Genomic DNA, 57,671 nt, shown 5'->3' on the forward strand with positions numbered 1-57,671 from the left:
CCCGGCCGGGGGGGGGGACGGGCGGCCCCCCCCCCCTCGACGCGAGCGGGCCCCCCACCCCAGCGGCGGTGGCGGGCCCTCTCGCGTCGGAGGAGGTCTCTTCCGGCGTGCACTCGGCCCCGCCGCAGGGGCCCGCCGCGAGCTCGCGAGTGGCGGGGGCGGCGGGGTCCTTCGCCTACAGCGGGATGTTGCCGTGCGCGCCGCGGCCGGCCGGGGCGGCGGCCAGCGCCTCCACGAGCCGGCGGCGGGTGCGCGAGGGCTCCACGACCTCGTCGACGACGCCGATCTGCAGCGCCCGGTTCACCCCGCCGGCGATCCGCTCGTGCTCCTCGGCCAGCTGGGCGTGCAGCGCCTCGCGCTCGGCCGGGGGCACGGCGGCCAGCTTCTTGCGGTGCAGGATGCCGACGGCGGCCTTGGCGCCCATGACCGCCACCTCGGCACCGGGCCAGGCGAACACCGACGTCGCGCCGAGCGAGCGGGCGTTCATGGCGATGTAGGCGCCGCCGTAGGACTTGCGGGTCACCAGCGTCACCCGGGGCACCACCGCCTCGGCGAAGGCGTGCAGCAGCTTCGCGCCGCGGCGCACGACGCCGTCCCACTCCTGGCCGACGCCGGGCAGGTAGCCGGGCACGTCGACGAGCACGACGAGCGGCACGCCGAACGCGTCGCACATCCGCACGAACCGGGCCGCCTTCTCCGCCGATGCGGAGTCCAGGCACCCGCCCAGGCGCAGCGGGTTGTTGGCGATGACGCCGACCGTCCGCCCGGCCAGCCGGCCCAGCGTGGTGACCACGTTGGGCGCCCACCGCGGGTGCAGCTCCAGGCCCGGGCCGTCGAGCACCGCGGCCACCACCGGCTTGACGTCGTAGGCGCGGTTGGTCTGCTCGGGCAGCAGCGCGCGCAGGTCGACGTCCGGCTCGTCGGCGGCGGGGGCGAACGACCCCTGCGCGGCGAGCAGGTCCACGGCCTGGCGGGCCGTCTCCAGGGCGGCGGCCTCGGAGTCGGTGACCACGTGCACGACACCGCTGCGCCGGCCGTGGGTGTCGGGCCCGCCGAGGCTCTCCATGTCGACGTCCTCGCCGGTCACCGACCGGACGACGTCGGGACCGGTGACGAACACCCGCCCGGCCGGGCCCATGATCACCAGGTCGGTGAGCGCGGGGCCGTAGGCGGCGCCGCCGGCGGCGGGGCCGAGCACGACCGAGATCTGCGGGATCCGCCCCGAGGAGCGGACCATCGCGGCGAACACCTCGCCGACGGCGTGCAGCGCGGTGACGCCCTCGGCGAGCCGGGCGCCGCCGGAGTGCCAGATGCCCACGACGGGCACCCGCTCGCGCAGCGCGGTGTCGATGGCGTCGACGATGTGCCGGCAGCCGTCGACGCCCATCGCCCCGCCCATGACCGTGGCGTCGGTGCAGAAGGCGACCACCCGCGACCCGGCGACGGTGCCGCGGGCGGCCATGACGCCGGAGGTGTCGCGGGGGACGAGCAGGCTCATCGACCCGGCGTCGAGGAACCGCAGCAGGCGGTCCTCGGGGTCGCGCGGGTCGGGACTGGGCAGGGTGGGGACGGCGTGGGCGGTGGTGGTCACCGGGCCTCCAGGGACTCCCGGCCCGGGGGCCGGGCGGGACGGTGGGCTATGCGGTCGTGAAGACCAGCGCGAGGTTGTGCCCGCCGAAGCCGAAGGAGTCGTTGACCGCGGCGCTGAGGGTCGCCTTCCGCGGCTCGTGGCGGACGATGTCGAGGGCCTGGACCGCGGCGTCGTCGTCGGGGTCGTCGAGGTTCGCCGTCGCCGGCACCACCTGCTCGCGCAGGGCGAGCACGGTGAACACCGCCTCCAGCGCGCCGGCGGCACCGAGCAGGTGGCCGGTCTGGCTCTTGGTGGCCGCCACCAGCGTGTGCTCGCCGACGGCGCTGCGGATGGCCGCGGCCTCCGCGGTGTCGCCGACCGGCGTGGAGGTGGCGTGCGCGTTGACGTGGCCGATGTCGGCGGGGGACAGGCCGGCGTCGCGCAGCGCGGCGGTGATGGCGCGCGCGGCGCCCTCGCCCTCCGGGTGCGGCGCGACGAGGTCGTAGCCGTCGGCGGTGGCGCCGGCGCCGGCGAGCCGGGCGTGCACCCGGGCGCCGCGGGCCTGCGCGGAGGAGGCGCGCTCGAGCACGAGGGCGGCGGCGCCCTCGCCCAGCACGAAGCCGTCGCGGCCCTTGTCGAACGGGCGGGAAGCGCGGCCGGGCTCGTCGTTGCGGGTGCTCATCGCCCGCATTGCGGCGAAGCCGGCCATCGGCAGCGGGTGCACGACGGCCTCGGCGCCGCCGACCAGGACGACGTCGGCGCGGTCGAAGCGCAGCAGGTCCAGGCCCCAGCGGATGGCCTCGGCGCCGGAGGCGCAGGCGCTGACCGGGGCGTGCACGCCGCCGCGGGCGCCGATCGCGAGGCCCACGGCCGCGGCCGGGCCGTTGGGCATGAGCATCGGGATGGTGAACGGCGAGACCCGCTTGGGGCCCTTGGCCTCCAGCACGTCGTCCTGGCCGAGCAGGGTCATCGCCCCGCCGATGCCGGTGCCGAACACGACGGCGATCCGCTCGGGCGCGACGCCGGCGTCGGCGGCGCCGGACTCGGCCCACGCCTGCTCGGCGGCGACGACCGCCACCTGCTGGCTGCGGTCGAGCCGGCGGGCGCGGACCCGGTCGATCTGCTCGGTCGGCTCCACCGCGAGGGTGGCGGCGAGCTGGGCCGGCATCTCCTGGACCCAGTCGTCGGTCAGGCGGCGGACCCCCGACCGTCCGGCCAGCAGCGCGTCCCAGGTGCTGGCGACGTCGCCACCCAGCGGCGTGGTGGCTCCGAGGCCGGTGACGACGACGTCGTCGTTCGAGCTCATGACGGTCCTTCCCTGGGGACGTGCGGGCGCGGGCGGTCGGGGGACCGGCTCAGCCCTTGTTCTTCTGGATGAAGCTGATGGCGTCGCCGACGGTCTTGATGTTGCCGAGCTCGTCGTCGGGGATGGCCACGCCGAACTTGTCCTCGACGGCGGTGGCGATCTCGACCATCGACAGCGAGTCGACGTCGAGGTCCTCGGTGAACGACTTCTCCGGGGTGGCGTCGGCGGGGGCGACCCCGGCGACCTCCTCCAGGATCTCGGCCAGACCTGCCTGGATGTCCTCGCTCACGCGGGGTCCTCTCTCTCGGTGGAGGCGGGCGGTGCCCGCCGTCGGGTCCCGGTGGTCCGGGGGTCTGTGGGGCCGGTCAGGGCAGGACGAGCACCTGGCCGGCGAAGGTGAGCCCGGCGCCGTAGCCGAGGACGAGCGCGAGGTCGCCGCTCTTGGCCTCGCCGGACTCCAGCAGCGCGGTGAGCGCCAGCGGGATGGAGGCGGCCGACGTGTTGCCGGCCTGCACGATGTCGCGGGCGACGACGACGTCCTCGCCGAAGCCGAGCCGCTTGGTCATCTGCTCGACGATCCGCAGGTTCGCCTGGTGCGGGGCGAACACGTCGACGTCCTTGGCCTCGACGCCGGCGGCCTCCATGGCCTGCACGAGCGTGTCGGTGAGCCGGGTGGTGGCCCAGCGGTAGACGGCCTGACCGGCCATGGTCATCGTGCCGGTGCCCGCGGCGATCTCGATCGCCGAGTACTGGTCGCCGTCGCTGCCCCACGCGACCGGCCCGATGCCGGGCTCGTCGCTGGCCCCGACCACGGCCGCGCCGGCGCCGTCGGCGAAGATCACCGCGGTCGAGCGGTCGGACTTGTCGACGACGTCGGTGAGCCGCTCGACGCCGACGACGAGCGCGTTGCGCGCCGAGCCGGCGCGGATGGCCGCGGAGGCCACCTCGAGCGCGTAGCAGAAGCCGGCGCACCCGGCGTTGAGGTCGAAGGCGCCCGGGCGGGGGATGCCCAGGCGGTGGGCCACCTGCGGGCCGATGCCGGGGATGGGCTCCTTGAGGCTGGCGCTGGCCAGGATCACCAGGTCGACCTCGTCGGGGGCCAGGCCGCTCGCGGCCAGCGCCTTGCCGCCGGCGGCGACGGCCATCTCCACCAGGGTCTCGTCGTCGGAGGCCCAGCGGCGCTCGGCGATGCCGACCCGGGTGCGGATCCACTCGTCGTTGGTGTCCATGACCGAGGCGAGCTCGTCGTTGGTCACCCGGCGGCGCGGGCGGTAGCCGCCCAGGCCGAGGATGCGCGCGCCGGGCGCGCCGGCGGGCAGTCGGATGCTCACGCGGGGACCTCCGGGTAGAGACGGGCGAGGGGGTCGCCGGCGTCGACCAGGTCGCCCTCGTGCACCAGCCACTCGGCGAGCACGCCGTCGTAGCCGGCCGAGACCTTGACCTCCTCGCGGCGGCTGCGCACGCAGCCGAGCGGGGTGCCGGCGGGCAGGTGGGTGCCCTCGGGGACGTCGGCGGGGCTGACCGTGCCGCGGGCGGGGGAGACGACGACCCGCCAGTCGGGCTGGTGCTCGGCCTCGGGGCGGCCGCGGGCGGCGTCGATGAGGGCGCGGGCGCGGTCGAGGTCGTCGGGGCCGGCCAGCGCCAGCACCTCGACGTCGGACCCCTTCCACTCCCGCTTGGCGAGACCCGCCAGCGCGCCGGCCGGCGGCAGCTCGATCGCCGCGGTCACGCCGAGCTCGCGCAGGGTGGTGAGGCACGCGTCGAAGCGCACCGGGCTGGTCACCTGGCTGACCAGGCGGGACAGCGCCTCGGCGCCGGAGCCGACGGCCGCGCCGTCGGCGTTGGACAGCAGCAGGCGGCTGGGGTCGGCCGGGCGCAGGCCACCGACGAGGCCCTCGAGCTCCTCGCGGGCGGGGGCCATGTAGGCGGTGTGGAAGGCGCCTGCCACCGACAGCGGCAGCACCCGCGCCTTGGCCGGCGGCTCGGCCCTGAGCGCGGCGAGCCCGTCGACCGGGCCGGCGACGACGGTCTGCCCGCCGCCGTTGAGGTTGGCCGCCACCAGGCCGTGCCGCTGCAGCGCCGCCTCGAGCTCGTCGGGGTCGCCGCCGAGGACGGCCGACATGCCGGTGGGGGTGAGTGCGCAGGCGCGGGCCATGGCCCGGCCGCGGACGGCGGTGAGCGCGATCGCGGCCTCGACCGACAGCACGCCGGCCAGCGCGGCCGCGGTCAGCTCGCCGACGCTGTGGCCGGTGATGACGACGTCGCGGCCGGTGTGCGGCGAGTGCGCCACCGGGCCGGGCAGGCCGCCGAGCTCGCGGGCCACGAACAGGCTCATCGCCACGACCAGCGGCTGGGTCACCGCGGTGTCGCGGATGGCCTCGGCGTCGCCGGTGGTACCCATCGTCAGCAGGTCGGCGTCGGCGATCGCGCCGGCCCAGCGGAAGAAGGACTCGGCTCCGGGGAGATCCAGCCAGGGGGTGAGCATCCCGGGCTTCTGGGCACCCTGTCCGGGGGCGAGGACGGCCAGCACCTCCTCACCGTGTCAGAGGAGCGGGCCTCCCGCGCGGGTGGCCGCGACGAAAGCAGACCACCGCTCTTTGGAGGATCCCCACAAGTGCCGGGCCTCGCCGGGCCGTCGCGGAGCCGTTCCGTGGTGGGGACCACACTGCGGTCGCGCGGTCAGTGCCAGAGCGAGCGGCCGCCGTCGAGGTCGGCGAGGACGAGCGCGACGTGCAGCGTCCAGGCCCCGCGCGGGTCGGTGGCCACCTGCCCGGTGAGTTCGGCGGCCCGCTTGAGCCGGTAGCGGACGGTGTTCGGGTGCACGAACAGCGTGCGGGCGCTGGCCTCCAGGTTGCCGCCGCCCGCGAGCACCGCGCGCACGGTCTCGAGCACCTCGCCGCCGGCCCCGCGCAGCGGCAGGACCACCCGTTCGGTGAGCGCCGCGCGGGCCAGCGGGTCGCCGTCGAGGGCGCGCTCGGGCAGCAGCGCGTCGGCGGCCACCGGGCGCGGGGCGCCGGGCCAGGCGCGAGCCGCGCGGAGCCCGGCGAGGGCCGCCGCGGCCGAGCCGCCCGCGGCGCTGAGCCGGTCGACCACCGGCCCGAACACGACGGGACCCGGGCCGAACTCCTCGGCCACCCGGGCGGCGGCGGCCGCCACGTCGTCGGCGCCGCCGAGCACCACCACCAGCTGCTCGGCGTGCACGCCCACGAGCACCTCCCCGCCGCTGGAGCGGGCGGCGCGGCGGACCGCGGCGTGCGCGTCGCCGTCGGGGGGTGCTGCGCCGACGAGCACGGTGACGGGCTCGGTGCCGGCCCAGCCGAGGGCGGCCGCGCGGCCGGGCAGCTCCTCGGTGCGCTCGCCGCGCACCAGCGCGTCGACCACGAGCGCCTCGAGCCGGGCGTCCCAGGCGCCGCGGTTCTCCGCGAAGCTGGCGTAGACGTGCGCGGTGGCGAAGGCGACCTCTCGGCTGAACTGCAGCACCGCCATCCGCAGCGGCACCGCGTCGCCGGGCTCGGCCACCGACTCGACGTGGTCGTCCATCACCTCGACGGTGAGCTTGACCAGGTCGACGGTCTGCTTGAGCGGCACCGCGCGCACCAGGTCGCGGGGCGCCGCGCCGAACACCTCGCCGGTGAGCCGGGGCGGGCGGCCGGGGTTGCGGCACCACTCGACCAGCGAGGCGATGCCCGCCTGCGCGACGAGCATGACCCAGGAGCGCTGGTCGGCCGGCATGGCGCGGAACCACGGCAGGTCCTCGTCCATGCGGGCCACGGCCCGGGTGGCGATGGCCCCGGACGCGCGCTCGAGCCGCCGCAGCGTCCCGGCGGACGGCGGCGGGGAGGTCCCGCGGGCTGGCACGGCGGCCAGCGTGTCACGCGTGCGGGCGTCGGGGAGAGTGGGGGAGTGGTCCCCGCCCCGCCGCTCTCGCGTCCCGCCCGCGCCCGCCGCCGGGTGCTGACCGCGATCGGGGGCGGCCTCGCGGTGCTCGGCGTGCTCGGCGCCGGGGTGGTCACCGGGTTCACCCCGCAGGTCCGCCTCGACGACGCGCTCAGCCGGGCCCTCTACGCCGGCGACGACCGCTCGCCGTTCGTCGGCGGCCTGCTCGAGGTGCTCACCACCCCCGGCGTCACCTGGTTCCGCGTGCTGGTGTTCCTCCCGGTGCTGGCCTGGCTCGCCACCCGCCGCGCCTGGCGCACGCTGCTGTGGGTGGTCGTGGCGACCACCGCGATCGGCCCGGTCACCACCGGGCTCAAGGAGCTGGCCGGCCGCGCGCGCCCGGCCTTCGAGCACGGCGGCCTCGACTACCCGGGGCTGAGCTACCCCAGCGGGCACTCCTCCGGCATCGCCACGCTGGTCACGGTCGCGCTGGTGCTGGCCTGGCCGCGGCTGACCGCCCGGGGCCGGCGCGCCGCCGTCGCCGCCGGGGTCGCGCTGGCGCTGCTCGTCGGGCTGACCCGCACGTGGCTCGGCGTGCACTTCGTCTCCGACGTCGTCGGCGGGCTCTCCTTGGGCCTGGCCTGGTCGCTCGCGGTGGCGCTCGTCCTCGGCGGGCTGCCCGGCGGCCCGGCCGCGCTGCCGCCGCGGGAGGCCGAGGGGGAGGCCGTGCGGTGACCGCCGTCGAGGGGGCCACGCTGCTCGAGCCGGGCGACGGGTCGCTCGGACCGCTGCTGCGCGTCACCGACGACCGGCTGGCGCCCGGCGCCGGCTACGGCGTGCACGCACACCGCGCCGTCGACGTCGTCGCCGTCGTCCTGGAGGGGTCGCTCACCCACCGCTGGGCCGGGGACGCCCCGCTCGCGGCCGGCGACGTCGGGGTGCTGCGCGCCGGGGCCGGTCTCGACCACGACGAGGTCGCCGGGCCGGCCGGCGCCCGGGTGCTCCAGTGCTACCTGCGGGCCGCCGACCCGGGTGCCGCGCCGGTGCACGAGGTCGTGCGCGCCCCCGCCGGGTGGGTCGACCTCGGCCGGCCCGACGCCCGGCTGTGGCTCGGCGGGGACGGGCCCGGCGTGCCCGACGGCGTCGTGTTGCGGCCCCGCGGCGGCCGCGTCGTCGTCTGGCGGGTCGACGCCGCCCGTCCCGACTGGGCGGGGTGACCGGGGGCCCTCCGGCGGAGGGCCCCCGGCCGCGCCTCAGGGGGCGCAGAGCTCCGCGGGGACGCTGGACCCGCAGACGTTGTCCTCGAACTCGACCGCACCGACGTCCCGCAGGAACGGGCTCACCTGCGGCGAGCTGAGCAGGACGTCGACCGGGGCGTTGCCGGTCAGGTCGTTGTCCGTGACGACGACGCCGTCCACCGGGCCGGGGTCGACGCCGCCGGCGTTGTTGAACGGCGGCAGCGTCACCAGGGTCAGGCCGCCGGCCGGGAACTGCAGCGAGGCCGGGTCGACGGCGGGCACGTTGTCGTGCACGTCGTTGTGCCGGATGGACACGGTGTCGGCGTTGACCACCGAGATCCCGGTGCCCGAGACGCGCAACGACGCCTGGGCCTCACCGACGCCGGCGAGGCAGAAGCGGTCGTTGCCCGTCACCTCGTTCCACTTCAGCTGCCAGTCGCCGCCCTCGACGCGGCCGCTGAAGTCGGGGATCTCGGTGGCCGCGTCGTCGAAGACGAGGATGCCGACGCAGTTGCCCGCCACGTAGTTGTTGCGGACGACGCCGACGCGCGACTCGCGGGCGAACACGCCGAGGTTGTAGCCGCGGACGTCGTTGGCGACGACGTCGGCGTAGGCCTCGTGCGAGTCGGTGATCCCGATGCCCGCCGTGCCGCTGTTCGGCGCCTCGGCGGTGCCCCGGTCCAGGCCCTCGAGCACGTTGCGCGAGATCCGGGTGTGCGTGGAGTCCGCGGCGAGGATGCCGTAGCGCTCGTGCGCGTGCGCCCCGGTCTTGTGCACCCGGAACCCGTCGGCGCCCCACGCGGCGATCCCGTTGGCCGGGTGGTTCCAGGTGGACAGGTGGCTCACCCGCACCGGCCCGTCCGGCTCGAGGAAGAACAGCCCGGAGACGTCGTCGCGCAGCGTGCCCGGATCGGTCTCCGGGTCCCCGCCGTTCTGCGCCTCCCAGCACGCGTTCGGCGCCACCTCGGGCAGCTGGTCGGGGGTGGTCCACTCGGGCCACACGATCCGCGTGCCGTCCTCCCCGCGGCCCTCGCCGACGATGGTCAGGCCCTTCCCGTCGACGCAGACCGCCTCCTCGTAGGTGCCCGCCTCGATGCGGATCGTGTCGCCGGAGGCCGCCGCGTCGACCGCGGCCTGGATCGACTCGCCGGGGGAGACCACCCAGGTGGTGCCCCCGCCGGCCGCCGCGACGCCGGCCGGCAGCGCGGCGAGCGCCAGGGCGGCGGAGGCGGTGACGGTCAGCCCGCGGGCGGCCGCCGACGGGCGGGGACGTCTGGCCGTGCCGGAGTGCTGCATGTGTCCTCCATCGTGTGCCGGGCGCGCCGGGGGTCCGGCGCGTGCGGCCACGATGGGGACGGTGTGACGGACGGGTCCGGAGACACGACGGGGACGCGTGGGACCTCATCCCCGGGTCGTGCACCCGGCTCCGACCCGGGGCGCGGGTGCGGTTCCGCCCCTAGGCGCTTGCGCGCCGGACCAGGCGGGTGGGGCACACCCGCGCCCGCACCCCCTCCTGACCCTCGACCTGCGACAACAGCAGTTCCTTCATCAGCCGGGTCATGTCCTCCAGCGGCTGGGCCACCGTGGTGAGCGGCGGGTCGCTCGTGGCCGCCACGACGGCGTCGTCGAACCCGACCACCGCGACGTCGCCGGGCACCGTGCGCCCGGCCTCGCGCAGCGCCCGCAGCGCGCCGAGCGCCATCGGGTCGGAGGCCACGAAGACGGCGTCGAGGTCGGGGGCGCGCTCCAGCAGCCGCGCCATGGCACGGGCGCCGCCGGCCTCGGTGAAGTCGCCCTCGGCCACCAGCCGGTCGTCCACCGGCAGCCCGGCGGCCTCCAGCGCCTCGCGGTACCCGGCGTGGCGGTCGAGGCCGGCGATCATGTCCTGCGGGCCGGTCACCGTGGCCACCCGCCGCCGGCCCGAGCCGAGCAGGTGCTCGGTGGCCGTGCGCGCCCCGCCGGTGTTGTCGGCGTCGACGTAGCAGAGGTCGCGGCCGTCGGGCGGCCGCCCCGACAGCACCAGCGGCACGCCCGCCTCGTCGAGCATGCGGGGCAGCGTGTCGTCGCGGTGCGGGGAGACCAGGACGACGCCGTCGACGTGGCCCTGCCGCACGAAGCGGCCGACCTTCTCCTGCTCGCGCTCGCCCCGCGCGGCGAGCAGCACCAGGTTCATCTCGGTGTCGGCGAGCGACTCGGACAGCTCGCGGAAGACCCGGGCGAAGAACGGGTCGGAGAACACCTGCGCGTTGGACTCCGACAGCACCAGCGCGATGGTGTCGGTGCGCCGGGTGACCAGGCTCCGGGCCATCGGGTTGGGCACGTAGTGCAGCTGCGCGACCGCCGCCTCGACGGCGCGACGGGCCTCCGGGCGGACCTTCGGCGAGCCGTTGACCACCCGCGACACGGTCGCCCGGGAGACCCCGGCGAGCTCGGCCACCTCGTCGAGCGTGGGCGAGGAGCCGCGTCCGGCCAGTGTCGTCACGGGTCCTCCTGGGGTCGCGGTCGGGCTCCATGGTGCACGCCCGGACCCGCTCCGCGAATCCGGGGAAGTCGTACTTGACAGGCGCCTGTGGTCCCCATCACTCTCCTCCCAGCCGGTCGTGAGAGCGCTTTCACGCCGGACACAGTAGCCCGGACGAGGTCGTTCGGGAACCGATCAGGAGGACCGATGACCGTTCCCCCGAGACGCAGGGCCGCACTGGGCGCCGCCCTCGTCGCCTCGCTCCTGGCCGCCGGCTGCGGGGGCTCCAGCTCCGCCGACGACGGCACCATCACGCTCGACCTGGGCCTGTTCGGGACCTTCGGGTTCGAGCAGGCCGGGCTGTACGACGAGTACATGCGGCTCAACCCCGACATCCGCATCGAGGAGACCTCCGTCGAGCGGTCGGCCGACTACTACCGGGCCCTGCAGACCCGGCTGGCGGCGGGCTCCGGCCTCGCCGACATCCAGGGCATCGAGATCGGCTTCGTCGCCGACGTCGTCGAGAACCACGCCGACGCGTTCGTCGACTTCGCGGCCGAGGGCAACGCCGACGAGCTGCTGGGCCACTACTACGACTGGAAGGTCGAGCCGGCCACCACCGAGGACGGCCGGGTGATCGGCCTGGGCACCGACGCCGGTCCCGAGGCCATGTGCTTCCGCCGCGACCTGTTCGAGCAGGCCGGCCTGCCCACCGACCGCGCGGAGCTCGCCTCCCGCTGGTCGACCTGGGAGGGCTACCTCGAGCTCGGCCGCGAGTACGACGCCTCGCCGACCAAGCCGGAGGGCACCTCGTTCGTCGACAGCCCGGCGAGCATCTTCTCCGCCGCGGTGTACCAGGGCGAGACCGCCTACAACGACGAGAGCGGCAACCCCATCCCCGAGACCAGCCCCGGCGTCACCGCCGCCTGGGAGGACGCCGCGGTGGCGGCCGCCGAGGGGATGACCGCCAACCTCATCCAGTTCGGCGACGAGTGGAACTCCGCCTTCGCCAACGGCGCCTTCGCCACCATCTCCTGCCCGGCCTGGATGCTCGGCTACATCAGCGAGCAGGCCGGCGAGGAGGCCGCGGGCGCCTGGGACGTCGCGCCGCTGCCCGGCGGTGCCGGCAACTGGGGCGGCTCCTGGCTCGGCGTGACGGAGAGCAGCGAGCACCGCGAGGAGGCCATCGCCCTCGTCGAGTGGCTGACCGCCCCCGAGCAGCAGATCAAGATGTTCACCGAGGAGGCCCACTTCCCCTCCAGCCAGGAGGCGGCGGAGGACCCGCAGGTGTCGAGCGCGACCAACGAGTACTTCAGCGGCGCGCCGGTCGGGCAGATCTTCGCGGACTCGGCGGCGGCGCTGCAGTTCACGCCGATCGGCCCCTACGACACCCAGATCCAGGAGGCGTTCACCAACGCCCTGAGCACGGTCGCCGAGGGGACGTCCCCCGACGACGCCTTCCAGGCGGCACTCGCTGAGATCGAGCAGGTCACCGGAGGCTGACAGACCCCGGCCGGTGCCCGCGCGCGTCCACCCGCCCGGGCACCGGCCGGCACCACGTCGGCGGCTCGCGACAGAGACTCCGGCATCCCCCGCCCGCACACCGCAGTGAGGCACCCCGCATGACCATCGCCAGCGACGACCCCCGGGTCGCGGCGGCCGCCGCACCGCCGCCGTCCGCCCCGCCCGCGTCCGCAACGGCCGCCCGCCGGCGGCGGTCCCGGCTCACCCGCAACCGCTGGGGCTACGCCTACGTCGCCCCGTTCTTCGTCCTCTTCGCCGCCTTCAGCCTCTACCCGTTCCTCTACACCGCCTACATCTCCCTGCACGACGTGCGGCTCTCCGACCTCGACGGCGCGGTGTTCGTCGGGTTCGGCAACTACACCGAGCTGCTGCAGGACGAGTTCTTCTGGAACGCCGCGAGGAACACCCTCACCATCGGCATCCTCTCCACGGTGCCCCAGCTGGCCATCGCCCTGGGACTGGCGCACCTGCTGAACTACCGGCTCCGCGGCCGCACCTTCTTCCGGGTCGCGATGCTCATGCCCTACGCCACCAGCATCGCCGCCGCCACGCTGGTCTTCGCGCAGCTGTTCGGCCACGACTACGGCCTGATCAACACGCTGCTGGAGGCCGTCGGCTTCGACCGCGTCGACTGGGAGAGCGGCACCTGGACCAGCCAGATCGCCATCTCCGTGATCGTCACCTGGCGCTGGACCGGCTACAACGCGCTCATCTACCTGGCCGCCATGCAGGCCATCCCGAACGACCTCTACGAGGCCGCCACCCTCGACGGCGCGAGCCGCTGGAAGCAGTTCGTGCACGTCACGATCCCGGCCCTGCGCCCGACGATCCTGTTCACCGTCGTCGTGTCGACCATCGGCGCGGTACAGCTGTTCGGCGAGCCGCTGCTGTTCAGCGGCAACGGCATGACCAACGGCGGCGTCTCGAACCAGTACCAGACGCTCGGCCTGCTCATGTACGACCAGGGCTGGACGAACTTCCGCCTCGGCCAGGCCGCCGCGACCGCCTGGACCATGTTTCTGATCATCCTCGTCGTCGTCGGCATCTACGGGCTGATCGCCCGCCGGCGCGCCCGGGCCGAGCGGTAGGAGCCCCCATGACCACCCTCGCCTCCGCACCCGAGCACACGGCGCCCGCACCGGCTCCCGCCCCCGCGCGGACCCGCCGCCGCGGCGCCCGCAAGGTCACCTCCGCCGGGCCGCTGACCCACGTGCTGCTCGTGCTCACCGCGTTCCTGTCGGTGTTCCCGCTGTACTGGACGGCGGTCGCGGCCTCGAAGACCAACGCCGAGCTCGCCGGCACCCCGCCGCCGTTCCTCCCCGACGCCGACCTGTTCACCAACATCGGCCGGGCCATGGAGGAGGCCCCGATCGGGCTGGCGATCGTCAACTCGGTCGTCGTCGCCGGCTGCATCACCGTGGGCACCGTCCTGTGCAGCACGCTGGCCGGGTTCGCCTTCGCCAAGCTCCGCTTCCGCGGCAACAAGACGCTGCTCGGGCTGGTGATCGGCACGATGATGGTGCCGACGCAGCTGGCGATCATCCCGCTGTTCATCCTCATCGCCCAGCTGCAGTGGGTCGACCACCTCCAGGCGGTCGTGCTGCCCACGCTGGTCAGCGCGTTCGGCGTCTTCTTCATGCGGCAGTTCCTGTCGCAGGCGCTGCCCGACGAACTGCTCGAGGCCGCCCGCGTCGACGGCGCCTCGACGATGCGGACCTTCTGGTCGGTCGTCGTCCCGGTCGCCCGCCCGGCCATGGCGGTGCTCGCCATGCTCACGTTCCTCACCGCCTGGAACGACTTCTTCTGGCCGATCATCGCGCTGACCACCGAGAACCCGACCGTGCAGGTCGCGCTGGCCGGCCTCGGCGGCGGCTACGTCCCCGACACCGCGGTGATCATGGCCGGCACGCTCGTGGGCACCCTGCCGGTGCTCGTCGTCTTCGTCGTCCTCGGCAAGCAGATCGTCGGCGGCATCATGCAGGGCGCGGTGAAGGGATGAGGCGCCCGTCCACCCCCGTCCCTCCCTCCTCCCGCCCGGAAGGCGCCTGAGCCATGGCCACCGTCACGTTCGACTCCGCGACCCGCATCTACCCCAAGTCCGACCGCCCCGCGGTCGACGGCCTCGACCTGCAGATCGGCGACGGCGAGTTCCTCGTCCTCGTCGGCCCCTCCGGCTGCGGCAAGTCCACCTCGCTGCGCATGCTCGCCGGCCTCGAGGAGATCGACGCCGGCAGCATCCGGATCGGCGACCGCGACGTCACCGACGCGCCGCCCAAGGACCGCGACATCGCGATGGTCTTCCAGAACTACGCGCTCTACCCGCACATGACCGTCGAGCAGAACATGGGCTTCGCGCTCAAGATCGCCGGCGTCCCCAAGGCCGAGATCGCCACCCGGGTGGCCGAGGCGGCGAAGATCCTCGACCTCGAGGACTACCTGGGCCGGCGCCCCAAGGCCCTGTCCGGCGGTCAGCGGCAGCGGGTGGCCATGGGCCGCGCGATCGTCCGCAACCCGCAGGTGTTCCTCATGGACGAGCCGCTGTCCAACCTCGACGCCAAGCTCCGGGTGCAGACCCGCACCCAGATCGCGGCCCTGCAGCGGCGCCTCGGCGTCACCACCGTCTACGTCACCCACGACCAGGTCGAGGCCATGACGATGGGCGACCGGGTGGCCGTGCTCAAGGACGGCGTCCTGCAGCAGTGCGACACCCCCGGCACGCTCTACGACCGGCCGGCCAACACCTTCGTCGCGGGCTTCATCGGCTCGCCGGCGATGAACGTCATCACCGGTCCGGTCGTCGACGGCGGCGTCCGGCTCGCCGGTGCGGTGCTGCCGGTGCCGCGCGAGCGGCTGCAGCGCGCCGCCGGCGACGGCGGCCGGGTGACCGTCGGCTTCCGCCCCGAGGCCGTCGAACTCGCCGCCGACGGCGTGCCGGTGGTGGTGAACGTGGTCGAGCAGCTCGGCTCCGACGCCTTCCTCTACGCCACCCTGGGTGCCTCCGACGACGGCGACGTCCTGCACACTGCCGACCTGGTGGTGCGCACCGAACCGCGCTCCGCCCCCGCGGTGGGGGAGACGGTGCACCTGCGGGTCCGCGAGGGCGGCCTGCACGTGTTCGACCCGGTCTCCCAGCAGCGCGTCGACTAGACGAAGGACCCCGCTGCCCCCCCGTCGCTCGCACGCTCGCGACGGGCCCCTGCAGCGAGGCCGTTCCATCCCCTCACCAGCGGCGGCGCCGCTGCGGCGCCGCCGCGATGCCCCCTGACCACCGCCCGACCCCAGCGTCTGATCACCCCGTTCCGAGGAGAACCCCTGCCGTGACCACCACCGACGCCCGCGAGGACCTGCTCGCGGGCCTGACGTTCCCGCCCGGCTTCGTCTTCGGCGCCGCGACCGCCGCGTACCAGATCGAGGGAGCCGTCACCGAGGACGGGCGGGGCCCCTCGATCTGGGACACCTACAGCCACACCCCGGGCCGCACCTTCGAGGGCCACACCGGCGACGTCGCCGTCGACCACTACCACCGCTACCCCGACGACGTGGCGCTGATGAAGGAGCTCGGGCTGTCGGCCTACCGGTTCTCGGTGGCCTGGCCGCGCGTCCTGCCCGAGGGCGGCGGCCGTGTCGAGCAGCGCGGCCTGGACTTCTACCGGCGGCTGGTCGACGAGCTGCTCGAGGCCGGCGTCGACCCGTGGCTCACGCTGTACCACTGGGACCTGCCCCAGGCGCTGCAGGACCGCGGCGGCTGGGCCGACCGCGACACCGCCGAGCGGTTCGCCGACTACGCCGCCGTCGTCGTCGACGCCCTCGGTGACCGCGTGCGGCACTGGTCGACGCTCAACGAGCCGATGTGCAGCGCGCTGCTCGGCCACATGAGCGGCCTGCACGCCCCCGGCCTGCAGGACCCGGTCGCCGCCTCGGCCGCCACCCACCACCTGCTGCTCGGCCACGGCCTGGCCGCCGGCCGGCTGCGCGCGGCCGGCGTCGGCTCGTTCGGCATCACGCTGAACTTCACCCCGATGCGCCCGGCCTCGGACTCCGCCGCCGACCTCGACGCCGCCCGGCGCCTCGACGGCCAGCAGAACCGGATGTTCCTCGAGCCGGCCGTCAACGGCGAGTACCCGGCTGACGTCGTCGCCGACCTCGAGGCGGCGGGCGCCCCGCTGCCCGTCCGCGACGGCGACCTCGAGGTCATCGCCGCGCCGCTGGACTGGCTCGGCGTCAACTACTACTTCGAGTCCACCGTGCAGGCCGGCCCGCGCCCCGCGGACAAGCCGACGTCGTTCATCGGCGGCGAGGACGTCCTCGAGCTCGACCCGGTCGGCGTCACCACCACGATGGGCTGGGGCATCAGCCCCGACGCGTTCACCGACCTGCTGCTGTGGATCGGCTCGCGCGCCCCGGGCGTGCCGCTGGTCATCACCGAGAACGGGTCGGCGTGGGAGGACGTCGTCGACGCCGAGGGCGCGGTGCACGACCCGCAGCGCGTCGACTTCCTGCTCCGCCACCTCGCCGCGATGACCACCGCGATCGAGAAGGGCGCCGACGTCCGCGGCTACTTCGCCTGGTCGCTGCTGGACAACTTCGAGTGGGCCCGCGGCTACGCCCAGCGCTTCGGCCTGGTGCACGTCGACTACGAGACCCAGCAGCGCACCGTCAAGGACAGCGGCCGGGTCTACGCCGAGGTGCTCCGCCGCCACCGCGAGGCGCAGTGACGGACGCGTCGCCGGCGGCCGGTCGCGACCTGACCGGCCGCCGGGTCCTCGTCACCGGCGCCTCGCGCGGGGTCGGGCGGGCCGTCGTCGGGGCCCTGGTGGCCGCCGGCGCCGACGTCCTCGGCACCGCGCGCGACGCCGGCCGGCTGGACGCCCTCGCCGGCGAGGTGAGCGGTCCCGGCCGGTTCGAGCCGGTCGTCGCCGACCTCACCGACCCGGGCGCCCCGGCGCTGCTGGCCGAGGCGGTCGCCCGGCGCTGGGGCGGCCTCGACGTCCTCTTCAGCAACGCCGGGGTGATGCTCGCCCGCGACGAGCGCTTCGAGGACGAGCCCGCCGGCACCCTGGAGGAGACCCTCGCGGTCAACCTCGTCGCCCCGCACCGGCTGGTGCTCGCGCTGCTCCCGTGCCTGCGGGCCGGGCACGAGCCGCAGGTGGTGCACGTCAGCTCCGGCGCCGGCACCCGCGACGGCACGGGCGAGCCCGGGATCGGCAGCTACCGGGTGAGCAAGTACGCGCTCAACGGGCTCGTGCTCGTGCAGGCCGCGCAGCTGCGCGGGGAGGTGGCGGTCAACGCCCTCGACCCGGGCTGGGTGCGCACCGACCTCGGCGGGCAGTCCGCGCCGGGCACCGTCGAGGAGAGCGCGGCCGGCGCGCTGGCGCTGCTGCGCGAGCCCGCGAGCGTCACCGGGCGGATCTTCAAGGACGGCGAGGAGATCTCGTTCTAGCCGAGCACGTCCGCCGCCGCGTCCTGGGCGCGCTGCTGGTCTGCCAGCGGCACTCCTGGGACCAGGGCCTCACCGCCGCCGTCCTCGACGCCGGCGGTGAGGCCGCGGCGCTGCGCGCGCTCGTCGACGACGCCGTCGCCCGGCAGCTGCCCGACGGCCGGCTGGCCGAGCTCGACCCGGCCTGCAGCGTCAACGGCGGCGTCGTGGGGGAGTACGTGGACCGGGTGGCCCGCCGCGACGGCGACACCGGGCTCGCCGCCGCGGCCGCCCGGCAGCGCGACTGGCTGCTCACCGGGGCGCCCCGCGCCGCCGACGGCACGCTGTTCCACCTGCTCGGCGGCCGCGAGGTCTGGGCCGACACCGTGTTCATGGTGGTGCCGCCGCTGGCCGCGGCCGGGCACGGGGAGGCGGCGCTCGCCCAGCTCGCCGGGCACCGCGCCCGGCTGCGCCGCCCCGACGGGCTGTGGCGCGCGCGGTGGGACGACGCCGCCGGCGCCCCGGCCGAAGGCCGCGCCTGGGGCACCGGCAACGGCTGGGTGGCCGCCGCGCTCGCCCGGACCGTGACCCTGCTGCCGGGGGCGGGGCTCGCCGCGGAGGCCCGCACGCACCTCGACGCCTGCCTGGCCCGCCGCCGCCCGGACGGTTCGTTCGGCGACGTGCTCGACGACGACGCCTCGCCGCCGGACCCCGGGGTGGCCGCGATGCTCGCCTGGGCGGCGCTCACCGGCGCCGGCGAGGGGTGGCTGCCGCGGGGGTACGCCGACGTCGGCCGCTCACTGCTCGCGCACGTCGTCGCGGCCCTCGACGTCCTCGGGCGGGTCACCGGCGCCGCGGCCGCGCCCCGGTTCGACCGCCCCGGGCACTCGCCGGAGGCGCAGGCCTGGCTCCTGCTGGCCGACGCTCAGGCCAGGGCGCTCACCGTGCCGGCCACCTCGGCCGCGCAGCCCCAGGAGAGGGTGACGCCGGCGCCGCCGTGCCCGTAGCAGGCGACGACGGGCCGCCCGCCGACGTCGAGCCGCTCCAGCCGCACGGTCGGCCGGCCCGGCCGCAGCCCCACCGCCCGCGAGAGCACCGGTTGCCCGCGCAGCGCCGGGACCAGCGCGCACGCCCGCTCCAGGATCGCCGCCTCCACCGCCGGGTCGGGCTCGCGGCCGGTGGCGCCCTCGACCGCCGTCCCGCCGACGACGACGTCGCGGCCGCGGGGGACGACGTAGGTCAGCCCGGCCGGGCCGTCCTCGTCGAGCAGCCACTCGCCGATGCCCGGGTCGGCCAGGCGCACCACCTGGCCCTGCACGGGCACGCCGGTGTCGTCGCCGAGCAGCGGCCCGGACGCCAGCCCCGCGGCCACCACGACGGCGTCGCCGGGGACGTCGTCCAGCGCGTCCACCCGGCCGGGCACGGTGGTCACCCCGGCCGCGGCGCACGCGGCGGCCAGCCAGGGCAGGTACTCACCGGTGTCGACCACCGGCAGCGTGCAGCGGGTGCCGGCGGGGACGCCCGGCGGGAGCTCCTCCGGCGTCGCCGGCCGCACGCCCGGGATGCCCGGCGTCCACCACGGGTCGGGGTCGGGAGTGCGGTGCAGGTAGGTGCCCGGGCGCATCCGCACCCCGGTGGCCGGGTCGCCGGCCAGGGCGGTGAGCACCCCGAGCGAGGTGGCGCCCCACCGCAGCACGGCGTCGGCCGGGGCGGCCCGGTAGGGGAACCAGATCGCGGCGGCCACCGCGGAGGTGGTCGCCGCCCACGGGTCGGCGGTGTGCAGCCGGACCCGGTGCCCGGCCCGCGCGAGCTCGAGCGCGCAGGTCAGGCCGACCACCCCGCCGCGAGCTCGCGAGTGGTGGGGGGCACGGGGGTCCTTCGTCAGGTGGCCGGGCTCGGGTCGGTCCGCTCCTCGGCCGGAGCGGCCTGGACGTCGCGGATCCGGTACTTCTCCACGGCCTCGCGGACCGTCGAGCGGTCGACCTGCCCGCGGTCGGCCAGCGCCCCCAGCGTCCGCACCACGATCGACTCGGCGTCGACGTGGAAGTGCCGGCGCAGCGCCGGGCGGGTGTCGGACAGGCCGAACCCGTCGGTGCCGAGCGTCGCCATGCCGCCCGGGACGTACGGGGCGATCAGGTCGGGCACCGCCCGCATCCAGTCCGACACCGCCACGACCGGACCCGCGGCGTCCTGCAGCCGCTGGGTCACGTAGGGCACCTGCGGGTCCTCCTCGGGGTGCAGGAAGTTGTGCTCGCTGACCTCGTCGGCCTGCCGCCGCAGCTCGTTCCAGGACGTCACCGACCACACGTCGGCCGACACGCCCCAGTCCTCGCGCAGCAGCTCCTGCGCCCGCAGCGCCCACGGCACCGCGACGCCCGACGCCAGCACCTGCGCCCGGTGGCCCTCACCGGAGCCGGGGGCGTAGAGGTACATGCCGGCGAGCAGGCCCTGCACGTCCAGGCCCTCGGGCTCCGCCGGCTGCTGGAACGGCTCGTTGTAGACCGTCAGGTAGTACATGACGTCGGGGCTGCGGTGCCCGCCCAGCGGCGCGCCCGGGTCCTCGCCGTACATGCGGGCCAGCGCGTCCTTGACGATGTGGCCGACCTCGTAGGAGAAGGCCGGGTCGTAGGACACGACGGCGGGATTGGTCTGCGCCAGCAGCAGCGAGTGGCCGTCCTCGTGCTGCAGGCCCTCGCCGTTGAGCGTCGTCCGGCCGGCGGTGGCGCCGAGGACGAAGCCGCGGGTCATCTGGTCGGCCGCGGCCCAGAACGAGTCGCCGGTCCGCTGGAACCCGAACATCGAGTAGAAGATGTAGATCGGGATCATCGGCTCGCCGTGCGTGGCGTACGACGTGCCGACCGCGGTGAACGACGCCGTCGAGCCCGCCTCGTTGATGCCCTCGTGCAGGATCACGCCCTGCTCGGACTCCTTGTAGGCGAGCATCAGCTCGCGGTCGACCGAGGTGTAGCGCTGGCCGGCCGGGTTGTAGATCTTCTGCGACGGGAAGAGGCTGTCCATCCCGAAGGTGCGGGCCTCGTCCGGGATGATCGGCACGAAGCGCGGGCCGAGCTCCTTGTCCTTGAGCAGCTCCTTGAGCAGGCGGACGAACGCCATCGTCGTCGCCACCTCCTGCTTGCCGGAACCGCGGCGCAGGACGTCGAGGGCCTTGTCGTCGGGCGCCTTGAGCGTCTTGAACTCCGAGCGCCGCCGCGGCACCGCCCCGCCCAGGGCCCGCCGCCGCTCGAGCATGTACTGCATCTCGTCGGAGTCCGGCGCCGGCTTGTAGTACGGCGGCAGCGTCTTGTCGAGCTGCTCGTCGGGGATGGGCAGGTAGAGCCGGTCGCGGAAGGCGGCGAGGTCCTCGGCGGTCAGCTTCTTCATCTGGTGGGTGGAGTTGCGGCCCTCGAAGTGGCTGCCCAGCGTCCAGCCCTTGATGGTCTTGGCGAGGATGACCGTGGGCTGGCCCTTGTGCTCCACGGCCGCCTTGAACGCCGCGTAGACCTTGCGGTAGTCGTGCCCGCCGCGGGAGAGGTCCCAGACCTCCTTGTCGCTCATGCCCTCGACGAGCTTGCGCGTGCGCGGGTCACGGCCGAAGAAGTGCTCGCGGACAAACGCGCCGTCCTCGGCCTTGTAGGTCTGGTAGTCGCCGTCGGGCGTCTGGTTCATGAGGTTGACCAGGGCGCCGTCGCGGTCGGCGGCCAGCAGCGGGTCCCACTCGCGGCCCCAGATCACCTTGATGACGTTCCAGCCGGCGCCGCGGAAGAACGACTCCAGTTCCTGGATGACCTTGCCGTTGCCGCGCACCGGGCCGTCGAGGCGCTGCAGGTTGCAGTTGACGACGAAGGTGAGGTTGTCGAGCTCCTCGCGGGCGGCCAGGCCGATGAGGCCCAGCGACTCCGGCTCGTCCATCTCGCCGTCGCCGAGGAAGGCCCACACGTGCTGGTCGGAGGTGTCCTTGACACCCCGGGAGTGCAGGTAGCGGTTGAACCGCGCCTGGTAGATCGCGTTCATGGGGCCGAGGCCCATGGAGACGGTGGGGAACTCCCAGAAGTCCGGCATCAGCCGCGGGTGCGGGTAGCTCGACAGCCCGCCGCCCGGGTGGCTGACCTCCTGGCGGAAGCCGTCGAGCTGCTGCTCGGTGAGCCGGCCCTCGAGGTAGGCGCGGGCGTAGATGCCGGGGGAGGCGTGGCCCTGGAACCAGATCTGGTCGCCGCCGCCGGGGTGGTCCTTGCCGCGGAAGAAGTGGTTGAAGCCGACCTCGTAGAGGCTGGCGGAGGAGGCGTAGGAGGAGATGTGGCCGCCGACGCCGATGCCCGGCCGCTGCGCGCGGTGCACCATGATCGCGGCGTTCCACCGGATGTAGGCGCGGATGCGCCGCTCGGTGTCCTCGTCGCCGGGGAAGTAGGGCTCCCGCTCGGGCGGGATGGTGTTGATGTAGTCGGTGCTGCGGAGGGCCGGGACGCCGACCTGCTGCTCACGGCTGCGCTGCAGCATCTTGAGCATGAGGTAGCGGGCGCGCCCGCGGCCTGCGTGCTCGACGACGCTGTCGAGCGACTCCACCCACTCCTGGGTCTCGTCGGGATCGGTGTCGACCAGCTGGCTCGGCAGTCCGTCGGTGATGACCGCGCGGGGCTGGCCGGCGTCGCGGGTGGGGTCCCCACCCTGCTGCGGTGCGCTCATGGCTCCATCGTCTCGCGCCGGGCACCCCGGCGTCACGTACAGGTCCCGAGTCGGCCACGTCGGCGCCGCGGACGGGGTCTCCGCGACGGCTTGCGCCTGACCAGGCATGCCCTACGCTCCTGCCCACGTGCACCGACGCCGTCGGGGACGCGCGTCCGGGTCCGAGAGGGGTGACATGACCAGGCTGCGGGTGGCATCCCCGCCGGTCGTGTCCGCCGTGGGCCTGCACACCCCCCACGCACCCGCGCTGCGGCGTCGCGTGCCCGCCGGTCGGCGACCGGTCACCATCGGACCTTCGGAGGAACAGCAGGGATGAGCGTCGACTCGGGCAGCGCCAGCATGGCGGCCCGGCTGGGCATCAAGCCGGGCATGGTCGTGCAGGAGCTCGGCTGGGACGAGGACGCCGACGACGACCTGCGCGACGCGATCGTCGAGGCCGCCGGCAGCGACATGGTCGACGAGGACACCGACGAGGTCGCCGACGTCGTCCTCCTCTGGTGGCGCGAGGACGACGGCGACCTGTTCGACGCCCTGACCGACGCGCTCACCTCGCTCGCCGACGACGGCGTCGTCTGGCTGCTGGTGCCCAAGTCCGGGCGCCCCGGCCACGTCGAGCCCGGCGACGTCACCGAGGTGGCGCCCACCGCGGGCCTGTCGCAGACCAGCAGCATCTCCGCGGCCAAGGACTGGTCGGGCATCCGGCTGGTCACCCCGAAGGCCGCCCGCTCGCGCCGCTGAGCGCGTGGGGCACGATCGCCGCATGACTCTCTCCGTCGGCGACGTCGCGCCCGAGTTCAGCCTCCCGGACCAGGACCGCCAGGTCGTCTCCCTCGCGGACCTGCGCGGCCGGCCGGTCCTCGTCGTCTTCTACCCGTTCGCCTTCTCCGGCATCTGCACCGGCGAGCTGTGCCAGCTGCGCGACGAGCTGACCACCTACACCGACGCCGGCGTGCAGGTCGTGGCCATCAGCACCGACCCGGTCTTCAGCCTCAAGGCCTTCAAGGCGCAGGAGGGCCTCGAGTTCCCGCTGCTGTCGGACTTCTGGCCGCACGGGGCCACCGCGCAGGCCTACGGCGTGTTCAACGACAAGGCCGGGATGGCGCTGCGCGGCACGTTCCTCGTCGACGCCGAGGGGAAGATCGCCTTCGCCGAGGTCAACCAGCCCGGTGACGCCCGCGAGCAGTCCGGCTGGAAGGACGCCGTCGCGGCGCTGGCCGCCTGAGCGGGATCCCCGCTCAGGGCCTCTACCCTGGGCGGGCGGGGCGCGTAGCTCAGCGGGAGAGCTCTCGCCTTACAAGCGAGCGGTCGCAGGTTCGATCCCTGCCGCGCCCACCCACACCCGCGATCCCGGCGCGCCAGTTCGCGCCCGTCGTCGACCTGCGGTTCTCCCGCGCCCGTCGAGACAGCCGCAGGTCGACAACGGGCGGCGTCGACGTGGCCCCGTGTCGACCTAGGACCCCCGTTGACGGCGTTCCTCGTGCACTGCCGGTCCTGCACAGGCAGCAGTGCACGAGGAACGCCCGCGATGCGGGGGTGTGGCGGCGTCGAGCCCGCGTCAGGCCGCGGCGGCGGCCGCGGAGGAGGGCAGCGGGACGTCGGCGCGCGGGAAGCACGGGCGCAGCGCCAGCGGCGAGCGGAACGGGCGCCAGGTCCCCTCACGCTGGGCCAGCCGGTCGGCCACCGCGTAGATGACCGCCGGGTGGTGCCCCATGCCCAGGTGACTGGCGTACACGGCGACGTTCTCCGCGGTGGGGGAGAGGCGGTCGAGGCACGCCTGCCACGGCACGATGCCGTCGTGGTGCGAGTAGATCGACGTCGAGGGCACCGGCAGCGGCGTCGACTCGGTCTCCAGCGGCAGCGCGCGCCGCTCGACGTGCAGGTGTGAGTACCGCTCGAACACCTTGTGCGCGCGGGTCTGGTCGTCGCGCTGCAGGGCGAACGGGCTGCCCAGGGTGATCACCTGGCGCACCGACTCGGGCGTCTTGCGGGCCAGGTCGCGGGCGAAGATGCCGCCCAGGCTCTGGCCGATGAGGCTGATCGGGCGGCCGTACCGGTCGCTGAGGTCGGAGATCCGCTGCGCCATGCCCTCGACGCACTCGGCGGTCGGGCCGATGTTGCGGCCGAGCCGCCAGCCGTGCACGCGGTACCCGAGGCGGCGCAGCGTGCGGCGCAGGGTCACCGTGGACATGTCGTCGGCCATCAGGCCGGGCAGCACGAGCACGGGGTGCCCGTCGCCCGCGGGGAGCCGGGACAGCAGCGGCCGCGCGGCCAGGTAGAGCCCGTAGTCGCCGCACGCGCGGCCGACCTCGGTGAGGTACAGCGGCAGTGCCGGCTGCTCGTACTGGTGTCCCGACACGTCGTCCTCCTCGCCCGTGGCCGCGGTGCCACGCGTCCGCTCCGGTACCACTCTCGGCAGCCGGTCACACCTGACTGCCCCTCCGGGAGCCGTCACCGTGACCGGAGTGTGTCCTCCGCCACACCCACCACAGGGGTCCCGCTGCGCGCTCCCCCCGGTCGTGCAACCGTCGGGGCGAGCGGGCGCGGACGCGCCACCGAGCAGGGAGGACCGGCACGTGGAGCAGGCACCGGGGACCAGCCGGACGATCGACCTCGGGGGGCCGGTGCACGTCGTCGACCACGGCGGGCTCGACGGCGGCCCCGCCGTCGTCCTGGTGCACGGCCTCGGCGGCTCGCACGGCAACTGGGACCTGCTCGCGCCGCTCCTGACGCCGTCGGCCCGGGTGTGGGCGCTGGACCTGCCCGGCTTCGGCCGCAGCGAGCCCGGCGAGCGGCGGACGACGGTGCAGGCCAACGTCGGCGTGCTGCAGCGCTTCCTGCGCGAGGTGGTGGGGGAGCCGGCGGTGGTGGTCGGCAACTCGATGGGCGGGATGGTCTCGCTGTTCACCGCGGCGGCCTCGCCGGACGCCGTCCGCGCGCTGGTGCTGCTCGACCCCGCGCTGCCCGGCGGCCGCCGCCGGCTGGACCCGCTCGTGGCGGCCACCTTCGCGCTCTACGCCGTCCCCGGGGTGGGGGAGCGGTTCCTGCACCTGAGGCGGGTCCGGTCGACGCCGCTCACCCGGGTGCGCGCGATGCTGCAGCTGGTCGGCGTCGACCCCGACGAGCTGCCCGCGCCGGTGGTCGACCGCGCGGTCACCCTGCTCGAGCAGCGCGAGGACGTCGCCGGGATGGACCGGGCGTTCCTCACCGCGGCGCGCTCGCTGCTGTGGATCCTGCTCGACCCGCGCCGCTACCGGGGCGCGATGGCCCGGGTGACCGCGCCGGTCCTCCTGGTGCACGGCGACCGCGACCGGCTGGTGTCGGTGGAGGCCGCGCGCCAGGCGGCGCGGGACAACCCGGGCTGGCGCTACGAGGAGCTGGCCGGGGTCGGGCACGTGCCGCAGCTGCAGGTGCCCGACCGCCTGGCCGGCCTCGTCCTGTCCTGGCTCGGGGAGGTCGCCGTCAGCGGCTCCGCAGCTCGGTCTTGAGCACCTTCCCGCTCGGGCCCTTGGGCAGCTCGTCGATGACGGTCACCTCGCGCGGGTACTTGTAGGCGGCCAGCCGCTCCTTGCAGAACGCGACGACGTCGGCGGGCTCCGCCGCGGCGCCGGGCCGCAGGCTGACGAAGGCGACGACCTCCTCGCCGAGCCGCTCGTCGGGGCGCCCGATGACGGCGGCCTCGCGGATCGCGGGGTGCTCGTGCAGGACCTCCTCGATCTCGCGCGGGTAGACGTTGAAGCCGCCGCGGATGACCAGGTCCTTCTTGCGGTCGACGATGTAGAAGAAGCCGTCGTCGTCCTGGTAGCCGAGGTCGCCGGTGTGGAACCAGCCGCCCCGCATGGCCTCCGCGGTGGCCTCGGGCCGGCCGAGGTAGCCCTTCATGACGTTGTGGCCGCGCAGCACGATCTCGCCGACGTGCTCCGGCCCCCGCGGCAGCTCGGCGTCCTGGCCGTCGACGACGCGCACCTCGCAGCCCCACAGCCGCTTGCCGATCGACATCACGCGGCGCTCCTCGGCGCTGCGGTTGAAGGTGGCGATCGCGCAGGTCTCCGACAGGCCGTAGCCCTCGAGGATCGTCGCGGGGTAGGCCGCCTCGAACCCCTTGATGACCTCGCCGGGGATGGACGCGCCGCCGGAGACGCAGATGCGCAGCGCGGAGACGTCGCGGCCGGTGAGGTCGGCGTGCACCAGGGCCACGAACATCGTGGGCACGCCGCAGAACACCGTCACCCGGTGCTGCTCCATCGCGTCGAGGACCGCCCCGACGTCGAAGCGCGGCACCAGCACCAGCGTCGCGGCCGAGCGGACGGCGCAGTTCATCACGCTGGACAGGCCGAAGACGTGGAACAGCGGCAGGACGGCCATGCTGACGTCGTCCTCGCGGTAGGCGAAGGTCTCCGCGGCCACCGACGCGGCCATGTAGGCCTGGAAGTGGGTGAGCTCGGCGCCCTTGGGCCGGCCGGTGGTGCCGCTGGTGTAGATGACGACGGCGGTGTCCTCGGGGGACATCTGCTCCACCTCGGCCGGGTCCGCACCCGCGCCGCCGGCCACCAGCGCGTCGAACGGCGTCGTGTCCGGGGGAGCCGCGCCCTGCCCGGCCGACACCACCCACACCGGGACCCCGCCCGCCTCGGCCGCGCCCTTGACCGCCTCGTCGGCGAAGGCGTCGAAGGTGACCAGCGCCTTCGCCCCGCTGTCGGAGAGGTGGTAGGCCACCTCGGGCGCCTTGAGCAGCGGGTTGAGCGGGACGAGGGTCATCCCGGCCTTGAGCGCGCCGAAGTAGGCGAGGACGAACTGCGGCACGTTGGGCAGCTGGAGCGCGACGGAGTCGCCTCGCCGCAGCCCGGCCGCGCGCAGCCCGGCGGCCACCTGACCGGACAGGACGTCGACCTGGCGGTAGGTGAGCGTCGTCGGGCCGATGAGCAGCATCGGTTTGTCCGGCGAAGCGAGGGCCGACTCGCGGAGGATCGTGGCGAGGTTGAAGCTCATGGCCGCTCCTGGGCTGTGACCGGTGACACACCGGTCCAGTACCGCCCCGGCGGCGTCTCACACCTCGCCGACGCGTCCCCGGCGCGGCGTCAGCCCCGGCCCAGCGCCACCACCTCGTCGAGGCCCGCCTGCAGGTCGGCGACCAGCCCCGCCGGGTCGGTCACGGCGGCCGCGTCGAGGTTCATGCCGATGCAGCACTGGGTCTCGTGCGACAGCAGCGTGATCATCGCGGCGCAGCCGGGCAGCGGGCCGAACGGGAACATGCGGGTGATCCGCGACCCGGCGATGTAGACCGGGTGCGCGACGCCGGGGACGTTGGAGATCTGGACGTCGTTGGCGCTGGTCAGCCGCCCCGACACCGCGCCGATCACCGGCGCGGGCAGCCAGCTGAGCGTGGGCGCGAGCAGGTCGTTGAGCACGCCGGAGCCGCTGTCGCCGCGCACGGAGAGGACGAACTCCCGGATCGCCCGGATCCGGGCGGCCGGGTCGGCCTCCTCCAGCGGGGCGGGGAAGCGGGCGCCGGTGAACCGGTTGCCGCCCTCGGGCGCGTCCTGTGAGCGCAGGCTGATCGGGATGCCGACCGTCAGCGTGCCCAGCGGCGCGCCGTGGCGCTGGTGGTAGCGGCGGAACCCGCCGACCATCGCGGCGAGGAAGCCGTCGTTGAGCGAGCCACCGGCCGCCTTCGCGCCGGCCTTGAGGTCGGCCAGCGGCACCTCGAGCACCTCCAGGTGCCAGCCGCCGCCGCGCGGGGCGAGCAGGTCCGACCCGGGTCCCGGCGGCTGCAGCGTGCGCGAGGCCGAGCGCGCCGAGCCCAGCGCGGAGGTCACGACCTCCCACGGCCGGGCGCCGGAGGTCAGGGCCTCGACGCCGCGCCGCAGCACCGCGAGCGGCGCCGAGCGGGCGGTGCCGACCAGCTGCTCGGTGAGCAGGCCGGTGCGGGAGACGTCGTCGCCGGGCAGCGGCACCGGCGGCTCGGGCCGCACCGGGTCGTGCTCGGCGGTACGGCTTTGCAGCTTGCCCATGAGCTGCACGGCGCCGAGGCCGTCGGTGGTGCTGTGGTGGGTCTTGACGACGTAGCCGGCCCGCCCGTCGGCCAGCCCCTCGACGTACAGCACCTGCCACAGCGGGCGGTCGCGGTCCAGCGGCGCGGAGACGAACTCCCCGACGACGTCGAGCAGCTGCCGCATCGAGCCCGGCTCCTCCAGCCGCACCCGGTGCACGTGCGCGTCGAGGTCGAGCTCGTCGACGGTCACCCAGCGCGGCGTGCCGATGCCCAGCGCCGGCTCGACGACGCGCTGGCGCATCCGCGGCACCATCCGCGAGGCCCACTCGTGCGCCGCGCGCAGCCGCTCCCAGTCCGGCGCCGGGTCCAGCAGCTCCAGGAGGGCGACGTTGGCGCGCAGCCGCGGGTCCGCCACCTCCGCGCGCCACATCGCCGTCTCCAACGGGTTCATCTCCGGCGCGCTGCCCCAGTCCAGCGGGGTGGCGGGCACCGCGGCCGGCTGCCCGGCCGTGGGCTCCTCGCTGACCACCGGGCGCTCGGCGCGGCCGCCCCAGTCGGCCAGCGTGCGCACGTAGAGGTCGTGCACCTCGGCCACCCGGTCGCCGATCTCCTCCGCCGTCCAGCCCTCGGTGGGGATGGGCGGCAGCACGCGCACCTGCACGACGCCGGGGGAGACCGTGGTGGCCCCGCGCCACATCAGCTCGCCGGTGTTGCGCAGCACGATCGGCACGATCGGCACGCCGGCCTGCATGGCGACGTGGAACGCGCCTTTCTTGAACGGGCCGAGTGTCGGGGTGACCGACCGGGTGCCCTCGGGGGCGATGACCAGCGAGATGCCGTCGCGCAGCCGCTGCACCGCGGGCTCGAGCGCCTTGCGGGCCTGCCCGGAGTCGGCGCGGTCGACGAACGCGACGTCGGCGAGGCGGAAGGCCAGGCCGAAGCCGGGGGTGTTGGCCAGCTCCTTCTTCGCGACGGCGGTGAAGCCCCCGCGCAGCATCTTGGCGAGCACCAGCACGTCGAGCTGGCTCTGGTGGTTGAACAGGAACACCGCCGGGCGGGTGGCCAGGTGCTCGGCGCCCTGCACGTCGAGCCGGACGCCGGCGATCGCGCTGCCGAGCTCGCCGGCCAGCGTGATGCCGAGGTCGACGGCCTCGCGCCGCGAGCCGCCGAGCGCGCCGACGGCGACGCCGGTGGCGAAGCCGCCGAGCATGCCGCCGATGCCGGCGACGGTGCGGGCGAGGTCGACCGGCGAGGTGCTGCCGCGGCGGCGGAAGCGGGCCACCGGCCACGAGTAGTGCCGCGCGGCGGCGGTGAGCCCGCGGCCGGGGTTGAGCGCGCGGGCCCGCCCGACGGTGCGCAGGAAGGGCACGTCCTCGTCGCCGTTGGAGTAGGCGTAGCTCTGCAGCAGGTCGATGCCGTGCTCCTCGGCGAAGGCGCGCACGGCGGCGGCCTTGCCCTTGCGCCACAGCAGCGGACCGCCGGGCCGGCCGGTGCACACGCCGTCGACGATCTCCACGGGGGAGACGAGCACGTGCTCGACGCCGAGCGCGCGGGCGGCCGGCTCGACCTGGAAGCGGGTGGCCGAGGAGGCCAGGACGACGGTGTGCCCGGCGTTGAGGTGCGCGGTGACCAGGCGCCACGCCTCCGGGTACAGCGACCCGGCGATGCCCTGCACGAACAGCCGCTCGCCGAGCTCGACGAGCTCGTCCTCGCTGCGCCCGGCCCAGGCCCGCATGCCGGCCACGGTGAACCGCTCGAAGTCCTCCTCCGTGGTGACCCCGCGCAGGCCGTTGAGCAGCAGCTCGCCCAGGGAGTTCGGCGTCACCTCCAGCGAGCTCAGGTGGTGGCGGGCGAACGCGGCGAGCGAGTAGCCGTCGATGACGGTGCCGTCGAAGTCGAAGAACGCGCCGACCCGAGGCCCCGGCGGTGCGGCCTCCACGTCCGCGACCAGCTGTTCCTCGGTCCAGACGTTCGTCCGGGCCATGGCCGCGGCCTGCGCGCCCAGCCCGCCGGCCGGCGTCTGCTCGCCGTCCGTCACGGCTCCACCCCCACGTTCTCCCGCCGCGCCGCGGCGTCCAACTCGTCGATCACTCCTACTCGGCTCACGACGTCCCGCACTTGAGCGGCCCACTCCTGGCGGCGGCGGGCCAGCTCCTCCCGGCCGGGGTCGACGAGGTCGAGGTTGGCGGCCAGCTGCAGCGCGCTGGCGAACAGCTCGCGGGAGAGCGACTCCGGCCCGTGCAGCCGGCCCTGCAGCAGCATCTGCTGACCCACGCCGCTGCACTCGGCGAGGAAGTCGGCCTGCACCACGGGCGTGCGCGGGTCGCGGGCGGCCAGCCGCTCGGCGACGACGAGCTGCGCGTCGACGAACGAGCGCAGCACCCGGTGGGCCAGCAGCAGCGGCGCCCGGCAGAGCACCTCGCGCCCGTCGGCGGTCTCCCAGTGCGGGTCGAGCCGCTCGAGCTCGGCGGTCAGCCGCTCCCGGTAGGCCTCGCGCTCGGGGAAGAAGAACTCGAACTCCAGCAGCTTGCGCAGCCGGCCCGCCTCCTCCCAGCGGTCGACCGGGTCGCGGAGCATGACCAGCTCGGCGATCGCCCGGTCGACGACGTGGTGGATGGCGCTGTTGCGGTAGAAGGCCGCGACCAGGTGCTGGCCCCGCTCGATGGCGTAGACCGGCTCCTCGCCGCCCTCGTACACGGTGACGACGCCCTGCTGGGCGAGGGCGCCGAGCACGTGCCGCACGCCGCGCGGGGTGTGCAGCGCGGCGCCGGAGTGCGGCCGGCCGGTCTCGGTGAGGTAGGCCAGCAGCGGCTCGAGCACCCGCTGCACCTGCGCGAGGGTCAGCGCCCGGTCGCGGACGCCGAGCAGCGCCAGGGTCACCAGCGCCGTCGCCGTCGCCGGGGTGACGGAGTTGATGCCGACGGCGACCTGGAAGGCGACCTTCTGCAGGGTGAGCCGGCGGGCGTCGGGGTCGGCCGGGTCGGCGCCGCCGCGCAGCGCCGCGGCCAGCGAGATCGGCTCGGCGAAGCCGACGTGCACCGTGCCCAGCGGGGTGCTCACCTGCTCGCGGATGTAGGAGGCCATCCACGACAGGCCCTCGCCGCGCTTGGCCGCGCCGCCCTGCTCGGCGGCCATGCCGGTGACCTCGCGCAGCTGGTCGTAGGTGATCGAGACGGGGACGACGTAGGCGTCCTCCACCCGGCCGCGCTCGACGGCGTCGGCGACGAAGCGCAGCAGCCCGTGGCGCGGCGGGCGCAGCTTGCCGGTGCGCGACCGGCCGCCCTCCATGTACCACTCGAGGTTGAACCGCTTGGCCAGCAGGAACGCGAAGTACTCCCGGACGGCGAGCTTGTAGACCTGGTCGTCGCCGAAGCTGCGGCGGATGAACACCAGCCCGGCGCGCTTGGCGATCGGGCCGACCGGCCAGAAGCGCAGGTTGTCCCCGCCGAGGACGTGGTTGCGCGGGAAGTCGTGGGCGGCGAGGACGTCAGCGAGCACGAGCGGGTCGACGTAGGAGCGGTGGCTGGGCAGGAACACCAGAGGGTGCCGGCGGTTGAGCTCGCGCAGGTCGTCGAGGCGGGCGGTGTCGGCCTGCACGTCCCACGCGCGGGCGTGCACCGGCCGCAGCAGCCCGGTGAACAGCTCGACGGCGACGGGGTCCATCGCGGCGACCAGCCCGCGCAGGTCCTCGACCGCCTCGGCGAGGACCTCCTCCTCGGGGCGCTCGAGCCGGTCGGCGAGCGCCGCCACCTCGGCCCGGAACTCCGGGCTGTACTGGATGGCCTCGGCCACGTGCCGGGGCACCTTGGCCCGGTCGCCGACCACGAGCCGCTCGGCGCGGTCGAGGGCCAGGGCGGCCTGGTGGGCGACGAACGCGGCGAGGTCGCCGGTGCCGTCCCACCGCTCCCGCAGCTCGGCGACGGTCGCGGGCTCGGCGACGACGACGCGCGCCCGGTCGGGGTCGCGGCGCAGCGCGGCGGCCTGCAGCGCCGTGGGCGGGCGGCGCAGCAGGGAGGGGCGGGCGTCGTGCAGCCGGCTGCGGGCGCTGCGCCGGCGGGAGGCCGCCGAGGGACGCCGGGAGGCCCAGGCGACGCGCACCGCCGTCACCACGGTGTCGGGAGAGGCGTCGGCGAGCGGGCCGGCCAGGGCCTCGCCGCGCAGCGGCAGCACCGTGGCGCGGTCGGGGTCGGCGGGCAGCGCGTCGGCCACCAGCCGGCGCTCCACCTCGCTGCCCGCGTCGGTCAGCACGATCAGCGGGACGTCGGTGTCCAGCGGCGGGGTCATGCGCACCTCTCTCCGGGGATCACCCGGGATCGCTCGTTGCTGCACGCTTCGTGTCGACGGCCGGCGGCAGCTCCGGGGACGCCCGGGGGACGCCGAGCCTGCCGGTCCGGCGCCGCGGGGAGAAGGCCCCTCACCCCGGGCCCGTCACCCGGAACGCAGGGTGGCCCGCAGCGCCTCCAGGCCGGAGTAGTTCGGCCGCCAGCCGAGCTGCTCGCGCGCCTTGGTGGTGTCCATGATCGCCGGGTGGCTCGCCGCCTCCACCCACTCGGCCACCGGCGGCAGGAACGGCAGCCGCGCCACGGCCCGGGCGGCGAGCTGGGCCGGCGCCGCGGGGAGCGGCAGCGGGAGGGCTCCGTACTCCCGGGCGACGTCGGCGGCGGTCAGCACGCCGTCGCCGGCGATGTTGTAGGCCCCGGGCGGGCCGGCGGCGACCACGCACTGCAGCAGCGCGGAGCCGACGTCGTCCTCGTGGATGAACTGCAGCGGCAGCGCGGGCACCGCCACCGGCACCGGGACGGGCAGCCGGCGGGTGGACTGCTCGGCCAGCCGGCGGCCCAGCGGGGCCAGCGGGCCCGGGAGCACGTCCTTGGCGCCGACCGTGTGCGGGCCGAGCACCACCGGCGGGCGCAGCAGGTACAGCCCGACCTCCGGGTGCCTCGCCGACTCCTCCTGGAGCAGGTGCTCGAGCTCGGCCTTCTCCTGGGCGTAGAACAGCCGCGACGCCGGCCGGACGGGCCACTCCTCGGTCATGCCGACCGGGTTGTCGGGGTGGAACCCGTAGGCGGCCACCGATGAGGCGTAGACGAACCGGCGGGCGCCGGCGGCCGCGGCGGCCCGGAAGGCGTTGAGCGTGCCGTCGACGTTGATCGCCCGGGTGGTCTGCCGGGAGGCGTTGCCGGTGATGAGGAACGCCAGGTGGACGACGACGTCGGCGCCGGCGAACGCCTCCCGCAGCGCCTCGGCGTCGCGGACGTCACCCTGCCGGTACTCCATCTTCGTCCAGCCGCGGGCGGCCGGGTCGAAGGGACGGCGGGCGATGCCCACGACCCGGCGCACCCGGTCGTCGGCCTGCAGCAGGGGCACGAGGCCCTCGCCGAAGGTCCCCGTGGGGCCGGTGACGGCGACGGTGAGGTCGTTCTGGGGAGCGGTCACGACGGTTCCGCTACCCGACCCCTCCGGAGGTGAACCGGGTCACCGGCCGGCCGCCGCGGGCTGCGCGGAGGCCAGGCCGACCAGCTCGTCGATGCCCCGGCGGATGCCCTCCGACAGCACGTCGACGTCGGGGAAGGCGTCGAAGTCGGCGTTGATCCCGAAGGTCATCGAGTCCAGGTAGCTGAAGATGCCGATCGAGATCCGGGTGCCGCCGCCGATGGGCACGTAGGGGTGTGCCGACACCATCCGCTTGCCGAGCACGTACAGCGGCACGCGCGGACCGGGGACGTTGGTGGTCACCGCCTGGCACCACAGCTGCCCGGCCTGGGCCGCCGCCCGCACGCCGAGCGCGAGCAGCGTCGGGGCCATGTAGTCGCCCATCGCGATGATCGAGCGGGCGTCGACGGCCTGCATCGTCTTCTTGTACTCGTCCATCTGGCGCCGGATGGCCGCGAGCCGGGCCACCGGGTCGGGCTCGCCCACGGGCAGGTCGACGAAGACCGCCGTCACCTGGTTGTTCAGCGAGCCGCGCTCGTCGGCCCGGCGCACCGAGATCGGCACCATGGTGCGCACGACGGTGTCGCCGCCCAGCGCGCCGCGGCCCTGCAGCAGGTCGCGGAAGCCGCGCGTGATGGCGGTGAGGACGACGTCGTTCACGGTGCCGCCCAGCCCGGCGCGGGCCGCCTTGATCTCCCCGAGCTCCGCGTCCGACCAGGCCCAGCGCCGGTGTGGGCCGATCGGGCCGGTGAGCGTGCGGGCGAGCGGGGTGAGCGCCTGGCGGGCGAGCGTGGGCAGGCTCGCGGCCGCGGCCCGGGCGCTGCCGACGAGGCTCTTCGCGCCGTGCGACACGGCCTCCGGCCCGGGCAGCGAGGTGAGCTGGCGCAGCGGCGCGGTCACCGTCTCGGCCACCGCACCCGCGGCCATGGCCAGGCCCGAGGGGCTGCGCTGCGGCGACCAGTCGCGCGGCGCGGGGTGCTCGGCGTTCGGGTCGAGGTCGAACATCACCTGCATCAGGTCGGTGCCGGCGATGCCGTCGACCATGCAGTGGTGGACCTTGGAGATGATCGCCCACTGGTCGTCCTCCAGGCCCTCGACCAGCCACACCTCCCACAGCGGCTTGGCCAGGTCCAGGCGCTGGCCGAGCACGCGGCCGGCCAGGTTGCGCAGCTGCTCGGGGCCGCCGGGCTTGGGCACCGCGGTGTGCCGCACGTGGTAGAGGATTTGGAAGTGCGGGTCGTCGACCCACAGCGGCCGGCCCAGGTTCAGCGGCACCTCGCGCACCCGCTGCCGGTAGCGGGGCACCTGCGGCATCTTGCTCAGCAGCAGCCGCACCAGGTCGCCGTAGGAGGGCGCCGGGCCCTCGAAGACGGCCACGGACCCCACGTGCAGCGGCGCGTTCTCGGTCTCCGCGTAGTAGAAGCCGGCGTCGGTGGCGCTCAGGCGGTCCACGGTCGCTCCTTCGCTGGTCGGGACGGTTCCGTCCGGTCCTGTGTCCCGGGGCCGGACGGCGTAACCCCCGTGCTGTGGTGGCGGCCACAGTAGGACGGCGCGCGGTCAGCCCGCCCGGCGGGCGTCCCCGGCGGCCACCCGGTCGAGCAGGGCGACCAGCGCCTCGTCGACCACGGACGTGCGGGTCAGGTTGACGCTGTGCCCGGCCCCCGGGACGACGACGAGCTCGCAGCCGGGCCCGAGCAGCTCGGCCAGCCGGCGGCCGTGCGCGGCCGGGGTGAGCCGGTCGTACTCGGCGGCCACGACGGTCGTGGGCACCCGCCCGAGCACCGGCAGCGCCGCGGTCTCGTCGTGGTCGAGGAAGGTGCCGTAGAAGGCCATGGTCACCGTCAGCGGCGTCTCCTCGAGCATGTCCTGCACCACCCGCACGGCCTCCCGCGTCGCGTCGTCGCGGCCGAAGAGGTACTTGCGCATGGCCCGGCGGCCGAGCCGGGTGCCGCGGCGGCGGTGGCGCTCGAGGAACGGGGCCAGCAGCCGCAGCCACCACAGGTAGAGGGGGAGCAGGTGCAGCCGGCGCAGGAGCGTCACGGCCGCGCCGAGCAGGCCCTCCGCGACGAGCCCGCCCGCGGAGGTGGCCAGCAGGAACGCGCCGACGACGCGGCCGCCGATCTCCTGCGGCCGCTGCCGGGCGTAGGCCATGACGGTCATGCCGCCCATCGAGTGCCCGGCCAGCACCACCGGCCGGCCCGCGGGGACGACGGCGTCGAGGACCTGGCCGAGGTCGCGGGCGGTGCGGTCGATGGTCGCCGTCGTCGGGTCGGCCCAGCTCGACCGACCGTGGCCGCGGTGGTCCCACAGCACCAGCCGGGCGCGGTCGCGGACGGCCTCCCGCTGCAGCTGCCACTCGCCGAGCCGGGCGGTGAAGCCGTGGCAGAACACGACGGTGACCGGCGCGTCCTCGGGGCCGTCGAACTCCACGTGCAGCTCGACGCCGTCGTCGGTGCGGACGGTGCGGGAGCCCGGCGGCGGGGGGCCGCCGGTGCCCGGGACGATCGGGATGCGGGGGGCCGGGACCCGGGTCCGGCGGCGGCGCGGCATCCGTCCATGACAGCGCAGCCGCCCGCGACCGGCGACCGGGGAGCCGTTGTCGCTACAAGGGCCCCTCAGTCGCCGGGGGCGGCCGTCTCGGGGCGGCGGCCGGGGGCGGCGTCGCGCACCAGCCGGCGGGCGGCGTCGACCTCCCGGGCGACGGGGGCCAGCACGCCCTCCGCGTGGATCTCGGCGTCGTCGGGCGGGCGGTGCGCGCGGACGTCGTCCTCCAGCTCGCGCAGCGCCCGCCGCAGCACCGCCACCTGCGCCGGGTCCGGTGCCTGCCCGCCGTGCCGGACGGCGATGACGGCCTCGGTGACGGCGTCGGCCGTCCGCTCCAGCTGCACGATCACCGGCCACCAGGCGCCCGCGCGGGTGCTGATCGGTGGCGGCTCGGCCAGCCGGCGTTGCAGCTGGGTGTGCAGCTCGGTGAGCGCCCGGTAGGCGCGCCGGCGCGCCCGCCGCCGGACCACGGCGTCCCCGCCGAACGCCGCGCCGACGAACTCGTCGAGGGCGAGGGCGGCCGCGCGCATCGCCTCGTCCAGCGGCGCCCGCCAGGTCTGCGGCCACAGCAGGTAGCCCGCGACCAGCACGATCGCGCAGCCGATGAGGGTGTCCACCAGGCGCGCGCCGACCAGCCCGGGCCCGCCCGGCACGGCGAGGTCGAGCAGCAGGATGATCACCGGCGTCTGGAACACCGAGAACAGGCCGAAGTTGGCGCCCCGCGCCCACGGCAGCAACCCCGCGCCGACGGCCATCGCGGCGACCACCCAGGCGTCGCCGGGCAGCACCGACAGCAGCAGCGAGCCGATGAGGACGCCGAGCAGCGTGCCCGCGCCGCGCTGCACCGCGCGGGTGAACACCGACCCGAAGTCGGGCTTGAGCACGATCGCCACCGTGAGCAGCACCCAGTAGGGCCGCTCGATCGGCAGCAGCTGGCGGGCGACCTCGGCGATCGTCATGCACAGCACGAGGCGCAGCGCGAAGTCGCGGGTATCGGGGCTGCCGAGGGTGCGGTCGGCGACGTCGCGCAGCCGCTCGCGCCACGGCGGGCGGTCCTGCGGCACGGCGGCGCCGGCCCGCTCCTCGGGGTCGCCGACCACCGCCCACGCCAGCCGCACCCCGTGCCGGACGGCCCGCTGCTGCGGCGCGCCGTCCTCCAGCGCCGGCGGCCGTTCGGCCGGCAGCTCGCGGGTGCCGGTGACGGCCGCGGCCAGCGCGTGCACCGCGGTGACGTCGTGCGGGTCGGCGTGCACGCCCGCCCGGGCGGAGGCGACGGCGGCCTCCACCAGCGGCGCGGTGGCGTTGAGGACGCCGGCCAGTTCCGAGAGCTCCCGGTTGCGCCCGGCGGCGAGGCTGCGGGTGCGGATCACGCGGTCGTAGGCGGCGTTGAGCGCGGTGGTGAGCTCCCGCCGGGCGTCGTCGGTGCCCTCGGTGCCGACGGCGGTGAGCAGCCCCGCGATCCAGGTGAGGACGGCGGCCACCGCGGTGCGGTCGGGGTCGGCGGGCTCGGTGGCGGCCTGCACGAGCGTCGCGAGCGTCGCCCACGCCGCGCCCGCGGCGAAGAACGCCACCTCCGCCCAGGCCGGCAGCGAGGTGACCAGGCCGGAGGCCAGCGCGGTGTAGACGAGCAGCTGCAGCGCGCCCAGCGACATCGCGGAGTTGACCGCGCTGATCAGCGCCGCGGCGAGCGCGAGCAGGGCGACCACCAGGACGGGCAGCACCCCGCCGCCGCTGGCGAACTGCCCGGCCACCAGGCCGACGGCGCCGAAGCCGACCGCGGCCGCGGTGCGGCGCAGCCGGTCGCGCAGCGGCCCGCCCTGCGGGGCGAGGGTGGCGGCGAGCGCGCCGGTGGTGCCGAAGACGCCGGCGCCGAGCGCGTGCGGCCCGCCGACGACGAGCGCCACGGCCAGCGGCGCGGGCACCGCGACGGCGAAGCGGGCGACGTCGCGCCACGGCACCGGCGGCGGCGAGGTGCGCACCAGCTCCTCGAGCCACGCGGGTGCGCGCAGCGACCTGTCCGCCACGGGGCCGAGCCTGCCACCCGGGGACGGGTGGGCCCGAGTCGCGGATGATCAGGTGGGCTGATCGTGTCGCGTCCTGGCTCACCGCCGACGGTGAGCCAGGACGTCCCACGCTGAGCCAGGACGCCGGCGGCGCCACAGCCGCGTCGGACGGCTGGCGCGGTCGCCCGCCCTCGAGGCCCCGGCGCCGGTCGGCTGCTCGCCCTCCTGCCGGCGTCCCCCGACCGGCCCGGCCTCTAGGGTCGGCGGCCGTGACCGCCACCCTGGGCGAGGTCGTCGCCGCGCTGGAGGCCCGCTACGACCCGGCGCTGGCCGAGGGCTGGGACGCCGTCGGGCTCGTGTGCGGCGACCCGGACGAGCCGGTCGAGCGGGTGCTCGTCGCCGTCGACCCGGTCGCCGCCGTCGTCGACGAGGCCGTCGCCGCCGGGGCGCAGCTGCTGGTCACCCACCACCCGCTGTTCCTCACCGCGGTGCACGGCGTCCCCGCCGACGACCCGAAGGGGCGGCTGGTGCACCGGCTCGTCCGCGCCGGGTGCGGGCTGTTCGTCGCGCACACCAACGCCGACCGCGCCGCCGACGTCGGCGTCAACGACGCGCTGGCCGCCGTCCTCGGGCTCACCGGCGCCCGGCCGCTGGAGCCGGTGGCGCCGGGCTCGCGGCAGGGGCTGGGCCGGGTGGGGGAGCTGCCGCGGCCGACCACCCTCGCCGGGTTCGCCGCGCACGCCGCGGCGGTGCTGCCCGCCACCGAGGGCGGCGTCCGCGCGGCCGGGGACCCGGACCGCCCGGTGCGCACGGTCGCCGTCTGCGGGGGCAGCGGCGGCTCGCTGCTGCCGGCCGCCGCGGCCGCCGGCGCCGACGTCCTGCTCACCAGCGACCTGCGGCACCACCCCGTCTCGGAGTCCCGGGAGGGCGGGGGACCGGCCTTGTGCGACGTGACACACTTCGCGTCCGAGTGGCCCTGGGTGCCCGTGGTCGCCGACGTGCTGGCCGCGGACCTGTCCGGCCGGGTCGCGGTGTCCGCCTCGCGGGTGCGCACCGACCCCTGGACGGTGCACCGGGCCTCGACGACGGGGAACGACCCGGCCTGACGGGCCGGCGGAGGAGGGGGACCGGATGGCCAGCGCGGTGACACCGCCCGCAGGCGGGCAGGGGAGGGCGGGCGCAGCGCCCGTCCGGAGCGACCGCAGCCCGTGGAACTGGCTGCTGCTGGTGCCGATCGTGGTGCCGCTGCTGGTCCCGCTGTTCAACCGCGTCGAGCCCACGCTGTTCGGCTGGCCGTTCTTCTACTGGGTGCAGCTGCTGTTCGTCGCCCTCGGCGTGCTGACCACGGTGGTCGTCTACCGGGCCACCCGGCGCAGCCCGGCCGACCAGGCCGCCGCCCGCGCCGCGGTCGCGCGGGACAGCGCACCGCGGGACACCGCCGCTCACGACACCACCGCACACGACACCGACCGGGACGGGGGGCGCTGAGCCGTGGACGGGGTCAACGTCGTCGAGCTGTCGATCGTCGTCTTCTTCTTCGTCGTCGTCACGGTGCTGGGGTTCGTCGCCTCGCGCTGGCGGCGCGCGGAGAGCCTCATGCACCTCGACGAGTGGGGCCTGGGCGGGCGCAACTTCGGCACCTGGGTCACCTGGTTCCTGCTCGGCGGTGACCTCTACACCGCCTACACGTTCGTCGCCGTCCCGGCGCTGATGTTCGGCGCGGGCGCGGCCGGCTTCTTCGCCGTCCCGTACACGGTGGTCATCTACCCGCTGGTCTTCCTCGTGGTGATCCGGCTGTGGTCGGTCAGCCACGTGCGCGGCTACGTCACCCCGGCCGACTTCGTGCGCGCCCGGTTCGACTCCCCGGGCATGGCGCTGCTGGTCGCCCTCACCGGGATCGTCGCGACGATGCCCTACATCGCCCTCCAGCTGGTGGGCATCGAGGCGATCCTCAAGGCGATGGGGGTCGAGGGCGAGCTCCCGCTGATCGTCGCCTTCGTCATCCTCGCGCTCTACACCTACAACTCCGGGCTGCGGGCGCCGGCGCTCATCGCGTTCGTCAAGGACACGCTGATCTACCTGACGATCATCGTCGCGGTCATCGTCATCCCGGTGAAGCTGGGCGGCTGGGACGCCATCTTCGGGGCGGCCGAGGAGAAGTTCTCCGCCGGCACCGGCGCCGGGGTGATCCTCCCGGCGACCGGGCAGCTGGGCTACGCGACCCTCGCCCTGGGCTCGGCGCTGGCGCTGTTCCTCTACCCGCACTCGCTCACCGGCGTGCTGGCCGCCAGCAACCGCGACGTCCTCAAGCGCAACATGAGCGCGCTGCCGGTCTACAGCCTGGCGCTCGGCTTCATCGCGCTGCTCGGCTTCATGGCCATCGCCGCCGGCGTCACGCCGATCGGCGAGGACGGCAACACGATCGTGCCGGTCCTGTTCCAGGAGATGTTCCCGAGCTGGTTCGCCGGCGTCGCCTTCGCCGCCATCGGCATCGGCGCGCTGGTGCCCGCGGCGATCATGTCCATCGCCGCGGCCAACCTGTTCACCCGCAACATCTACAAGGAGTTCCTGAAGCGGGACGCCACCCCGCGGCAGGAGGCGCAGGTCGCCAAGATCGTCTCGCTGGTGGTCAAGTTCGGCGCGGTCGCGGCGATCCTGTTCATCGACCCGCAGTTCTCCATCGACCTGCAGCTCATCGGCGGCGTGATCATCCTGCAGACGCTGCCGGCCGTGGCGCTGGGCCTCTACACCCGCTGGCTGCACCGCGGCGGGCTCATCGCCGGCTGGTTCGCCGGCATGGCCTCCGGCCTGCTCATGCTCTACAACATCCCGCGCCTCGGCCCGGACGGCACGGTCGTGCGCGAGCACTTCGGCGGCTCGTCGTTCGCGCTGTCCAAGCTGGGCCTCGACGTGGCCTCCAGCGTCTACACCGGGCTGCTCGCGCTGCTGGCCAACCTGCTGGTCGCCGTGCTGGTCACGGTGGTGCTGCGGGCGATGAAGGTGTCCGACGGCGTCGACGCGACCGCGCCGGCCGACTACACCGCCGAGCGCGAGGACCCGACCTTCCGCGACCTGCCCGACCCGCTGGAGTCCGCCCCGCCCGGAGCGACGGGAGGCGAGACCGCCCGCAGGTAGGTTGAGCGGGTGAAGGCCGACCACTTCGAGCAGCAGAAGCTCCTGGCGCTGGCCGACGAGGACGTCGCGCTCACCCAGCTCGCCCACCGGAAGCGGACGTTGCCGGAGGTCGCCGCCGTCGAGGCGGCCGCGGAGTCCGAGCGCACCTTCGCCGAGGCGGAGGTCCGCGCGGAGACCGAGGTGCGCGACCTCGACCGGGAGCAGAAGCGGCTCGAGGCCGACGTCGACACCGTCCGGCAGCGCGCCGACCGCGACCGGTCCCGGATCGACTCCGGGGCGGCGACGCCGAAGGAGATCACCTCGCTGCAGTCGGAGCTGCAGTCGCTCGCGCGGCGGCAGTCCGACCTCGAGGACCAGGTGCTCGAGCTCATGGAGCGCCGGGAGACCGCCGACGCCGCGCTGGTCGCCGCCCAGACCGGGCGGGCCTCGGCCGTCGCCGACCGCGAGCGGGCCGAGCAGCTGCGCGACGACGCCCTCGCCGACATCGCCGACTCGACCTCGCGGCACCAGGCCGCGCGGGACGAGGTCGCCGGCGGGATCTCCGCCCCGCTGCTGGCGCTGTACGACCGCATCCGCACCCAGACCGGCACCACCGGCGCGGCGATGCTCAAGGCGCGCCAGTGCCAGGGCTGCCGCATCGAGCTCAACGGTCGCGAGCTCGCCGCCGTCCGCAACGCCGACCCGCACGAGGTCGTGCGCTGCGAGAACTGCGGCCGGATCCTCGTCCGCACCGCCGAGTCCGGGCTGTGAGCCGGCGCTTCGTCGTCGAGGCCGACGGCGGCTCCCGGGGCAACCCCGGGCCGGCCGGCTACGGCGCACTGGTGCGCGACGCCGACACCGGGCGGGTGCTCGCCGAGCGTGCCGCCTCGGTCGGGCGGGCCACGAACAACGTGGCCGAGTACGGCGGGCTGGTGGCCGGGCTGCAGGCCGCGCTCGACCTGGACGCGAGCGCCGACGTCGAGGTCCGGATGGACTCCAAGCTCGTCGTCGAGCAGATGTCGGGGCGCTGGAAGATCAAGCACCCGGACATGCAGAAGCTGGCCGTGCAGGCGCGGGAGATCGCCCGGCGGCTGGGCAGCGTCCGCTACACGTGGGTGCCGCGCGCGCAGAACGGCGCCGCCGACGCGCTGGCCAACAGCGCGATGGACGGCCGGCCCGTGCACCGCGACCTCGCCGCCGAGCCCACCGTGGTGGAGGACGACGTCCAGCCGGCCGCCGAGCCCGCACCGCCGGTGACCACGGTGACGCACCTGCTGCGGCACGGGCGCACCGAGCACACCCCCGAGCGGCGCTACAGCGGCCGCAACGACCTGCCGCTGTCGGCCACCGGGCGCGCGGAGGCCGAGGCGGCCGCGGTCCGCGCGAAGGAGCTGGGCATCGAGGTCGTCGTGGCCTCGCCGCTGCGCCGCACGCGGGAGACCGCGGAGGTCGTGGCCGGTGCGCTCGGCCTGCCGGTGGAGCTCGACGACGACCTGGTGGAGCTCGACTTCGGCGACCTCGAGGGCCTGACCGGCGCCGAGGCGCAGCAGCGGCACCCGCTGGCCGCCCGCCGGTTCATGTCCGACGTGACGGTGGCCGCGCCGGGCGGCGAGTCGGTGGCCGACGTGTCCCGCCGGGTGGCCCGGGCGCGGGCGCGGCTGCTCGAGCGGCACGCCGGGAGGACGGTGCTCGTGGTCAGCCACGTCACGCCGATCAAGCTGCTGCTGGCCGCGGGCCTCGGCGTCGGCGACGAGGTCGTGCACCGGGTGTTCCTGGAGGCCGCGTCGCTGTCGACGGTCGCGTGGAGCTCCGACGGCCGCACCTCGGTCCGCGTCGTCAACGACACCGCGCACCTGCGGTAGCCCGAGATCTGCACACTCGGGGCTCTCGCGCGCGCGAGCCCCGAGTGTGCAGATCTCGCGGACTACAGGCGGCCCGCGTCGATGACCCGGGAGAGGAACTGCCGGGTGCGCGGGTGCTCCGGCTCGCCGAGCACCTGCGCCGGCGGGCCGGACTCCAGCAGCACGCCCCCGTCGAGGAAGGCCACCGTGTCGGCCACCTGGCGGGCGAAGCCCATCTCGTGGGTGGCCATCACGATCGTCATGCCCTGCGCGGCCACCTCGCGCACGAGGGCGAGCACCTCGCCGACGAGCTCGGGGTCCAGCGCGCTGGTCACCTCGTCGAGCAGCAGCACCCGGGGGCGGACGGCGAGCGCGCGCACGATCGCCACCCGCTGCTGCTGGCCGCCGGAGAGCCGGTCGGGGTACTCGGCGGCCTTGTCGGCCAGCCCGATCCGCGCCAGCAGCCCGCGCGCCTCCTCGACCGCCTCCGCCGTGGACCGCCCGTGCACGGCGGTCGGCGCGAGCGTCACGTTGTCGAGCACCGACAGGTGGGGGAAGAGGTTGTAGGCCTGGAAGACGACGCCCATCCGCCGGCGCACCCGGTCGGCGTCGACCCGCGGGTCGGTGACGTCCTCGCCGTCGAGCAGCACCTGGCCGTCGTCGACGGTCTCCAGCAGCGACGCGCAGCGCAGCAGCGTCGACTTGCCCGACCCCGACCCGCCGATGAGCGCCACCACCCGGTGCTCGTCGACGGCGAGGTCCACGCCGCGCAGCACGACGTTCGGCCCGAACGCCTTCACGATGTTCCGGAGCTCGAGGACGGTCACAGCAGCGATCCGCTCTGCTGGCGGCGGCGCGCCCGCGCGGTGACGGCGTCGGCCAGCCGGGCCGACGGGACGGCGAGCAGCACGAACAGCAGCCCGGCGACGACGTAGGGCGTGAAGTTGAAGGTCTGCCCGACCTGGATCTGCGCGGAGCGGACGGCGTCGATCGCGCCCAGCACGGAGATCAGGCCGACGTCCTTCTGCAGCGCGACGAAGTCGTTGAGCAGCGCCGGGGTGACCGTGCGCAGCGCCTGCGGCAGCACCACGATCCGCATCGTCTGGCGGTGGGTGAGGCCGAGCGAGCGGGCGGCGGCGCGCTGGCTGGGGTGCACCGACTCGATGCCGGCGCGGAACACCTCGGCCACGTAGGCGGAGTAGACGAGCACGATCGCCGCGGTCCCGAGGACGAACGGCGACGTCGGCACGCCCTGCAGGCCCAGCGCCGGGAACCCGAAGCCGACCAGGTACAGCACGATGATCAGCGGGATGCCGCGGAAGAGGTCGACGTAGACCGTGGCGAGGATCCGCAGCGGCGCCCACGCCGGCCCGCGCAGGGTGCGCAGCGCGGCGGTGCCCAGCCCGACGAGGAGCACGAGCAGCCCGCCGACGACGAGCACCTGCAGGTTCACCAGCAGACCCTCGGCGATCTCCGGCAGCGCGTCGAGCGCGGCCGAGGGCGAGAAGAAGGTGGCCTGCACCCGCGGCCAGCCCGGCGACCGGGTGACCGCGAGGTAGGCGACGACGGCGAACAGCAGCGTCGAGGCCAGCGCGACCAGCGTCGAGCGCCGGGCCCGGCGGGCGCGCCAGGCCCGGCGCTCGAGCTCGAGCGCGCTCGGCGGGGGCAGCGCCCCGCCGGGGAGGACGGTGCTCAGGACAGGACGGGCGCGTCGGCGACGTCGGAGAGCCACTGCTGCTCGAGGTCGGCGAGCGTGCCGTCCTCGCGCAGGGCGTCGACGGCCTGGCTGACGCAGTCGGTGAGCGGGCTGTCCTTGGCCAGGAGCAGGCCGAACTGGTCGCCACCCTCGCCGGAGTCCTCGATCTGGCCGACGATCACGCCGTTGTCGAGCTCGGCGGCGGTGATGTAGAAGGCCGTCGGCAGGTCGACGACGATGGCGTCCACCTGGCCGTTCTGCAGCGCGAGCTTGGCGTCGTCGTTGGTGTTGAACACGACCGGGTCCGTCTCGGGGTCGATCACCGTGGTGAGGACGTCGAGGCTGGTGGTGGCCACCTGGGCGCCCAGGCGCAGGCCGCGCAGCTGGTCGAGGCTCGCGGCGCCGTCGGCCGCGGAGCCGGCGGTGGTGATGACCGCCTGGCTGACCGTGTAGTACGGCGAGGAAAAGTCGACGGCCTGCCGGCGCTCCTCGGTGATGGAGAACTGGTTGATGTCGAAGTCGAAGGGCCGCGGTCCGGGCTGGATGGCGGCGTTGAACGGCACGCGCGTCCAGGTGACGTCGTCCTCGCCGTACCCGAGCTGCTCGGCGACGGCGTAGGCGACGGCGGACTCGAAGCCCTCCCCGTTCTCCGGGGTGTCGTCGACCATCCACGGCTCGTAGGCGGGCTGGTCGGTGGCGATGGTCAGCGTGCCCGGCTCGAGGGTGTCGAGCTCGTCGGGCGTGCAGGCGCCGGTGGTGGCCGAGCCGCTGCCGGAGGAGGCGCCGGCGTCGGTCGACTCCTCCTGCGGCGCGCACGCGACGACCGCGAGCGTGGTGGCGGCGGCCAGGACGAGGGGCAGGGGGCGACGGCGCATGGGGGTCCCTTGACTGAGGTCGGTGCGGCGCGGAGATCGTAGGTCCGGGCCGGGTGTGTCCGGCCTCACCTCGCGTCGTCAACCGATGAGTTGAGGACGGTGGCGTCGTCTGTACCGCAGCGGCTCCGCCGGGGAGCCGGGACGCAGGAGGTGCGCCATGGGCGCGGTGGTGCTGTTCGCGGCGGTGTCGCTGGACGGGTTCGTCGGCCGCGACGACGACATGCCGGGGCCGCTGTTCGAGTGGTACGGCAACGGCGACGTCGAGGTGACCTTCAGCGACCCCGGCCGGCCGTTCCGGGTGACCGCCCCGACGGCGGGATTCCTGCGGGAGTTCGCGTCGCGGGTCGGCGTCATCGTCTGCGGCCGCCGGCTGTTCGACCTCACCGACGGCTGGGGCGGCGTGCCGCCCAACGGCGAGCACGTCGTCGTCGTGACCTCCCGCCCGGCCGACGACTGGCCGCACCGGGACACCGCGCCGTTCTCCTTGGCCCCCGACGTGCCGACGGCGGTCGAGCGGGCGCGGCAGCTCGCGGGCGACCGGGACGTCACGGTGAGCGCCGGCGACGTCGGCGGGCAGGCGCTGCGGGCGGGCCTGGTCGACCGGGTGGTGCTGGCGCAGGTGCCGGTGGTGCTCGGCTCGGGCCGGCCCTACTTCGGCGCGGGCGGCCCGCCGGAGGTCCTGTTCGAGGACCCGCGGGTGGTGCAGGGCAGCCGGGTGACGTTCCTGGTGTACGACGTCCGGCGGTGAGGTCCGGCGGTGAGGTCCGGCGGGAAGGCCCGGCGGGAAGCGGGCCGGGGCGGCCGGCGTTGCACCGGGCACACCCCGGTCCGGCCCCTGACGGCGGGACGGGGACGATGAGCCCCCCGCATCTCCGAGGAGCCCCGTGACCGCGACCATCGCGCCCGCCACCCCCGCCGTCGCCGGCGACGAGCGCACCCTGTCGCCCGCCGAGTACGAGACCTGGGCGGCGGAGGTCCGCCGGCTGGCCGACGAGCGCGGCGCGGTCGTGCTCGCGCACAACTACCAGGTGCCCGAGATCCAGGACGTCGCCCACTTCACCGGCGACTCGCTGTACCTGTCGCGGGTCGCCGCGCAGACCGACGCCCGCGAGATCGTCTTCTGCGGCGTCCACTTCATGGCCGAGACGGCGAAGATCCTCTCGCCGGACAAGACGGTGCTGCTGCCCGACCACGCGGCCGGCTGCTCGCTGGCCGACTCGATCACCGCCGAGCAGCTGCGCGAGTGGAAGGCGCAGCACCCGGGCGCCGTCGTCGTCAGCTACGTCAACACCACCGCCGCGGTGAAGGCGGAGACCGACATCTGCTGCACGTCGTCGAACGCGGCCGACGTCATCCGGTCGATCCCCGAGGACCGCGAGGTCCTGTTCTGCCCCGACCAGTTCCTCGGCGCGCACGTCAAGCGCGTGACCGGGCGGGAGAACATCCACGTGTGGGCGGGGGAGTGCCACGTGCACGCCGGCATCAGCCCGGCCGACGTCCGCGCGCAGGTCGCCGCCCACCCCGACGCGGAGATCCTCGTGCACCCCGAGTGCGGCTGCACCACCTCGGTGCTCGACCTGGTCAGCCACGGCGACCTGCCCGCCGACCGCACCCGCGTGCTGTCCACCGGCGGCATGGTCGAGGCCGCGGCGCGGACCTCGTCGGGCCAGGTGCTCGTGGCCACCGAGGTCGGCATCCTGCACCAGTTGCGGGCGCTCAACAGCGGGACGGCGTTCATCCCGATGAACGAGCGCGCCGCCTGCCGCTACATGAAGATGATCACCCCGGCCAAGCTGCTGCACACGCTGCGGAGCGGCGAGGGCGCCGTCGACGTCGACCCGGAGACCGCCGCCCGCGCCCGCCGCGCGGTCGAGGCGATGATCGCCATCGGCGAGCCCGGCCGCGGCGGGGAGTGAGCTAGAGGGCGAGCCAGAGGGCGACGGTGGCCGCGAGCAGCGTCAGCGGCACCGTCGCCAGGCCGATGGCGCTGAACCGCGCGGCCGACGGTGCCCCGCTGCCGAGCGCGCGGCGCCACAGCAGGTTGGCCAGCGAGCCGGCGTAGGTCAGGTTCGGCCCGACGTTCACGCCCACCAGGACGGCGAGCACCGCGCCCGGGCCCACGGCCGCGGCCACCGGGAGCAGCGCCAGCGTGGCCGGCAGGTTGTTGACCACGTTGGCCAGCACCGCGGCGACGACGGCGACCGCCAGCAGCTCGCCCAGGCCCTCGCCGTCGGGCAGCAGCCGGGCCAGCCCCTGCTCGAGCCCGGCGCCGAGGACGGCCTGCACCACCACCGCCAGCCCGCAGACGAACAGCGCGAACGGCAGGTCGGCGGCGGCCACGACGTCGGCCGCCGCCAGCCGCCGGCGGCGCACCAGCCGGGCGGCCAGGACGGCGACGCCCGCCACCGCCGGCCACGCCGGCGGCAGGCCCGCGAGCGATGCGGCCCCGAAGCCGAGCGCGGTCAGCCCGACCACGGCCAGGGCCGCCCGCGGCGCCGGGGGCACCTCGGCGACGGGCGCGGCCACGGGCACCGCGAGGTCGGCGCGGAACAGCCGGCGCAGCACCAGGTACTCGACGGCGACCGCGGCCACCCAGGGCCCGGCCATCAGCCCGGCGAAGGCCAGGAACGACAGCCCGCTCGCGGAGAAGGCCAGCAGGTTGGTCAGGTTCGACACCGGCAGCAGCAGCGACGCGGAGTTGGCCAGGTGCCCGGTGGCGACGGCGTGCGGCCGCGCCGGGAGCCCCATCCGTGCCGCGGTGGCCAGCACGACCGGGGTCAGCAGGACGACCGTGGCGTCCAGGCTGAGCAGCGCCGTCACCCCCGCGGCGAGCAGCACCACCCGGCCCAGCAGCGCGCCGGCCGAGCGCCCCGCCCGCCGGGCCGTCGCCGCAGCCGCCCAGGTGAACACGCCCTCCCGGTCGGCGAGGTCGGCGAGCACCAGCACGACGACGAGGAACGCCACCGTGGGCAGCACCTCGCGCACCGCCGTCTCGGCCGCGGCGAACCCGACCGCGCCGACCGCCACCAGGTAGACCGCGCCCACCACGGCGACCGCCGCCGGGGGCACCCGCCGGGTACCGGCCGTCGCCGCCGCGAGGGTGGCGGCCAGGACCACGCCGGCGGTGCCGAGCGCGACCGGGTCGGTCACCTCAGACCCGGGTGAACAGGTAGACCGAGACCGCCACGCCGAAGGCCACGATGAGCACCCGCAGCGGCGTCGCGGGGATGCGGCTGGCGATCCGCGCGCCGGCGAACCCGCCGACCAGGCTGGCCGGCGCCGCGACGGCGACCACCTCCCACGCGATCGGCCCGAACAGCCCGAAGACGACCAGGGTGACCGTTGCCGTCACCGCCGACAGCGCCGACTTGAGCGCGTTGGCCAGCGCCAGCCGGTGCAGCGCCGTCCCGAGGACACCGACCAGGATCACGCCGAGCGCCCCGCCGAAGTAGCCGCCGTAGACGGTGGCGAGGAACAGCGCGACGTAGAGCCACCACGGGTCGCGCACGGCGCCGTCGTCGCGGTCGCGCAGCCGGCGGGTGAGCAGCGGCTGCGCCGCCAGCAGCAGGCTGGCGAGCAGCACGAGCACCGGGACGACGACGTCGAAGGCCTCGGTCGGCGTGGTCAGCAGCAGCACGCTGCCCGCCGTCCCGCCCAGCACCGCGACGACGCCGAGGCGCACCAGCCGCCCGCGCTGGCCGGCGTACTCGCGGCGGAAGCCGAGCATCCCGCCGAGGTAGCCGGGCCACTGCGACACCGAGTTGGTCACGTTGGCCGCCACCGTGGGCAGGCCCAGCGCGACCAGGGTGGGGAACAGGATCAGCGACCCGCCGCCGGCGATCGAGTTGATGACGCCGGCGAGGAGCGAGACCGCCGCGGCGATGACCAGGTCGGCGGCGGACACGGGGCGGGAGCCTACGGTGGCGCCATGCGCCTCCCCGCCCCGGCGACCTGGCTGGCCGCCGCCCTCGGCGGATCCGGCGTGCTGCACCTGGTGCGGCCGCGGACCTACGAGTGGCTGGTGCCCCCGGAGCTCGGCGGCGCCCGCTCCTGGGTGCTCGGCAGCGGGGTGGCCGAGGTGGCCACCGCCGCGCTGCTGGCCGCCCCGCCCACCCGCCGGGCCGGGGGCTGGGCCGCGGCCGGGCTGCTGGCGTCGTTCGTGCCGGCGCACCTGCACCACTTCCGGGTGGCGCGGGGGAGGCCGGCGCTGCTGGCCGCGGCCGTCGTCCGGCTGCCCCTGCAGGCGCCGATGATCGGCGCCGCGCTGCGGGTGGCGCGGGGTCGGGCGTGACCTCGCCCGAGCCGTTCCCCTCCGACTGGCAGCGGGCGCTGGTGGTCGTCGCCCACCCCGACGACGTCGAGTACGGGTGCGCGGCCGCCGTCGCCGCGTGGACCGACGCCGGGCGGGACGTCCGGTACGTGCTGGCCACCCGCGGGGAGGCCGGCATCGCCGGGCTGCCGCCGGGGGAGGCGGGGCCGCTGCGCGAGCGGGAGCAGCGGGCGTCCGCGGCGGTGGTCGGCGTCTCGGTGGTCGAGTTCCTCGGGCACCCCGACGGCCGGCTCGTCGAGGGGCTGGAGCTGCGCCGGTCGCTGGCCGCGGCGATCCGCCGGCACCGGCCGGAGCTGGTGGTGACGATGCACTTCGGCGAGACCTGGACGCCGCCGGGCGTGGCCCCGGCCTACTGGAACAGCGCCGACCACCGGGCGCTGGGCCGCTCCGTGATCGACGCGGTGGGCGACGCCGCCAACGAGTGGATCTTCCCCGAGCTCGCCGGGCAGGAGCCGTGGCGGGGCGTGCGCTGGGTCGCGGTCTCCACGCCGGTCGGGGCGACGCACACCGTCGACGTCACCGGCGTCGTCGACCGGGCGGTGGCCTCGCTGGCCGAGCACCGCCGCTACCTCGAGGCGCTGTCCGACGACCCGGTCGAGGAGCAGGCACGGCGACAGGTCGAGATGGCGACGCCGGAGGTGGACGGCCGGCGCGTCACCGGCTTCGCGCTCTACGCCGGCTGAGCGCGCCGGCCGCCTCCCCCTCAGGCGGAGGTCACGGCAGGAAGCTCACGTGGACGTGGTCCATGTGGTTGGCCGTCGGTGACCCGCGGTCGGCCATGGCCTGCCAGCCGGACCCGCCGACCAGCCAGATCCGCTGCTGCCAGATGACGTACTCGACGCGCAGCCGCTCGGCGTTGTCGATGACGTACCTGGCGACCGCGTCCCCCTTCGCCGCGTCGGCGTGGACCATGAAGTCGGCGGCCAGTTCCTGCGTGGGGGAGTGCCCGGGCCGGGTCAGGACGGTGGACACCGCGAAGGCCTGGGCGACCTCCGCGACGGCCGGCCGCACGTGCGGCGCCCAGGCGCTGTAGGCGGTCGACGTCGGGGTCGGTGCGCCGGTGAGGTCCGTCGCGACGGCGGCGACGGCGGTGGCCGCGGTGGCGGCGGGCGCGGGTGCGGCGGCCGGTGCGGGAGCCGCGGCGGGCGCGGGTGCGGCGGCGGGTGCGGCGGTGGGCGCCGGGGCGGCGTCCCCGCGGCCGGACCAGTGCTCGGACCAGCCGCCCCGGTCGTGCCGGTCGCCGTCCCAGGGGCGGTCGGCGGAGGCGGCCGACTGGCCGGCCAGGCAGATCGCGACGGTCGCGGTGCCGACGGTGAGCGTGCGGCGGAAGACGTTTCTGCGCATGACGAGGAGAGCTCCTGTCGTGGGGCCCCGCGCGGTCCCGCCGTCTGCTCGGCAGGCGCCCGTCGCGGGGCAGGGGAGGGCACGGGGTCCGGGACGGCGCGCGGCAGCCCACGGCGGGGCCGGAGCGGAGGCCGGTCGGGGTCCGGATCCCGGAGGCGCGGCGGCCGGCGTCGGTCGCGGGCCGCGGCGTGGGTGTCTGAGGGCGGGGCGCGTCGGGGCAGGCGCCGACGGCGCTCCCCGTGTCGCGGCTCTCCGTTTCTCCCGTGGCCGCCTACCGGGTCAGCTGACGGGTTCGGGCGGGGATGACGCCCTACCCACCTCCCGGGAGGACCGGGCGGTGGGACTCACCCCGGTGACGCGGTGGGTCCCCGGCTCGCGGCCACGTTCGGTGGTCCGCGACTCGGCGGCGTCCGGGCGGATCACCCCGGCTGGGGCGGGAAGGGCCGTCCGGACGGGGCAACCGTAGGGAGGCCCGCCGGACCCGGCAACGGGGACCGGGGAGTTCCGGTGTGCCGGTGCACCTCGTCGCGCGGTGTTCGCCGACCGGACACCCCGGGCCGTCCTGCGGCGCGCCCGGAGGTCCGCCAGGGTGGGGGCGTCGACCGCGACCAGTCCCCGGGAGGACGACGGTGACCGAGGCCAGCACGCGCGAGCAGATCACCGCCCCCGACGGCGCCGGGCCGCTGGGGCAGGAGGAGCTCACCCGCATCCACGCCTGGTGGCGGGCGGCCAACTACCTGTCGGTCGGCCAGATCTACCTCATGGACAACCCGCTGTTGCGCGAGCCGCTGCGCCCGGAGCACGTGAAGCCGCGGCTGCTCGGCCACTGGGGCACCACGCCGGGGCTGAACTTCGTCTACGCGCACCTCAACCGGGCGATCGCCGCGCGCGACCTCGACTGCATGTACGTGATGGGCCCGGGCCACGGCGGTCCGGGTCCGGTTGCGTCGGCCTGGCTGGAGGGGACCTACAGCGAGGTCTACCCCGACGTGTCGCAGGACGAGCCGGGGATGAAGCGGCTGTTCACCCAGTTCAGCTTCCCCGGCGGGATCCCGAGCCACGTCGCGCCCGAGACGCCCGGCTCGATCCACGAGGGCGGCGAGCTCGGCTACGCCCTGGTGCACGCCTACGGCGCCGCCTTCGACAACCCGGACCTCGTCGTCGCCGCCGTCGTGGGGGACGGCGAGGCCGAGACCGGGCCGCTGGCCGCGAGCTGGCACACCACCAAGTTCGTCGACCCGGCCCGCGACGGCGCCGTGCTGCCGATCCTGCACCTGAACGGCTACAAGATCGCCAACCCGACGGTGCTGGCCCGCATCGAGCCCGAGGAGCTCGATGCCCTGCTGCGCGGCTACGGGCACACGCCGTACGTCGTCGAGGGCGACGACCCGGCGCTCATGCACCAGCAGTTCGCCGCGACGCTCGACCGCTGCCTCGACGAGATCGCCGACATCCAGCGGCGGGCCCGGGAGGGCGGCGTGACGGAGCGGCCGCGCTGGCCGATGATCGTGCTCCGCTCGCCCAAGGGGTGGACCGGGCCGGCGGAGGTCGACGGGCACCGCGTCGAGGGCTCGTGGCGCTCGCACCAGGTGCCCTTCGCCAACGCGCGCGAGGACGACGGTCACCGCCGGGTGCTCGAGGAGTGGCTGCGCAGCTACCGCCCCGAGGAGTTGTTCGACGACGCCGGCGCACCCGTGCCGGCCGTGCGCGACCTCCACCCGGAGGGCGACCGCCGGATGAGCGCCAACCCGCACGCCAACGGCGGGCTGCTCCTGCAGCCGCTGCGCATGCCCGCGTTCACCGATTACGCCGTCCCCGTGCCCGAGCCCGGCACCGGCGCGGTCGAGGCCACGCGGGTGCTCGGCCAGTTCCTGCGCGACGTCATGCGCGGCAACCCGCAGACCTTCCGCGTCTTCGCGCCCGACGAGAACAACTCCAACCGGCTCGGCGCGGTGCTCGAGGCCACCGACCGCACGTGGATGGCGCGGCGGGAGCCCGAGGACGACCACCTGGCGCCCGACGGCCGGGTCATGGAGGTGCTCTCGGAGCACCTGTGCCAGGGCTGGCTGGAGGGCTACCTCCTGACCGGCCGGCACGGCTTCTTCTCCTGCTACGAGGCGTTCATCCACGTCGTCGACTCGATGGTCAACCAGCACGCCAAGTGGCTGAAGACCACCAACGACATCCCGTGGCGGCGGCCGGTCGCGTCGCTGAACTACCTGCTCACCTCGCACGTCTGGCGGCAGGACCACAACGGCTTCTCGCACCAGGACCCGGGCTTCATCGACCACGTCGTCAACAAGAAGGCCGACGTCATCCGGGTGTACCTGCCGCCGGACGCCAACACGCTGCTGTCGGTCGCCGACCACTGCCTGCGCACCCGGCAGTACGTGAACGTGATCGTCGCGGGCAAGCAGCCGGCGCTGCAGTACCTCGACATGGACGCCGCCGTCGAGCACTGCACCAAGGGCATCGGCATCTGGCAGTGGGCGAGCACCGATGCCGGCGCCGAGCCCGACGTCGTCCTCGGCTGCGCCGGCGACGTGCCGACGATGGAGACGCTCGCGGCCGCGGAGATCCTCACCTCGGCGTTCCCGGACCTCCGCGTGCGGGTGGTCAACGTCGTCGACCTCATGAGGTTGCAGGACGACCGGGAGCACCCGCACGGGCTCTCCGACGCCGAGTTCGACGCGTACTTCACCACCGACAAGCCGGTCGTGTTCGCCTACCACGGCTACCCGTGGCTGATCCACCGGCTGACCTACCGGCGCACCAACCACGGCAACATCCACGTGCGCGGCTACGTGGAGGAGGGCACGACGACGACGCCGTTCGACATGTGCGTCGTCAACGGCATCGACCGCTACGACCTGGCGATCGACGTGATCGACCGGGTGCCGCGGCTGCGCTCCCGCGGCGCCCACCTGCGCGACCGGCTCCGCGACCGGTTGATCGAGCACCGGCGGTACATCCGCACCCACGGGGAGGACCTGCCGGAGGTGGCGGAGTGGCAGTGGGGCTCGGGCGCGGGGCCGGTCGTCGTCGGCGAGGGCAACCAGCCGCTGCACGAGCCGGACAACTGATCCCGGGGCGACCCGTAGACTGACCGGCACGACGGACGAGTCGGCCGGGCGGTCGCGTCGGCGGGGGAGACCCCGTCGCCGAGGAACGTCCGGGCTCCACAGGGCAGGGTGGTCGTTAACGGCGACCCGGGGTGACCCGCGGGACAGTGCCACAGAGAACAGACCGCCAGCAGCGCCTCTCCGGAGACGCGGCTGGTCAGGGTGAAACGGTGGTGTAAGAGACCACCAGCGCACCGGGTGACCGGTGCGGCTCGGTAAACCCCACCCGGAGCAAGGTCGAGAAGGGACGGCGGGGAACCGTCGTCCTGCGCAGGCGTTCGAGGGCTGCCCGCCCGATGCCTGCGGGTGGACCGCTCGAGCCCGCCGGCAACGGCGGGCCTAGATGGATGACCGCCCATCGGGAGGCCGCGAGGCGCCCGAGGACAGAACCCGGCGTACAGGCCGACTCGTCCGTCGCACCCTCTCTGACCAGCACATACATGGTTAGAGGGGGTGCTCAGTCCGCACGTAGTCCGCAGATCCGCGCATGACCGAGTCGACGGCGGCCCGCGTCCGGTCGTCGGAGTCCGGCCACAGGTGGCTGTAGGTGTCGAGCGTCTCGGCGGCCGACGCGTGGCCCAGCCGTGCCTGGACGGTCTTCACCGACTCGCCGTGCCGGATGAGCAGGCTGGCGTAGAAGTGCCGCAGCGAGTGGAACGTGACGCCGCTGAGGCCGGCCCGCCGCACGGCCGGCCGCCACACGCGGGCGGAGAAGGCCGTCCGGCGGATGGGTGCCCCGAGCTCCGTGGTGAAGACCAGCTCGTCGGTCGGCCACTCCGCCAGGTGGGCCGCCAGGGCGTCGAGGGCGGCCTGGGGGAGCGGGACCACGCGCACCGACGCCTGGGTCTTGGGCGGCGCGAGGTACGGAGCGCGATCGGGGATGGTGACCAGCTGCCGGTCGACGGTGAGCTGGCGGCGGAGGAAGTCGATGCGGTCGACCGTGAGGCCGAAGACCTCGCCCTGCCGGAGGCCGGTGCCGGCGGCCAGCGTGGTGAGCGCCTGGTAGCGGTCGGGCATCGCGTCCGTGAGCGCCTGGACGGCCTCCCAGGACAGCGGCTCGATGCGACCTCGGTGCACCTTCGGCAGCCGGGTGCCCTCGCAGGGCGAGGCGACGATCCGGCGGTCACGGACGGCGGCCTTGAAGACCGCGGCGAGGATGCGGTGGACGACGCCGACGGTGGCCGGCGCGAGGTCGGCCGACAACCGCTTGACGAGCCCCTGGATGTCACTGGGCAGGACCGAGCCGAGGCGCTTGTGCCCGAGCGTCGGGTAGACGTGCCGACGCAGCATCGTCTCGACATGTGCGGCCGTGGTGGGCCGGTGCACCTGGGCAGCGCGCCACTGCTCGGCGTACTCGCGGACCGTCAGCCGGCCGGCCGCAGGGTCGACGTACTGGCCGGTGACCATCGCCGCGGTCATCTCGTCGAGCCACCGCTGGGCGTCGACCTTCCGCTTGAAGTGCCGGGCGTGCTCCCGGCCGGCTGCGTCGCGGAAGCGCGCGCGATGGATGCCGTCCGGGCGGCGGGCGATGCTGGCCACGTCGCACTCCTCGAGTGGGATGGAGCGACCCCGTTGCCGCTCTCGTCCCGGACCTAGCGCTGTCCCATCTCAGTGAGGCCGGCTAAGCGGGATCTGTGGATCCGCGCGGCCCTGTGGAAAGCCTCAGCGAGGCGAGGAACGCCTCTCGACCTTCTCCAGTGCTTCTGCAGTCCGACCTGATGCGTTGACGGACCACCAGGGGAGGGCGGTCCTGGCTCCAGCCGGCTGCGGACGCGACCCACCGGTGCGAATGGCCCCTACGGGGGTGTCGAGGCGTCGGTTGCGGCGATGGCGGGCGGTCGGTCCACGAGACTGCTCATGTCGCTGATCGGCCGCTTGAGGGGTGCTGGTGCCGTACTTCCGGACCGTGGAGGTCTACCCGACGTCCGGGTGGTGGGGCACGCGGTGGCACGAGCACGACCGAGACGGCGATGCCTTCGCGAAGGTCTCGCGCGGCATCTGCGACGCCTACAGCGGCTCTCTAGGCGACCACGCCCTACCGCACACCGTCTCGACCCTGCGCATCTTCATCGACACCGACGGCCGGCTGGTGCGGGTGCCCGCTGATCCGCGCCGGACCGTCGTCGTGTCTCCGTTGTCCACCGACCGCGTGTGGGAAGGCTTCGAGTCGGCCGCCGTGCGGGTCGCTTCGGGCTTCGCGGACCTGGTGCTGGACGCTCAGCACCGGGTGATCCTGGAGGCCGTCCACGCTGCAGTTCGCGGTCTCGCGTCCTTCCGCGGCCTGGACCCGTCCGCCCTGGAAGCCGCGAGCCAGGCGGTCATCGACGCCGGCTTCGTCTTCACCTGGGCAAGCGCGTGGAAGTCCTCGCCCGGACGGCGTTGGCGCGCACGTTGCGTCTTCCGGACGATGCCCGACGGCTTCGGCCGCCTGGTCCTGGAAGTCACCGACGGAGACGGCACGAAGCGCGCCACGTCACCGGAGCAGGTCGCTTTCACGACCGTGGAGGGCTACCGACGTGCGGCAAGGACGCTCCGCTGGTCCGCCGCCGACCGCCTCGAGGTGGTGCCGTGCGTCGACTTCGTCGGCGACGACGCCGGCTTGTGCGCGGTCGCCGTCGACGAGGGAGTGGATGGGGCTCCTCGACTCAAGCTGCTGCAGTCGGCGGGACTGCCGGGTCGGCCGGACGCTGCGATCGAGGAGGCGTCGTCCACCCCGGAACCCAGGGAGCCCGACAGTCGCTCCGCCGTGGGAGACGGGCCTGAGGAGACTGTCCTTTTGGTGGTCCCCGATCCGGCGGAGCGCCGGATCCTGGGCATCGGGGGTGGACCGACCAACGACGTCCCCGAGCTCTACTGGCGGACCCTGCACGATCTCTTTGACCGGCTCGACAGCCCTGAGTGGGCAGGGTGGTGGGCGCCGTCGACCGTCCCGACCCTGCAGGTGTCCTGGTGGGCTGACGTCGCGCAGGACCGATTGTTCGTGCGGCGCGGCAAGGACAAGGTCATCGCCCGGATCGAGCGGACGCCGGCTGGGCTACGTGACGTTGAACCTGTGCAGGCCGCCCGTGACGACCTCAAAGAACTGCTTGCCCTCGTCCAGCGGCGGATGGGCTTGGCCGCTCCGCCCGTCCTCTTCTGACGAGCGGTCGCCCAAGCGGCCAAGTCACTCACCGTCTGGGGTCTCGGAACCCGTCCCAACGAGTTCTCGGACGCCGAGTGCATGAGGTGTGTCCCTCTTGATCTTGCGTGTCTCCAGTGCGAGCTGCGGGGCACTGGGTGGGGCGTGAAGTCGGGTTGCGCGGAGCCTCA

The 57,671-nt window shown here is 75.1% G+C and carries 48 protein-coding genes, 1 tRNA gene, 1 other RNA gene and 1 riboswitch; of the genes, 25 read left to right on the top strand and 25 right to left on the bottom strand.

Translation table 11 applies throughout. From position 1 onward, the window contains the following. Window positions 1-175: 175 nt before the first annotated feature. From ACI79X_RS16420 to ACI79X_RS16445, 6 genes are all read right to left on the bottom strand, one after another. Complete coding sequence (locus tag ACI79X_RS16420; protein ID WP_457026485.1) at window positions 176-1,591, bottom strand: acyl-CoA carboxylase subunit beta; 1,416 nt, start codon at window positions 1,589-1,591, stop codon at window positions 176-178. A 46-nt stretch (window positions 1,592-1,637) separates the two neighbouring features. Then, window positions 1,638-2,876 carry a beta-ketoacyl-[acyl-carrier-protein] synthase family protein gene (locus ACI79X_RS16425; protein WP_457026486.1) on the bottom strand — a complete coding sequence of 413 codons (1,239 nt, stop codon included), beginning with the start codon at window positions 2,874-2,876 and terminating at the stop codon, window positions 1,638-1,640. Between the two features lie 49 nt (window positions 2,877-2,925). Next, entirely contained in the window at window positions 2,926-3,165 is a 240-nt protein-coding gene (locus ACI79X_RS16430; RefSeq protein ID WP_073419326.1) for an acyl carrier protein, read from the bottom strand. 76 nt (window positions 3,166-3,241) lie between these two features. Further along, window positions 3,242-4,207: a beta-ketoacyl-ACP synthase III gene (locus ACI79X_RS16435; RefSeq protein ID WP_457026487.1), complete on the bottom strand. Its 966-nt coding sequence runs from the start codon at window positions 4,205-4,207 to the stop codon at window positions 3,242-3,244. After that, the gene (locus ACI79X_RS16440) at window positions 4,204-5,406 is read right to left on the bottom strand and encodes an acyltransferase domain-containing protein (RefSeq protein WP_457026488.1); all 1,203 of its coding nucleotides are present in this window, start codon (window positions 5,404-5,406) and stop codon (window positions 4,204-4,206) included. The genes ACI79X_RS16435 and ACI79X_RS16440 overlap by 4 nt, the downstream gene beginning before the upstream one ends. Before the next feature lie 149 nt (window positions 5,407-5,555). After that, window positions 5,556-6,734, bottom strand: coding sequence for a PucR family transcriptional regulator (locus ACI79X_RS16445; RefSeq protein ID WP_457026489.1), 1,179 nt, complete (start codon window positions 6,732-6,734; stop codon window positions 5,556-5,558). Window positions 6,735-6,779: 45 nt separating this feature from the next. Between ACI79X_RS16445 and ACI79X_RS16450 the strand changes: the two genes are divergently transcribed. Both ACI79X_RS16450 and ACI79X_RS16455 read left to right on the top strand, forming a co-directional pair. Then, a complete protein-coding gene (locus ACI79X_RS16450) occupies window positions 6,780-7,487 on the top strand; it encodes a phosphatase PAP2 family protein (RefSeq protein WP_457026490.1) in 708 nt (235 codons plus the stop codon). Then, the gene (locus tag ACI79X_RS16455; RefSeq protein WP_457026491.1) at window positions 7,484-7,969 is read left to right on the top strand and encodes a pirin family protein; all 486 of its coding nucleotides are present in this window, start codon (window positions 7,484-7,486) and stop codon (window positions 7,967-7,969) included. Before ACI79X_RS16450 ends, ACI79X_RS16455 begins: the two co-directional genes overlap by 4 nt. A 36-nt stretch (window positions 7,970-8,005) precedes the next feature. Here the strand turns inward: ACI79X_RS16455 and ACI79X_RS16460 are convergent, their stop codons facing one another. Together ACI79X_RS16460 and ACI79X_RS16465 are read right to left on the bottom strand one after the other, a co-directional pair. Continuing rightward, window positions 8,006-9,286 carry a right-handed parallel beta-helix repeat-containing protein gene (locus tag ACI79X_RS16460; protein ID WP_457026492.1) on the bottom strand — a complete coding sequence of 427 codons (1,281 nt, stop codon included), beginning with the start codon at window positions 9,284-9,286 and terminating at the stop codon, window positions 8,006-8,008. 160 nt (window positions 9,287-9,446) lie between these two features. Next, a complete protein-coding gene (locus ACI79X_RS16465; protein WP_457026493.1) occupies window positions 9,447-10,472 on the bottom strand; it encodes a LacI family DNA-binding transcriptional regulator in 1,026 nt (341 codons plus the stop codon). 186 nt (window positions 10,473-10,658) lie between these two features. On the opposite strand from ACI79X_RS16465, the gene ACI79X_RS16470 reads away from it, so the two are divergent. The 7 genes from ACI79X_RS16470 to ACI79X_RS16500 all read left to right on the top strand — a co-directional run bounded on the left by ACI79X_RS16470 (window position 10,659) and on the right by ACI79X_RS16500 (window position 18,398). Beyond that, the gene (locus tag ACI79X_RS16470; RefSeq protein ID WP_457026494.1) at window positions 10,659-11,954 is read left to right on the top strand and encodes an extracellular solute-binding protein; all 1,296 of its coding nucleotides are present in this window, start codon (window positions 10,659-10,661) and stop codon (window positions 11,952-11,954) included. Between the two features lie 119 nt (window positions 11,955-12,073). Beyond that, window positions 12,074-13,063 (top strand): carbohydrate ABC transporter permease, encoded by a 990-nt coding sequence (locus ACI79X_RS16475; RefSeq protein WP_457026495.1) that lies wholly within the window; start codon window positions 12,074-12,076, stop codon window positions 13,061-13,063. An 8-nt stretch (window positions 13,064-13,071) separates the two neighbouring features. Next, on the top strand, window positions 13,072-13,974 hold the full coding sequence (locus ACI79X_RS16480; RefSeq protein ID WP_457026496.1) for a carbohydrate ABC transporter permease: 903 nt from the start codon (window positions 13,072-13,074) through the stop codon (window positions 13,972-13,974). 53 nt (window positions 13,975-14,027) lie between these two features. Further along, window positions 14,028-15,122, top strand: coding sequence for an ABC transporter ATP-binding protein (locus ACI79X_RS16485; RefSeq protein WP_457026497.1), 1,095 nt, complete (start codon window positions 14,028-14,030; stop codon window positions 15,120-15,122). A gap of 170 nt (window positions 15,123-15,292) precedes the next feature. Then, window positions 15,293-16,690 carry a GH1 family beta-glucosidase gene (locus ACI79X_RS16490; RefSeq protein WP_457026498.1) on the top strand — a complete coding sequence of 466 codons (1,398 nt, stop codon included), beginning with the start codon at window positions 15,293-15,295 and terminating at the stop codon, window positions 16,688-16,690. Then, on the top strand, window positions 16,687-17,415 hold the full coding sequence (locus ACI79X_RS16495; protein WP_457026499.1) for an SDR family NAD(P)-dependent oxidoreductase: 729 nt from the start codon (window positions 16,687-16,689) through the stop codon (window positions 17,413-17,415). The genes ACI79X_RS16490 and ACI79X_RS16495 overlap by 4 nt, the downstream gene beginning before the upstream one ends. 203 nt (window positions 17,416-17,618) lie before the next feature. Next, complete coding sequence (locus ACI79X_RS16500; RefSeq protein ID WP_457026500.1) at window positions 17,619-18,398, top strand: glycoside hydrolase family 88 protein; 780 nt, start codon at window positions 17,619-17,621, stop codon at window positions 18,396-18,398. On the opposite strand, the gene ACI79X_RS16505 is transcribed toward ACI79X_RS16500, so the two are convergent. Continuing rightward, window positions 18,317-19,228 (bottom strand): FAD-dependent oxidoreductase, encoded by a 912-nt coding sequence (locus ACI79X_RS16505; protein ID WP_457026501.1) that lies wholly within the window; start codon window positions 19,226-19,228, stop codon window positions 18,317-18,319. The two genes, ACI79X_RS16500 and ACI79X_RS16505, sit on opposite strands and share 82 nt — an antisense overlap. Before the next feature lie 44 nt (window positions 19,229-19,272). Then, on the bottom strand, window positions 19,273-22,071 hold the full coding sequence (gene aceE / locus ACI79X_RS16510) for a pyruvate dehydrogenase (acetyl-transferring), homodimeric type (RefSeq protein WP_457026502.1): 2,799 nt from the start codon (window positions 22,069-22,071) through the stop codon (window positions 19,273-19,275). Between the two features lie 312 nt (window positions 22,072-22,383). Here aceE and ACI79X_RS16515 point away from each other — a divergent pair, with 312 nt between their 5' ends. The 3 genes from ACI79X_RS16515 (at window position 22,384) to ACI79X_RS16525 (ending at window position 23,403) form a co-directional block, all read left to right on the top strand. Next, window positions 22,384-22,809 (top strand): DUF3052 domain-containing protein, encoded by a 426-nt coding sequence (locus ACI79X_RS16515; protein ID WP_457026503.1) that lies wholly within the window; start codon window positions 22,384-22,386, stop codon window positions 22,807-22,809. Between the two features lie 22 nt (window positions 22,810-22,831). Continuing rightward, a complete protein-coding gene (locus ACI79X_RS16520) occupies window positions 22,832-23,293 on the top strand; it encodes a peroxiredoxin (protein ID WP_457026504.1) in 462 nt (153 codons plus the stop codon). Window positions 23,294-23,331: 38 nt separating this feature from the next. Next, window positions 23,332-23,403, top strand: a tRNA-Val gene (locus ACI79X_RS16525). A 223-nt stretch (window positions 23,404-23,626) separates the two neighbouring features. Here the strand turns inward: ACI79X_RS16525 and ACI79X_RS16530 are convergent. Then, complete coding sequence (locus ACI79X_RS16530; RefSeq protein WP_457026505.1) at window positions 23,627-24,427, bottom strand: esterase/lipase family protein; 801 nt, start codon at window positions 24,425-24,427, stop codon at window positions 23,627-23,629. 217 nt (window positions 24,428-24,644) lie between these two features. Here ACI79X_RS16530 and ACI79X_RS16535 point away from each other — a divergent pair, with 217 nt between their 5' ends. Continuing rightward, entirely contained in the window at window positions 24,645-25,556 is a 912-nt protein-coding gene (locus ACI79X_RS16535; protein ID WP_457026506.1) for an alpha/beta fold hydrolase, read from the top strand. On the opposite strand, the gene ACI79X_RS16540 is transcribed toward ACI79X_RS16535, so the two are convergent. The 7 genes from ACI79X_RS16540 to ACI79X_RS16570 all read right to left on the bottom strand — a co-directional run bounded on the left by ACI79X_RS16540 (window position 25,531) and on the right by ACI79X_RS16570 (window position 38,061). Next, window positions 25,531-27,057 (bottom strand): long-chain-fatty-acid--CoA ligase, encoded by a 1,527-nt coding sequence (locus tag ACI79X_RS16540; protein ID WP_457026507.1) that lies wholly within the window; start codon window positions 27,055-27,057, stop codon window positions 25,531-25,533. The two genes, ACI79X_RS16535 and ACI79X_RS16540, sit on opposite strands and share 26 nt — an antisense overlap. 89 nt (window positions 27,058-27,146) lie before the next feature. Next, complete coding sequence (locus tag ACI79X_RS16545; protein ID WP_457026508.1) at window positions 27,147-30,098, bottom strand: HAD-IB family hydrolase; 2,952 nt, start codon at window positions 30,096-30,098, stop codon at window positions 27,147-27,149. Beyond that, window positions 30,095-32,344 (bottom strand): glycerol-3-phosphate 1-O-acyltransferase, encoded by a 2,250-nt coding sequence (locus ACI79X_RS16550; RefSeq protein ID WP_457026509.1) that lies wholly within the window; start codon window positions 32,342-32,344, stop codon window positions 30,095-30,097. The genes ACI79X_RS16545 and ACI79X_RS16550 overlap by 4 nt, the downstream gene beginning before the upstream one ends. Window positions 32,345-32,488: 144 nt before the next feature. After that, the gene (locus ACI79X_RS16555; RefSeq protein WP_457026510.1) at window positions 32,489-33,496 is read right to left on the bottom strand and encodes an NAD-dependent epimerase/dehydratase family protein; all 1,008 of its coding nucleotides are present in this window, start codon (window positions 33,494-33,496) and stop codon (window positions 32,489-32,491) included. A gap of 39 nt (window positions 33,497-33,535) precedes the next feature. Further along, the gene (locus tag ACI79X_RS16560; protein WP_457026511.1) at window positions 33,536-34,945 is read right to left on the bottom strand and encodes a WS/DGAT/MGAT family O-acyltransferase; all 1,410 of its coding nucleotides are present in this window, start codon (window positions 34,943-34,945) and stop codon (window positions 33,536-33,538) included. A 105-nt stretch (window positions 34,946-35,050) separates the two neighbouring features. Beyond that, a complete protein-coding gene (locus tag ACI79X_RS16565) occupies window positions 35,051-36,043 on the bottom strand; it encodes an alpha/beta fold hydrolase (protein WP_457026512.1) in 993 nt (330 codons plus the stop codon). A gap of 65 nt (window positions 36,044-36,108) precedes the next feature. After that, window positions 36,109-38,061 carry an FUSC family protein gene (locus ACI79X_RS16570; protein WP_457026513.1) on the bottom strand — a complete coding sequence of 651 codons (1,953 nt, stop codon included), beginning with the start codon at window positions 38,059-38,061 and terminating at the stop codon, window positions 36,109-36,111. Between the two features lie 248 nt (window positions 38,062-38,309). On the opposite strand from ACI79X_RS16570, the gene ACI79X_RS16575 reads away from it, so the two are divergent. The 5 genes from ACI79X_RS16575 to ACI79X_RS16595 are packed head-to-tail and all read left to right on the top strand — an operon-like array spanning window position 38,310 to window position 43,016. Then, a complete protein-coding gene (locus ACI79X_RS16575) occupies window positions 38,310-39,146 on the top strand; it encodes a Nif3-like dinuclear metal center hexameric protein (protein WP_457026514.1) in 837 nt (278 codons plus the stop codon). 25 nt (window positions 39,147-39,171) lie between these two features. Continuing rightward, a complete protein-coding gene (locus tag ACI79X_RS16580; RefSeq protein ID WP_457026515.1) occupies window positions 39,172-39,528 on the top strand; it encodes a DUF3311 domain-containing protein in 357 nt (118 codons plus the stop codon). 3 nt (window positions 39,529-39,531) lie between these two features. Continuing rightward, window positions 39,532-41,175, top strand: coding sequence for a monocarboxylate uptake permease MctP (mctP, locus tag ACI79X_RS16585; RefSeq protein WP_457026516.1), 1,644 nt, complete (start codon window positions 39,532-39,534; stop codon window positions 41,173-41,175). A 9-nt stretch (window positions 41,176-41,184) separates the two neighbouring features. Continuing rightward, complete coding sequence (locus ACI79X_RS16590; RefSeq protein WP_457026517.1) at window positions 41,185-41,925, top strand: zinc ribbon domain-containing protein; 741 nt, start codon at window positions 41,185-41,187, stop codon at window positions 41,923-41,925. Next, the gene (locus tag ACI79X_RS16595; protein ID WP_457026518.1) at window positions 41,922-43,016 is read left to right on the top strand and encodes a bifunctional RNase H/acid phosphatase; all 1,095 of its coding nucleotides are present in this window, start codon (window positions 41,922-41,924) and stop codon (window positions 43,014-43,016) included. The genes ACI79X_RS16590 and ACI79X_RS16595 overlap by 4 nt, the downstream gene beginning before the upstream one ends. 62 nt (window positions 43,017-43,078) lie before the next feature. Here the strand turns inward: ACI79X_RS16595 and ACI79X_RS16600 are convergent, their stop codons facing one another. Genes ACI79X_RS16600 through ACI79X_RS16610 form a run of 3 tightly spaced genes read right to left on the bottom strand, consistent with a single transcriptional unit; the run spans window position 43,079 to window position 45,566 of the window. Further along, a complete protein-coding gene (locus tag ACI79X_RS16600; RefSeq protein ID WP_457026519.1) occupies window positions 43,079-43,822 on the bottom strand; it encodes an amino acid ABC transporter ATP-binding protein in 744 nt (247 codons plus the stop codon). Beyond that, a complete protein-coding gene (locus tag ACI79X_RS16605) occupies window positions 43,819-44,727 on the bottom strand; it encodes an amino acid ABC transporter permease (RefSeq protein ID WP_457026520.1) in 909 nt (302 codons plus the stop codon). The genes ACI79X_RS16600 and ACI79X_RS16605 overlap by 4 nt, the downstream gene beginning before the upstream one ends. Next, a complete protein-coding gene (locus ACI79X_RS16610; RefSeq protein ID WP_457026521.1) occupies window positions 44,688-45,566 on the bottom strand; it encodes an ABC transporter substrate-binding protein in 879 nt (292 codons plus the stop codon). The genes ACI79X_RS16605 and ACI79X_RS16610 overlap by 40 nt, the downstream gene beginning before the upstream one ends. A gap of 157 nt (window positions 45,567-45,723) precedes the next feature. Here ACI79X_RS16610 and ACI79X_RS16615 point away from each other — a divergent pair, with 157 nt between their 5' ends. Together ACI79X_RS16615 and nadA are read left to right on the top strand one after the other, a co-directional pair. Continuing rightward, window positions 45,724-46,314, top strand: a complete 591-nt coding sequence (locus ACI79X_RS16615; protein WP_457026522.1) for a dihydrofolate reductase family protein — start codon at window positions 45,724-45,726, stop codon at window positions 46,312-46,314. 136 nt (window positions 46,315-46,450) lie between these two features. After that, window positions 46,451-47,482 (top strand): quinolinate synthase NadA, encoded by a 1,032-nt coding sequence (gene nadA / locus ACI79X_RS16620; protein WP_457026523.1) that lies wholly within the window; start codon window positions 46,451-46,453, stop codon window positions 47,480-47,482. 1 nt (window position 47,483) lies between these two features. On the opposite strand, the gene ACI79X_RS16625 is transcribed toward nadA, so the two are convergent. Together ACI79X_RS16625 and ACI79X_RS16630 are read right to left on the bottom strand one after the other, a co-directional pair. Continuing rightward, the gene (locus ACI79X_RS16625; RefSeq protein WP_457026524.1) at window positions 47,484-48,716 is read right to left on the bottom strand and encodes an SLC13 family permease; all 1,233 of its coding nucleotides are present in this window, start codon (window positions 48,714-48,716) and stop codon (window positions 47,484-47,486) included. A gap of 1 nt (window position 48,717) precedes the next feature. Then, a complete protein-coding gene (locus tag ACI79X_RS16630) occupies window positions 48,718-49,470 on the bottom strand; it encodes a sulfite exporter TauE/SafE family protein (RefSeq protein ID WP_457026525.1) in 753 nt (250 codons plus the stop codon). A 24-nt stretch (window positions 49,471-49,494) separates the two neighbouring features. On the opposite strand from ACI79X_RS16630, the gene ACI79X_RS16635 reads away from it, so the two are divergent. Together ACI79X_RS16635 and ACI79X_RS16640 are read left to right on the top strand one after the other, a co-directional pair. Further along, window positions 49,495-49,857 (top strand): DoxX family protein, encoded by a 363-nt coding sequence (locus tag ACI79X_RS16635; RefSeq protein ID WP_457026526.1) that lies wholly within the window; start codon window positions 49,495-49,497, stop codon window positions 49,855-49,857. After that, complete coding sequence (locus ACI79X_RS16640; RefSeq protein ID WP_457026527.1) at window positions 49,854-50,579, top strand: PIG-L deacetylase family protein; 726 nt, start codon at window positions 49,854-49,856, stop codon at window positions 50,577-50,579. Before ACI79X_RS16635 ends, ACI79X_RS16640 begins: the two co-directional genes overlap by 4 nt. A 31-nt stretch (window positions 50,580-50,610) precedes the next feature. On the opposite strand, the gene ACI79X_RS16645 is transcribed toward ACI79X_RS16640, so the two are convergent. Further along, window positions 50,611-51,240 (bottom strand): hypothetical protein, encoded by a 630-nt coding sequence (locus ACI79X_RS16645; protein WP_457026528.1) that lies wholly within the window; start codon window positions 51,238-51,240, stop codon window positions 50,611-50,613. Window positions 51,241-51,493: 253 nt separating this feature from the next. Then, window positions 51,494-51,641, bottom strand: a riboswitch (cyclic di-AMP (ydaO/yuaA leader). Window positions 51,642-51,869: 228 nt separating this feature from the next. Between ACI79X_RS16645 and ACI79X_RS16650 the strand changes: the two genes are divergently transcribed. Together ACI79X_RS16650 and rnpB are read left to right on the top strand one after the other, a co-directional pair. After that, on the top strand, window positions 51,870-54,323 hold the full coding sequence (locus tag ACI79X_RS16650) for a phosphoketolase family protein (protein ID WP_457026529.1): 2,454 nt from the start codon (window positions 51,870-51,872) through the stop codon (window positions 54,321-54,323). A 36-nt stretch (window positions 54,324-54,359) separates the two neighbouring features. Next, an RNA gene (gene rnpB / locus ACI79X_RS16655) (RNase P RNA component class A) lies at window positions 54,360-54,776 on the top strand. Between the two features lie 30 nt (window positions 54,777-54,806). Here rnpB and ACI79X_RS16660 read toward each other — a convergent pair. Next, complete coding sequence (locus ACI79X_RS16660) at window positions 54,807-55,901, bottom strand: site-specific integrase (RefSeq protein WP_457026530.1); 1,095 nt, start codon at window positions 55,899-55,901, stop codon at window positions 54,807-54,809. A 349-nt stretch (window positions 55,902-56,250) separates the two neighbouring features. On the opposite strand from ACI79X_RS16660, the gene ACI79X_RS16665 reads away from it, so the two are divergent. After that, window positions 56,251-57,501: a hypothetical protein gene (locus ACI79X_RS16665; RefSeq protein ID WP_457026531.1), complete on the top strand. Its 1,251-nt coding sequence runs from the start codon at window positions 56,251-56,253 to the stop codon at window positions 57,499-57,501. Window positions 57,502-57,671 lie beyond the last annotated feature (170 nt).

The organism is Geodermatophilus sp. SYSU D01119 (genome assembly GCF_054049975.1).

Bases quoted from the DNA above. Each gene is read 5' to 3' on its own strand.
- ACI79X_RS16425 (WP_457026486.1), bottom strand. From the start codon at position 2,876: ATGAGCTCGAACGACGACGTCGTCGTCACCGGCCTCGGAGCCACCACG.
- ACI79X_RS16460 (WP_457026492.1), bottom strand. From the start codon at position 9,286: ATGCAGCACTCCGGCACGGCCAGACGTCCCCGCCCGTCGGCGGCCGCC.
- ACI79X_RS16470 (WP_457026494.1), top strand. From the start codon at position 10,659: ATGACCGTTCCCCCGAGACGCAGGGCCGCACTGGGCGCCGCCCTCGTC.
- ACI79X_RS16475 (WP_457026495.1), top strand. From the start codon at position 12,074: ATGACCATCGCCAGCGACGACCCCCGGGTCGCGGCGGCCGCCGCACCG.
- ACI79X_RS16480 (WP_457026496.1), top strand. From the start codon at position 13,072: ATGACCACCCTCGCCTCCGCACCCGAGCACACGGCGCCCGCACCGGCT.
- ACI79X_RS16485 (WP_457026497.1), top strand. From the start codon at position 14,028: ATGGCCACCGTCACGTTCGACTCCGCGACCCGCATCTACCCCAAGTCC.
- aceE (WP_457026502.1), bottom strand. From the start codon at position 22,071: ATGAGCGCACCGCAGCAGGGTGGGGACCCCACCCGCGACGCCGGCCAG.
- ACI79X_RS16515 (WP_457026503.1), top strand. From the start codon at position 22,384: ATGAGCGTCGACTCGGGCAGCGCCAGCATGGCGGCCCGGCTGGGCATC.
- ACI79X_RS16520 (WP_457026504.1), top strand. From the start codon at position 22,832: ATGACTCTCTCCGTCGGCGACGTCGCGCCCGAGTTCAGCCTCCCGGAC.
- ACI79X_RS16540 (WP_457026507.1), bottom strand. From the start codon at position 27,057: ATGAGCTTCAACCTCGCCACGATCCTCCGCGAGTCGGCCCTCGCTTCG.
- ACI79X_RS16550 (WP_457026509.1), bottom strand. From the start codon at position 32,344: ATGACCCCGCCGCTGGACACCGACGTCCCGCTGATCGTGCTGACCGAC.
- ACI79X_RS16565 (WP_457026512.1), bottom strand. From the start codon at position 36,043: ATGCCGCGCCGCCGCCGGACCCGGGTCCCGGCCCCCCGCATCCCGATC.
- ACI79X_RS16580 (WP_457026515.1), top strand. From the start codon at position 39,172: ATGGCCAGCGCGGTGACACCGCCCGCAGGCGGGCAGGGGAGGGCGGGC.
- ACI79X_RS16610 (WP_457026521.1), bottom strand. From the start codon at position 45,566: ATGCGCCGTCGCCCCCTGCCCCTCGTCCTGGCCGCCGCCACCACGCTC.
- ACI79X_RS16615 (WP_457026522.1), top strand. From the start codon at position 45,724: ATGGGCGCGGTGGTGCTGTTCGCGGCGGTGTCGCTGGACGGGTTCGTC.
- ACI79X_RS16635 (WP_457026526.1), top strand. From the start codon at position 49,495: ATGCGCCTCCCCGCCCCGGCGACCTGGCTGGCCGCCGCCCTCGGCGGA.
- ACI79X_RS16645 (WP_457026528.1), bottom strand. From the start codon at position 51,240: ATGCGCAGAAACGTCTTCCGCCGCACGCTCACCGTCGGCACCGCGACC.